General features: G+C 38.0%; 52 protein-coding genes (1 of these 52 only partly in view). 23 read left to right on the forward strand and 29 right to left on the reverse strand.

Translation table 11 applies throughout. The features are described from left to right. The 3 genes from F968_RS01755 to dxs form a co-directional block, all read right to left on the reverse strand. Positions 1–1,643: DEAD/DEAH box helicase (locus F968_RS01755; RefSeq protein ID WP_004789675.1), on the reverse strand; the 1,643-nt coding region annotated here is incomplete at its 3' end. Positions 1,644–2,051: 408 nt separating this feature from the next. Next, a complete protein-coding gene (locus F968_RS01760; RefSeq protein ID WP_004789677.1) occupies positions 2,052–2,882 on the reverse strand; it encodes an inositol monophosphatase family protein in 831 nt (276 codons plus the stop codon). Positions 2,883–2,999: 117 nt separating this feature from the next. Beyond that, positions 3,000–4,904: a 1-deoxy-D-xylulose-5-phosphate synthase gene (gene dxs, locus F968_RS01765; protein WP_004789679.1), complete on the reverse strand. Its 1,905-nt coding sequence runs from the start codon at positions 4,902–4,904 to the stop codon at positions 3,000–3,002. 303 nt (positions 4,905–5,207) lie between these two features. Between dxs and ribA the strand changes: the two genes are divergently transcribed. From ribA to aroE, 3 genes are all read left to right on the forward strand, one after another. Next, positions 5,208–5,810, forward strand: a complete 603-nt coding sequence (gene ribA / locus F968_RS01770; RefSeq protein WP_004789681.1) for a GTP cyclohydrolase II — start codon at positions 5,208–5,210, stop codon at positions 5,808–5,810. Positions 5,811–5,936: 126 nt separating this feature from the next. Continuing rightward, entirely contained in the window at positions 5,937–6,887 is a 951-nt protein-coding gene (gene hemF / locus F968_RS01775; protein WP_004789683.1) for an oxygen-dependent coproporphyrinogen oxidase, read from the forward strand. Between the two features lie 180 nt (positions 6,888–7,067). Next, complete coding sequence (aroE, locus tag F968_RS01780; protein ID WP_004789685.1) at positions 7,068–7,856, forward strand: shikimate dehydrogenase; 789 nt, start codon at positions 7,068–7,070, stop codon at positions 7,854–7,856. 47 nt (positions 7,857–7,903) lie between these two features. Here the strand turns inward: aroE and F968_RS01785 are convergent, their stop codons facing one another. Continuing rightward, complete coding sequence (locus F968_RS01785; protein ID WP_004789686.1) at positions 7,904–10,246, reverse strand: hypothetical protein; 2,343 nt, start codon at positions 10,244–10,246, stop codon at positions 7,904–7,906. Between the two features lie 257 nt (positions 10,247–10,503). On the opposite strand from F968_RS01785, the gene F968_RS01790 reads away from it, so the two are divergent. Then, positions 10,504–12,327: an acyl-CoA dehydrogenase C-terminal domain-containing protein gene (locus F968_RS01790; RefSeq protein WP_004789687.1), complete on the forward strand. Its 1,824-nt coding sequence runs from the start codon at positions 10,504–10,506 to the stop codon at positions 12,325–12,327. 66 nt (positions 12,328–12,393) lie between these two features. On the opposite strand, the gene F968_RS01795 is transcribed toward F968_RS01790, so the two are convergent. Further along, the gene (locus F968_RS01795) at positions 12,394–13,041 is read right to left on the reverse strand and encodes a hypothetical protein (protein ID WP_081399445.1); all 648 of its coding nucleotides are present in this window, start codon (positions 13,039–13,041) and stop codon (positions 12,394–12,396) included. A 248-nt stretch (positions 13,042–13,289) separates the two neighbouring features. Between F968_RS01795 and F968_RS01800 the strand changes: the two genes are divergently transcribed. Then, on the forward strand, positions 13,290–13,544 hold the full coding sequence (locus F968_RS01800; RefSeq protein ID WP_004789692.1) for a PspC domain-containing protein: 255 nt from the start codon (positions 13,290–13,292) through the stop codon (positions 13,542–13,544). Between the two features lie 63 nt (positions 13,545–13,607). Here F968_RS01800 and F968_RS01805 read toward each other — a convergent pair whose 3' ends face one another. From F968_RS01805 to F968_RS01830, 5 genes are all read right to left on the reverse strand, one after another. Beyond that, on the reverse strand, positions 13,608–14,708 hold the full coding sequence (locus tag F968_RS01805) for an HPP family protein (RefSeq protein WP_004789693.1): 1,101 nt from the start codon (positions 14,706–14,708) through the stop codon (positions 13,608–13,610). Between the two features lie 132 nt (positions 14,709–14,840). Beyond that, on the reverse strand, positions 14,841–15,638 hold the full coding sequence (locus tag F968_RS01810; protein ID WP_004789694.1) for a TIGR03915 family putative DNA repair protein: 798 nt from the start codon (positions 15,636–15,638) through the stop codon (positions 14,841–14,843). Between the two features lie 2 nt (positions 15,639–15,640). Continuing rightward, a complete protein-coding gene (locus F968_RS01815) occupies positions 15,641–16,903 on the reverse strand; it encodes a putative DNA modification/repair radical SAM protein (protein WP_004789696.1) in 1,263 nt (420 codons plus the stop codon). Positions 16,904–17,012: 109 nt separating this feature from the next. Then, the gene (locus F968_RS01820; RefSeq protein WP_004789698.1) at positions 17,013–17,429 is read right to left on the reverse strand and encodes a lysozyme inhibitor LprI family protein; all 417 of its coding nucleotides are present in this window, start codon (positions 17,427–17,429) and stop codon (positions 17,013–17,015) included. 561 nt (positions 17,430–17,990) lie between these two features. Then, positions 17,991–18,776 (reverse strand): tetratricopeptide repeat protein, encoded by a 786-nt coding sequence (locus F968_RS01830; protein ID WP_004789701.1) that lies wholly within the window; start codon positions 18,774–18,776, stop codon positions 17,991–17,993. A gap of 137 nt (positions 18,777–18,913) precedes the next feature. Between F968_RS01830 and F968_RS01835 the strand changes: the two genes are divergently transcribed. The 3 genes from F968_RS01835 to glyS all read left to right on the forward strand — a co-directional run bounded on the left by F968_RS01835 (position 18,914) and on the right by glyS (position 22,534). After that, positions 18,914–19,396 (forward strand): hypothetical protein, encoded by a 483-nt coding sequence (locus F968_RS01835; protein WP_004789704.1) that lies wholly within the window; start codon positions 18,914–18,916, stop codon positions 19,394–19,396. A 91-nt stretch (positions 19,397–19,487) separates the two neighbouring features. Continuing rightward, a complete protein-coding gene (gene glyQ / locus F968_RS01840) occupies positions 19,488–20,465 on the forward strand; it encodes a glycine--tRNA ligase subunit alpha (protein WP_002044989.1) in 978 nt (325 codons plus the stop codon). Further along, positions 20,465–22,534 (forward strand): glycine--tRNA ligase subunit beta, encoded by a 2,070-nt coding sequence (gene glyS / locus F968_RS01845; protein WP_004789706.1) that lies wholly within the window; start codon positions 20,465–20,467, stop codon positions 22,532–22,534. The genes glyQ and glyS overlap by 1 nt, the downstream gene beginning before the upstream one ends. 52 nt (positions 22,535–22,586) lie before the next feature. Here the strand turns inward: glyS and F968_RS01850 are convergent, their stop codons facing one another. Both F968_RS01850 and F968_RS01855 read right to left on the reverse strand, forming a co-directional pair. Continuing rightward, positions 22,587–22,871, reverse strand: coding sequence for a YciI family protein (locus tag F968_RS01850; protein ID WP_004789708.1), 285 nt, complete (start codon positions 22,869–22,871; stop codon positions 22,587–22,589). Positions 22,872–22,938: 67 nt separating this feature from the next. Then, entirely contained in the window at positions 22,939–23,841 is a 903-nt protein-coding gene (locus F968_RS01855; protein WP_004789710.1) for a DMT family transporter, read from the reverse strand. 108 nt (positions 23,842–23,949) lie between these two features. Between F968_RS01855 and F968_RS01860 the strand changes: the two genes are divergently transcribed. From F968_RS01860 to F968_RS01870, 3 genes are all read left to right on the forward strand, one after another. Beyond that, positions 23,950–24,816 (forward strand): LysR family transcriptional regulator, encoded by an 867-nt coding sequence (locus F968_RS01860; protein ID WP_004789712.1) that lies wholly within the window; start codon positions 23,950–23,952, stop codon positions 24,814–24,816. A gap of 148 nt (positions 24,817–24,964) precedes the next feature. Then, on the forward strand, positions 24,965–25,384 hold the full coding sequence (locus tag F968_RS01865) for a hypothetical protein (protein WP_004789715.1): 420 nt from the start codon (positions 24,965–24,967) through the stop codon (positions 25,382–25,384). 96 nt (positions 25,385–25,480) lie between these two features. Beyond that, positions 25,481–25,915 carry a hypothetical protein gene (locus F968_RS01870; RefSeq protein ID WP_004789717.1) on the forward strand — a complete coding sequence of 145 codons (435 nt, stop codon included), beginning with the start codon at positions 25,481–25,483 and terminating at the stop codon, positions 25,913–25,915. 101 nt (positions 25,916–26,016) lie between these two features. On the opposite strand, the gene F968_RS01875 is transcribed toward F968_RS01870, so the two are convergent. Beyond that, the gene (locus F968_RS01875; protein ID WP_004789719.1) at positions 26,017–27,372 is read right to left on the reverse strand and encodes a S8 family peptidase; all 1,356 of its coding nucleotides are present in this window, start codon (positions 27,370–27,372) and stop codon (positions 26,017–26,019) included. 35 nt (positions 27,373–27,407) lie between these two features. Next, a complete protein-coding gene (locus F968_RS01880; RefSeq protein WP_004789721.1) occupies positions 27,408–27,716 on the reverse strand; it encodes a hypothetical protein in 309 nt (102 codons plus the stop codon). Positions 27,717–28,307: 591 nt separating this feature from the next. On the opposite strand from F968_RS01880, the gene F968_RS01885 reads away from it, so the two are divergent. Then, a complete protein-coding gene (locus F968_RS01885) occupies positions 28,308–29,102 on the forward strand; it encodes a hypothetical protein (protein ID WP_004789722.1) in 795 nt (264 codons plus the stop codon). 62 nt (positions 29,103–29,164) lie between these two features. Here the strand turns inward: F968_RS01885 and astE are convergent, their stop codons facing one another. The 8 genes from astE to F968_RS01925 form a co-directional block, all read right to left on the reverse strand. After that, a complete protein-coding gene (gene astE / locus F968_RS01890; protein ID WP_004789724.1) occupies positions 29,165–30,139 on the reverse strand; it encodes a succinylglutamate desuccinylase in 975 nt (324 codons plus the stop codon). Positions 30,140–30,151: 12 nt separating this feature from the next. Beyond that, complete coding sequence (gene astB / locus F968_RS01895) at positions 30,152–31,495, reverse strand: N-succinylarginine dihydrolase (protein WP_004789725.1); 1,344 nt, start codon at positions 31,493–31,495, stop codon at positions 30,152–30,154. 17 nt (positions 31,496–31,512) lie between these two features. Continuing rightward, positions 31,513–32,982, reverse strand: coding sequence for a succinylglutamate-semialdehyde dehydrogenase (gene astD, locus F968_RS01900; protein ID WP_004789726.1), 1,470 nt, complete (start codon positions 32,980–32,982; stop codon positions 31,513–31,515). After that, entirely contained in the window at positions 32,982–34,013 is a 1,032-nt protein-coding gene (gene astA, locus F968_RS01905; protein ID WP_004789727.1) for an arginine N-succinyltransferase, read from the reverse strand. The genes astD and astA overlap by 1 nt, the downstream gene beginning before the upstream one ends. Positions 34,014–34,030: 17 nt before the next feature. Beyond that, positions 34,031–35,245 (reverse strand): aspartate aminotransferase family protein, encoded by a 1,215-nt coding sequence (locus F968_RS01910; RefSeq protein ID WP_004789728.1) that lies wholly within the window; start codon positions 35,243–35,245, stop codon positions 34,031–34,033. Between the two features lie 135 nt (positions 35,246–35,380). Next, a complete protein-coding gene (locus F968_RS01915; RefSeq protein ID WP_004789729.1) occupies positions 35,381–36,655 on the reverse strand; it encodes a Glu/Leu/Phe/Val family dehydrogenase in 1,275 nt (424 codons plus the stop codon). A 1,038-nt stretch (positions 36,656–37,693) separates the two neighbouring features. After that, positions 37,694–39,121 carry an amino acid permease gene (locus F968_RS01920; RefSeq protein WP_004789730.1) on the reverse strand — a complete coding sequence of 476 codons (1,428 nt, stop codon included), beginning with the start codon at positions 39,119–39,121 and terminating at the stop codon, positions 37,694–37,696. A gap of 413 nt (positions 39,122–39,534) precedes the next feature. After that, positions 39,535–40,812, reverse strand: coding sequence for a hypothetical protein (locus F968_RS01925; protein WP_004789731.1), 1,278 nt, complete (start codon positions 40,810–40,812; stop codon positions 39,535–39,537). A 127-nt stretch (positions 40,813–40,939) separates the two neighbouring features. Between F968_RS01925 and F968_RS01930 the strand changes: the two genes are divergently transcribed. Both F968_RS01930 and F968_RS01935 read left to right on the forward strand, forming a co-directional pair. Next, complete coding sequence (locus tag F968_RS01930) at positions 40,940–41,728, forward strand: class I SAM-dependent methyltransferase (RefSeq protein WP_004789732.1); 789 nt, start codon at positions 40,940–40,942, stop codon at positions 41,726–41,728. A 26-nt stretch (positions 41,729–41,754) separates the two neighbouring features. After that, positions 41,755–42,288, forward strand: a complete 534-nt coding sequence (locus tag F968_RS01935) for a hypothetical protein (RefSeq protein WP_004789733.1) — start codon at positions 41,755–41,757, stop codon at positions 42,286–42,288. Positions 42,289–42,340: 52 nt separating this feature from the next. Here the strand turns inward: F968_RS01935 and F968_RS01940 are convergent, their stop codons facing one another. Continuing rightward, positions 42,341–42,904, reverse strand: coding sequence for a hypothetical protein (locus tag F968_RS01940; protein ID WP_004789734.1), 564 nt, complete (start codon positions 42,902–42,904; stop codon positions 42,341–42,343). A gap of 139 nt (positions 42,905–43,043) precedes the next feature. Further along, on the reverse strand, positions 43,044–43,511 hold the full coding sequence (locus F968_RS01945; protein ID WP_004789735.1) for a Holliday junction resolvase-like protein: 468 nt from the start codon (positions 43,509–43,511) through the stop codon (positions 43,044–43,046). Positions 43,512–43,670: 159 nt separating this feature from the next. Here F968_RS01945 and F968_RS01950 point away from each other — a divergent pair, with 159 nt between their 5' ends. From F968_RS01950 to F968_RS01970, 5 genes are all read left to right on the forward strand, one after another. Next, positions 43,671–44,315, forward strand: a complete 645-nt coding sequence (locus tag F968_RS01950) for a ParA family protein (protein WP_013196737.1) — start codon at positions 43,671–43,673, stop codon at positions 44,313–44,315. 124 nt (positions 44,316–44,439) lie between these two features. Continuing rightward, the gene (locus F968_RS01955; protein ID WP_004789737.1) at positions 44,440–45,558 is read left to right on the forward strand and encodes an AI-2E family transporter; all 1,119 of its coding nucleotides are present in this window, start codon (positions 44,440–44,442) and stop codon (positions 45,556–45,558) included. Positions 45,559–45,683: 125 nt separating this feature from the next. Beyond that, positions 45,684–46,253, forward strand: coding sequence for a superoxide dismutase family protein (gene sodC, locus F968_RS01960; RefSeq protein WP_081399460.1), 570 nt, complete (start codon positions 45,684–45,686; stop codon positions 46,251–46,253). A gap of 203 nt (positions 46,254–46,456) precedes the next feature. Continuing rightward, positions 46,457–48,607, forward strand: coding sequence for a YccS family putative transporter (yccS, locus tag F968_RS01965; RefSeq protein WP_004789739.1), 2,151 nt, complete (start codon positions 46,457–46,459; stop codon positions 48,605–48,607). A 26-nt stretch (positions 48,608–48,633) separates the two neighbouring features. Then, positions 48,634–49,167 carry a hypothetical protein gene (locus F968_RS01970; RefSeq protein ID WP_004789740.1) on the forward strand — a complete coding sequence of 178 codons (534 nt, stop codon included), beginning with the start codon at positions 48,634–48,636 and terminating at the stop codon, positions 49,165–49,167. A gap of 40 nt (positions 49,168–49,207) precedes the next feature. Here F968_RS01970 and F968_RS01975 read toward each other — a convergent pair whose 3' ends face one another. Together F968_RS01975 and F968_RS01980 are read right to left on the reverse strand one after the other, a co-directional pair. Next, a complete protein-coding gene (locus F968_RS01975) occupies positions 49,208–50,437 on the reverse strand; it encodes a chloramphenicol efflux MFS transporter CraA (protein ID WP_004789742.1) in 1,230 nt (409 codons plus the stop codon). A gap of 371 nt (positions 50,438–50,808) precedes the next feature. After that, on the reverse strand, positions 50,809–51,174 hold the full coding sequence (locus tag F968_RS01980) for a hypothetical protein (RefSeq protein ID WP_004789744.1): 366 nt from the start codon (positions 51,172–51,174) through the stop codon (positions 50,809–50,811). 224 nt (positions 51,175–51,398) lie between these two features. Here F968_RS01980 and F968_RS01985 point away from each other — a divergent pair, with 224 nt between their 5' ends. Both F968_RS01985 and F968_RS01990 read left to right on the forward strand, forming a co-directional pair. Then, positions 51,399–51,986, forward strand: a complete 588-nt coding sequence (locus F968_RS01985) for an NAD(P)H-dependent oxidoreductase (RefSeq protein WP_004789747.1) — start codon at positions 51,399–51,401, stop codon at positions 51,984–51,986. 13 nt (positions 51,987–51,999) lie between these two features. Then, entirely contained in the window at positions 52,000–52,314 is a 315-nt protein-coding gene (locus tag F968_RS01990) for a putative quinol monooxygenase (RefSeq protein ID WP_004789748.1), read from the forward strand. Between the two features lie 46 nt (positions 52,315–52,360). Here the strand turns inward: F968_RS01990 and F968_RS01995 are convergent, their stop codons facing one another. Continuing rightward, a complete protein-coding gene (locus F968_RS01995) occupies positions 52,361–52,729 on the reverse strand; it encodes a hypothetical protein (protein WP_004789750.1) in 369 nt (122 codons plus the stop codon). A 186-nt stretch (positions 52,730–52,915) separates the two neighbouring features. On the opposite strand from F968_RS01995, the gene F968_RS02000 reads away from it, so the two are divergent. Further along, a complete protein-coding gene (locus tag F968_RS02000) occupies positions 52,916–53,704 on the forward strand; it encodes a hypothetical protein (protein ID WP_004789753.1) in 789 nt (262 codons plus the stop codon). A gap of 52 nt (positions 53,705–53,756) precedes the next feature. Here the strand turns inward: F968_RS02000 and F968_RS02005 are convergent, their stop codons facing one another. Continuing rightward, positions 53,757–55,181, reverse strand: coding sequence for an AbiH family protein (locus F968_RS02005; RefSeq protein ID WP_004789755.1), 1,425 nt, complete (start codon positions 55,179–55,181; stop codon positions 53,757–53,759). Positions 55,182–55,257: 76 nt separating this feature from the next. After that, complete coding sequence (locus F968_RS02010; protein ID WP_004789757.1) at positions 55,258–56,667, reverse strand: FAD-binding oxidoreductase; 1,410 nt, start codon at positions 56,665–56,667, stop codon at positions 55,258–55,260. Between the two features lie 378 nt (positions 56,668–57,045). Here F968_RS02010 and serA point away from each other — a divergent pair, with 378 nt between their 5' ends. Beyond that, a protein-coding gene (gene serA / locus F968_RS02015) for a phosphoglycerate dehydrogenase (protein ID WP_004789759.1) crosses the window boundary here: on the forward strand, positions 57,046–57,671 show its 5' portion. The gene runs 607 nt beyond the window's last position; only the first 626 of its 1,233 coding nucleotides appear in the window; the start codon lies at positions 57,046–57,048; the stop codon falls past the right edge of the window.

Consider the following 57,671-nt stretch of genomic DNA (forward strand, 5'->3'; position numbering starts at 1 on the left):
CCACGTGGTTTGTCATCAAAACTACGACGTGGACGATCTTCGCCACCGAAGCTACGTTTTGGACGGTCACCAAAACCACTTTCGCGGCGTGGTTTATAATCTACGCGATTACCACGGTTGTCATCATTCGAGTCAAAACGCGGTTTATCATTGAAACCACCTTCGCGACGCGGACGATCTGAACCAAACTCACGACGTGGACGATCTTCAAAACCACCTTCACGACGTGGACGGTCTGAATTGAACTCGCGACGCGGACGATCTTCACCACCAAATGCTGGACGCTCACCACGTGGTTTATCGTCGAAGCTACGACGTGGACGGTCATCACGACCACCTTCACGGCGTTTGAAGTTGCTTTCGCCTTCAAAACGACGACCGCCACCGAAACCGCCGCCACCACGACGACCATCACGGCTACCGCCATTACCGCCACGACCACGACCACCGCCATCACGACCTGAGCGAGCAGGAGGTGGAGATGGCTCTAAGCCTTCAATTTCAGAAACACTTAAACGCGCTTCTAAATATTCTTCAAGTGCACGAATCTTACCGCGTTCACGATAAGTCGCTAAAGTAATTGCTTGACCAGTACGACCAGCACGACCAGTACGACCAATACGGTGTACATAATCTTCATGCTTCATCGGAAGACCGAAGTTAATTACGTGAGAAATAGTCGGAACGTCAAGACCACGAGCAGCAACGTCAGTTGCAACTAAGATTTTTGCACGACCTTCACGAATACTACGTAAACGACGGTTACGAACTGTTTGTGGCATCGCACCATGAAGTGCAACTACAGAATGACCTGCTTCAGCAAGTTCTTCTGCCAACATATCTGTATCTTCTTGCGTACTAGCAAAAACAACAGCTTGATCTAAGTTTTCATCACTTAACCAATGTGTAAGTAATTTTTTCTTATGTTCAAAGCCATCAGTCCAATGCAATGTTTGCGTAATATCTGTATTGGTTGAATGACCTGTTTCAATTGCGATACGCATAGGATCTTTCATCATGCATGATGCAAGACGAATAATACGGTCAGCAAATGTTGCAGAGAACATTAATGTTTGTTTACGGTTAGCCGCTAATTCGCTAATTGCTTCTAAGTCTTCAGAGAAACCTAGGTCAAGCATACGGTCCGCTTCATCAACGATTAAAGCATCTACTTGATCTAATTTAATTTGACGACGATTTACCAAGTCAAGTAAACGACCAGGTGTTGCAACAACAACTTGCGCGCCTTTTAATTGTTGAATTTGTTTTGCAAATGGCATACCGCCCATAATGGCAGCAATACGAACACCTTTCATGTGACGTACAAATGCAATTGCATCTTGACTTACTTGCTGAGCCAATTCACGAGTTGGTGAAATTACCAAGATATTCGGTTGAGTGACTGCTTTCATACGGTCTTTAAACGGTACAACAGTCTCTTGACCAGCTAAAGCATTTAATGTTGGGAGTAAGAATGCAGCAGTTTTACCAGAGCCAGTTTGGCTTGATACGAGAAGGTCTTTACCTTCTAAAGCAGCAGGAATTGCTTGTTCTTGCACAGGAGTCGGGGCAGTAAAACCTAAACCTTCAAGCGCTTGTTGTAAGGTTTCATGCAAAGAAAATTCGGCAAAAGTTTTGCTCATAGAGAGTTTCACCCTTGTGGGTGCTCCATTTTTAATAAATACAAAAAAATAGACATCGGCAAAAAGCGGCAAAGCAAAATTAGCTGAAACGTTTTTTCAGCAGCAATCCGAGTAACGACGATGTGGACTAAACGCACGCTTGATTACGGCCGAACCTGAAGAATCGCTGAGCGATTGGGGCGCAAGTAATGGTCCTCTCTATGGACAGCGTGCGCTTACAATGAATAGAACAGAATGTTCAGGTAATGAACGGAAATTTAAGTGCGTTGGCGGATTATAGCAGAAATAATTTAAAAGTCACCTGTTTTAATCAACTTTGTTCATATTTCTTGAATTAACTCAATTTCACTCTTTATTTAAAACATAAAACCCTCTGATTACAGAGGGTTTTATTAATAATCAACCAAATTATTTTGCAGCTTTATCCCAAGCTGGAACAACTGTTTGCATTAAAGGTTTTAGCAATTTAAGCGAACATGCAAGTACTTGACCATTTTCAAGTGAATTATTACCACCACGTGCGTCAACAACTACACCGCCCGCTTCTTTAAGAATAAGTTCACCAGCAGCAATATCCCATGGCTTTAAGCCAAGCTCAAAGAAGCCATCGAAACGACCTGCAGCAACATACGCTAAATCTAGAGCAGCTGAACCACCACGACGAATTTGTGCACCTGCTTCAGTAACAGCTAATAATGATGCGAAATGCTGCTCTGCATAAGATACGATTTCGCCAGCACGTTTAGCACGGTAAGGATGGCCTACTGCTAAGAATGTATTTTCTAAACTATCTTTTACATTTACACGAATACGGCGTTGATTCATAACTGCACCGCGACCACGGCTAGCAGAGAATAACTCATCACGCACTGGATCGTAGATTACGCCGTGTTGAGTAACACCTTTATGCTGAACTGCAATAGAAATACAGAAATGAGGGAAACCATTAATAAAGTTTTGTGTGCCATCAAGCGGGTCAATTACCCAGCACCACTCTGCATCATGGCCTTTGCCTTCTTGTAAACCAAACTCTTCACCTAAGAAGCTATGATTTTTATAACTTTTACGTAACGTATCAATCGCTAACTGTTCTAAATAACGATCTACACGTGTTACTGGGCCATCAATGCCTTTCTCTTCAACTTGTAAATCGAGTTTATGACGATTTTGATGCGCTTTTAAAAGCTCTTGACCAACTGTTTGAGCCGCACGCGCAGCCATAACCACCATAGGTTCCATTGAACACCCACTAGACAAATTTGAAGATTTTGACAAAGAATAATGCATAAAAGCGCAGATATTTTAGCAAATATATGCGCTTTTAGGGGGAAAATGTTTCAAAAATTTTATTAAGGGTTAAACAACCTGGTTTAACTTGAGCCAAACTTTCTCAATTGAGCTCAAAATACCCTTAGCGTCTAAACCACAGTCTTGCAACATTTGCCCGTGTGAAGCCTGTTGTAAGAACAAATCTGGTAAGCCTAAATTAATGATAGGTTTCACAATTTGTTCTTGAGCCATGAACTCATTTACCGCACTTCCGGCACCGCCCATAACGGCATGCTCTTCAACAGTGACAAATAAATGTGTGTGCTCAGCCAAATCACGAATAATTTTTTCATCAAGGGGTTTCACAAAACGCATATTTACAACACGCACACCCACATCATGTTTTTGTGCAAATTGCTCAGCAGCTTCTATGGCAACCATAACGCGACTACCAAATGCCAAAATTGTAATCTGTTCATCACAAGCAGATTTAATTTCAGCAACGATTTCAGCTTTTCCTAACTCAATAGCAGTCAACTCTTGCTGAATTTCAACACCTACACCTGCACCACGTGGGTAACGTACTGCCGCTGGTCCATTATAGACATAGGCTGTATGAAGCATCTGACGGCATTCATTTTCATCTTTTGGTGCCATGATGACCATATTTGGCACTGTACGCATGTATGCATAATCATATGCACCTGCGTGTGTTGGGCCATCTTCACCTACTAAACCAGCACGGTCGATCCCGAAAGTTACATCAAGGTTCTGTAATGCAACATCGTGAATAAGCTGATCGTAACCACGCTGTAAAAACGTTGAATAGATTGCAACAACAGGTTTTAAGCCTTCACAAGCCATTCCTGCTGCAAGTGTTACTGCATGCTGTTCAGCAATCGCAACATCAAAAAATCTCTGCGGAAATTCCTTAGCAAACTGAACCATCCCTGAGCCTTCACACATGGCTGGTGTAATCGCAAGTAGACGCTCATCTTGTGCAGCTTCATCACATAACCACTGCCCAAATACATCAGAATATTTAGGTGGTGTTTTACCTGCTGAGGCTGTATTAATTTTGCTAATTGCATGGTAGGTAATCGGATCCGCTTCTGCCGGAGTGAAACCTTTACCCTTTTTAGTATAGACGTGGACTAAACGTGGTCCTTTACGCTTTTTGAGAGCATTAAATACTTGGGCCAGTTGATTTACGTCATGGCCATCGAATGGGCCAAAATAATCAAAACCAATTGCTTTAAATAAATTATCTGCCGCATCTGTTGCAGATTGATGCAAACGAGAGTTATAGGTCCATTTTGGATGTGGCTGAATGTAAGCCTCACCATGTTCATCTACATTTACTAAATGACCTTTTTCCCAAATTGCAGCTAAATGTTTAGCAAAACCGCCTGTACTACAAGAAATTGACATGTCATTGTCATTCAGCACAACAATTAAATCAGCATTATGTGCAACAGCGTCGTTCATGGCTTCAAATGCCATACCGGCTGTCATTGCACCATCACCGACAATACAAACCACTTCACATGAGTCGTTTTGATAGCGCCGTGCTAACGACATTCCTAAACCAGCTGAAATTGCTGTTGATGAATGCCCTACGCCGAATGTATCAAAAACTGATTCTTCTCTGGCTGGAAATGCTGCTAAACCATTTTTAGAACGAATCGTGGTCATTTGCTCACGACGACCTGTCAGGACTTTATGCGGATACGCCTGATGTCCCACATCCCAAACTAATCGGTCATTTGGTGTATTAAAGCAATAATGCAGCGCAACCGTCAGCTCAACCACGCCGAGATTAGCACCGAAATGGCCACCACTCTGGCCTGCTGCATATAAAATATATTGACGCAACTCATCAGCCACTTGAACCAATTGGCTATGCTCGAGCTGACGTAATTGTTGAGGATGATCAATTGCATCTAACAATGGCGTAACAGGGCGTTGAGTTGGAATTTCGGTATACAACATATGTGGCAAAGCCTTTATAAGCCTGGCAAATCCTAAGCTGGGTCAAAATGGGTCGATCATACAATCGAATGAAGTCACCTTCAATCAGCCACATTTGCGAACGAGGTCATGCAAAGCAGTCTCTCATACATCATGGGTATGGTTGGCAGATTATCCTGAATAATCTGACTATTTATCAACTATTATCGTCATCTTTATACAAAAAAGAAAACCTTAGTGTGCAAAATGATTATGACAATTCGACCAATCTCCCAGCATTACGCTATACTTTAAACCGTTTTCGGTTAAAAGATGAGTTAATCTGTGCCTATAGAGTTCATTGCAACATCAAAACTCCCGACCGCTTTTGGTGAATTCAATATTTCTGTGTTTCAAGATCCAGTATCAGGTGAAGAACATGTGGCACTTTCTAAAGGGTTAGAAAATCCCCCTACAGGCCCTGTTTTGGTTCGTGTACATTCAGAATGTTTAACAGGTGATGCGTTTGCGTCATTAAAATGCGACTGTGGTCCTCAATTGCAGGCAACTCAAAAGCTCATCAACGAGGCAGGCCAAGGCGTTATTTTATATTTACGTCAAGAAGGCCGTGGTATTGGGCTTACAAATAAAATTCGCGCCTATGCTTTACAAGATCAGGGTCATGACACCGTAGATGCTAATTTACTTTTAAATTTACCTGCCGATGCACGTCGTTACGATATGTGTAGCATCATGCTAGATCATTTAGAAGTAAAAGAAGTGAAGTTAATTACCAATAATCCTTTGAAAATTCAGGCACTCAAAGATCAAGGAATTAATGTTGTCGACCGTGTCCCATTAACGGTTGGGCGCAACCCTTTTAATGAACAATATTTAAAAACTAAACGTGAACGTATGGATCACCTTTACCAAAAAGATGATTTCTAAAAAAATTATAAATTTAAAAATAATTAGAAGGGATTTTTGAGACATTTTTTAAAAATCCCTTACTTTTTTTATGGTTTTGTGTTTTGATGTACCTATCTCCTATCTCAATCATCTTTGAGGGTCATTATGCAACATCCGACTTCCACAGATATTCAACGTGTCCGCGAATTTCTCCTCGATTTACAAGCTCGTATATGTGCTGGTTTAGAACAACAAGAAAAAGCTGGTGGCGGTACGAGTGAATTTATTATTGATGATTGGGAACGTCCTGAAGGTGGGGGTGGACGTTCACGCGTACTGCAAAATGGTACAGTGATTGAAAAAGGTGGTGTGATGTTCTCTCACATCAATATTAGTAAACTGCCCGCTTCTGCTACAGAAAGACACCCTCAAATTGCTGGTGCTAAGGCTCAAGCACTGGGCGTTTCGTTAGTGATTCACCCTAAAAACCCGAATATTCCGACTTCTCATGCCAATGTACGTTTATTCGTTGCAGAACCTGAAGGACAAGATCCAATTTGGTGGTTTGGCGGTGGTTTTGACTTAACTCCTTTTTATCCAGATGAGCAAGATGTTATCGATTGGCATCAAGCTGCACATGACCTATGTCAGCCTTTTGGTGACCATGTCTACGCTGAACATAAAAAATGGTGTGATGATTATTTCTATTTAAAACATCGTGATGAACAACGTGGTGTTGGTGGTTTATTTTTTGATGATCTTAATGACTGGGATTTCGAAACTTGCTTTAAATATATTCAAGCTGTGGGTAATGGCTATTTAAATGCCATTTTGCCAATTTTTGAAAAACATCGTGAACAGCCGTATACAGAAGCTCAACGTGAGTTCCAAATTTACCGTCGCGGTAGATATGTCGAATACAACTTAGTATATGACCGCGGAACATTGTTTGGCTTACAAACAGGTGGACGTATCGAATCTATTTTAGTCAGCCTCCCTAACCTTGCAGGTTGGTCGTATCGTCCAGAATGGGATGAAGATTCCCCTGAGAAACGTTTAACTGACTATTACCTAAAACCACGTGACTGGTTAAATTTAAAAGAAAAAGTCGCTTAATTTTTTGCTTTTTGGAGATTCTTTGGCTTCCACCCTAGAGAATCTCCTTTTTTATTTTCACTTTTCTGAACCTCATTCAAATATTTTTTCTTATTCCAATTTGGCTTATATTGAGGCCTGCTGAATATTCAGCACACGTTTTTATCTGCTTCATGCCATTTTAAAATTTTGGATATAAGAATGACCAAACAGTTTGCAGTAATTGGCAACCCAATCGAACAATCACGCTCTCCTGAATTGCATCATGCTTTCGCTCAAAAAACAGGTGTTGATCTCGACTATCAAAAACGTCTTGCCCCACTTGATGGTTTTGAACCGAGTATGCGTAGCTTCTTTGCAAATGGTGGAAGTGGTATGAACGTTACCGTACCGTTTAAAGAACAAGCTTTTGCCTTGTGTGATGTGTTAACCGAACGCGCTCAAATTGCGAAAGCGGTGAATACGTTATGGATGCAGAATGGCAAATTGCACGGCGATAATACAGATGGCCAAGGCCTAGTTGCCGCGATTCAAGCCTTGGACTGGAACCTAGAAAATACTACTATTTTAATTTTAGGTGCTGGCGGGGCAACTCGTGGTGTTATTTACCCACTTGTGCAGGCTGGCGCTAAAAAGATAGTGATTGCAAACCGGACTCTTGCTCGTGCTGAACAACTTGTAGATGACCTAAAAGCAGCAGTTCCGCAAGCTCAATTACAAGCAATTTCTCTAAATGAGCTAGAAGGGAAATTTGATATTGTAATTAATGCAACTTCTGCAAGCCTTTCAGGTGATGCATTACAACTACCAGAAAATTTAGAGTTCAAATATGCCTATGAAATGGCTTATGGCAAGCCATCTAGCTTCCTTGAGCAAGCTAAACAACGTAATGTGCCTTATGCAGAAGGTTTCGGAATGTTAGTGGGTCAGGCTATTGAAGCCTTCTATATATGGAATGGTGTGAGACCTGAATTAAAAGATTTTCTATAAAACAAAAAAGAACCTACTTTAAGTAGGTTCTTTTTTTATCTCATCTATTATTTTTTAGCTGTAACCATCTGCTTATAAACATCTCGGAAAATCTCATAATCAATAAATTCATTATGTTCAGGTTTTAAATTCTGAATTGTTTTTTCTGTAAGTTGCTGTTTACGCGCAGCAGCATAAGCCTTACCTAAAATATCAGCTGTTTGTGACAACAATGGTTTTTCTTCAGCAGAAGCACCATTTTGTTGTTCAAATTTTAATTGATATTGTTTCGAGAAAAGCTGCTCAGGCTGCTTATATTGTTTCTGTAATTTTTGCCATGCTTCACGCCCTGCCTCACCTTGTATTGTCGTAATCACAATATGGTCCACAGCACGACCTAAATCATTATCAAATTGGTCTTCTTGCTCAAGATGATGCTTTTTCTGCAATGCCTCAATACGCTCTAAAGCCTTACCTTGAGGATTATAAGTTTCTTCTTCAGAGAACCAGTAAGCATAAACTTCAGCAATTTCTTGCAACTGTTGAACTGAATAATAATGAATATATGACGGTTTTTCGGCAGTCAATTTTGCAATGAACACAGCCTTATACGTTTTGTCATAGGCACGTGTTGCATCATAAGTTTGGTTAGCCAACAGCGCCAGACTAGAATCTAAATCTTGTACATCGCTATGTAAACCAACTGGATGTTCAGAAACATCACTCTGCCCAAGTTTTTCACTAAACCCTTTTACGAAGTTTTCAAATAGCGAACCTTTGCTTGCTTCAGCAACTGATTTAGCTTGTTTAAGCTGCTGTTGGTCAATTGAAGTTGCTTTACCATAATTTAGAATTTGCATGTCCGCTTTAATATTAAAGCGATGATTAAACTCGGCTGGTGTATAGGCAACATCATAATCTGCGTTAACTAAACGGCCTTTTTCATCAAGTCCAACATCAATCGTAATTGGATTTCTTTGTTTTGGTAAAGCTTGTTCAATCTCGGCTTTATGTTTTAACCATAAAGCTTTAAATGCATCATCATCCACAAACTGGTTCTGATCATAAGCAGCAAAAGTTTGTTTTAGGGCAGCTTGACGAGCTTTCATCTGAGTTTTTTCGGTATTTACTGCGCTCTGATCAAGCACATTAATACCGTAAATTTGACAGTAATTAATATCACCTAAGGCAACTGGTTTCTTAAGAGACTGTAATTCCACACACTGCTCTTCTGTAAGTGTAGCCACTTCTTCATCTTGTGTAGTGGGTTCAGCATCTGCCACAGCAACGTCTTCGGCTTGAGCTGAATCAGAGGCTGCTTCTGCTGCTGCCACATCTTGAGCTGCGCTTGCTTGGTCTTCATCACCTTCCTCAGAAGTCAATGTATTGCCAAAATGAGCATTAATAAGCGAATAAAGTTGCTGACTGACAGCCGCTGCATCTTCAGAAGAAACCTTCTGCCCCTCAGCACCAGTCGCCTTTTTCTTAGCTTCAGAAGCAGCAAGTTCAGTTGCTATAGATTCGGCAATCTTTTGGTCATCAAACCCTAAAACATTTTTTTGCAAATATTTTTCATTGACTTGACCATAGAGTTCCGATTGCAGCAATAGCTCTTCGACCGTATTTTTTAGACGAATTTTTTCTACAATTCCGGCTTTACGGTCAGCATCGGTAATTGGTAAACGCTGTAAATTTTGAGGTTCAGCCAAACGATAAGATACCGCGCTAGAAGCTTTCGCATATTCAACGAACTTCTTCATATCGACGTTTGTAAACAGATTTTTATACTTTGAAAAATCGACATACGCCAAGTTATTTTGATTATCTTTATTGACCAGATAAGGCATTAATCCGAAATAATTAACGTAAAATTTATAGTCCTTCAGATCAAGCACCATTGGCAATTTTGCCTGTACCAGTAAGGTCGGTTTCTCATATCTTGCAGTGAGATTTAACGACCCCATTTTTTGACGGTAATGAACTGAACCATCGTAACTAAATTGGAGATCATTTAATAAATTAATTAATACGGCATTTACTTTTTCTGAACGTGATTCGTCAGCTACCCCTGAAACAGAATGTTCATTTGCAATTGCAGCATAAAGCGCTTGCTTCTGTTTTTTATTCAAATTAGTCTTTTGTTCACGTAAATATTGATCTACTTTTTTTTGCACTCCAGCATCAAGCTGAGCCGTTTTCTCTACAGTACTGATTTTCTTGGGCTGATTTGGATCAACATTAACTTTAAAATGCCCACGGTAATCATAACTTGGGTATTCATACATCGCATTCATACCCTGAATGACTTTTTGATCTAAGTTGGCAGATGCCACTGATGGACGTAGGTTATGCTGCGCACATGCGGTCAAACCCAAACTAAATAAACATAAACTGAGATATTTTAAATGCATAACCTTTTTTAAAACCTTATAGCTTTATCTTTTTAACAAAACTTGCTAAAAATATAAAAATTAGTTGTTTTTTCACATAAAAGTATAAGTCCTGAATGTAGCAGAAATTATAATTTCAGGTGTATTTATTTTCGACAAAATTCGCTTTTCTGACATTTCTTTCGGGTGCGATTAACATTGTATTTTTATCATGCGAGTGAATAATCAAATCATCGATACAGATAATCCCACAATGATTCAAAATTAGGATTAAAGCCATGCCAGCATATAAAGCTCCGCTACACGATATTCGCTTCTTAATGAATGAAGTATTAGATTACCCTGCTCACTATAAAACTTTATCAAATGGTGAAAATGCAGATCCAGATACCGTTGATATGATTCTTGAAGGTGCAGCAGATTATTGTGAAAACGTATTATCGCCACTTAACCAATCTGGTGATGAAGAAGGTTGCCATTTTGACAACGGTGAAGTAAGAACACCTAAAGGCTTTAAAGAGGCTTATGACCAATTTGTAATGGGCGGTTGGCAAGGTCTTTCTTATCCTGAAGAATTTGGTGGTCAAGGCCTACCAATGTCATTAAATCTGATTAAATCAGAAATGATGGGTACTGCAAACTGGTCATTTACGATGTACCCTGGCTTAAGTTCGGGTTGTATGAATACTATCTTGCAATTCGGTACTGATGAGCAAAAACAAACCTATATGCCTAAACTTGTTGAAGGAACTTGGAGCGGCACCATGTGCTTAACCGAGCCTCAATGTGGTACTGACTTGGGTCAAGTTAAAACTAAAGCTGAACCTCAAGCAGATGGCACTTATAAAATCTCTGGTACAAAAATCTTCATTTCTGCCGGTGAACATGACTTAACTGAAAATATTATTCACATCGTACTTGCACGTCTTCCAGATGCTCCTGCTGGTACTCGTGGTATTTCATTATTTATCGTACCTAAATTCATCCCTACTGCTGATGGCGGTGTTGGTGAGCGTAATACAGTGGCCTGTGGTTCAATCGAACACAAAATGGGGATTCGTGCCTCTGCTACTGCCGTGCTGAACTTTGATAATGCAACTGGTTATTTAATCGGTGAAGTAAACAAAGGCCTACATGCAATGTTTACCTTCATGAACACAGCACGTATTGGTACTGCTGTTCAAGGTATTGCACATGCTGAGTTATCTTATCAAGGTGCTTTACCTTATGCGAAAGACCGTATGTCTATGCGTGCGCTTTCTGGTAAGAAAGATCCAGATAAAGTTGCTGACGCAATCATTCATCATGCTGACGTACGTCGCTTGTTGTTGACTCAAAAAGCAATTGCTGAAGGTGGCCGTTCAATGATCTATCATGCTGCAAAACTTGCAGACAAAATGACAGATGCATTAACACGTGGCGACCAAGCTGCTTACGAAGACTATGATGATAAACTTGGTTTCTACACTCCAATTTTAAAAGGTTTCTTGACTGAACTTGGTTTAGAAGCTGCAAATAACGGTATGCAAGTTTACGGTGGTCATGGCTACATCAAAGAATGGGGCATGGAACAAATCGCTCGTGATGCTCGTATTTCAACGCTATACGAAGGTACCACAGGCATTCAAGCACTTGACTTGATTGGTCGTAAAGTATTGCTTAGCTCAAAAGGCAAAGTGGTTCGTGACTACACTGCTGAAATCTTAAAATTCTGTGCTGCGCACGCACGTAATAAATATTTACGTCGTTTTGCTTGGGACTTAACTAAGCTTTGCGCTCAATGGAATACATTAACTGTTCGTATCATGCTTGCTGCACGTAAAGACCGTGACATCGTATCTTCTGCTTCTGTAGACTTTTTAATGTTCTCAGGTTACGTGATGATGGCTTACTTCTGGGCGCAACAAGCAGTCATTGCTTCTGAAAAACTTGAAGCAGGTGATGGTGCAGAAACGCCTGAATTCTATAAAGCTAAAATCAAAGTTGCAGACTTCTACTTTGACCGTATGTTGCCTCGTACTCAAGGTCATGCAGAGTCGATGGTAACAAGCTCTCGCACATTAACATCATTACCAGTTGAACACTTTAGCTTCGACTACTAATGATTTTTAAATAGAGAAACGAAAAGAGCGCAATTCATATTGCGCTCTTTTTTATTCAAGTAATATTTATTCTTTAGTTAATACATAAGCCTGATTTGGAACAAAATAGTTTTGCTCTAAAAATTCACGATTTTTACCATAATCGCTATAAAACAGCTTTTCTAGATTCATGACCAATCTTTTGTTTGAATCAAAATTAAAATAAAAATTAACTTTAGATAAAGGACATTGAATAGTTAACTCATGCTCTTTTTCGTCCACCTTCCAATTTAAAGAAGGACATAATTCATTTACAGCGGCACTTTTAGCCCCATCTTTACTTCCCACGCGGCCAAAATGGACAACATTCCAATAAGCCGATCCATTGGGTAATAAATTTAAAATGTACTCTGCTTCGCCCGACTCACAATCGGCAAAAGCATCCTCACATGAAATTCGGGTGTGATATCGCCCTACATATTGCAATAAGGTTCCGCTTAATTTTTTGGTTTGATCTAAATTTTCTTCAGGTAAGAAAGTACGCCCTGCCACATAATCTAATGTTTTTGTAGATGTACTATTTTTTATTAGATTTTCTTCATGCGTAGAATTAGAGCTGGCACTAGAGTGATCTTTTGAGTTGGCATGGTTTATATCGCAAGCACTCAGTGTCAGGCACATGATAGCCCCTCCAACTAAATACTTAACAAAAAAACTAGACCACTTCAAAGACATATACATTATTCACAGATAACAGCAATCGCCATGTTTATTCATTTCAGGCATTAACCAATTGCTGCAATAAACCTTTAAGCCCTGAAAAGGTGCATTTTAGTTGATGTTGCTTTCCTTCATTCCAATCCTTTACATATTTTAACCAATTTACTTTTGAGAGGACTTTAAACCCTTTATTTCGCCTCCATATTTTTACTAAGCAAGAGCACAATAGCTGCTTGTAATTATTTATCTTTAAGGAGAATTAGATGGCCAGTTCTGGTTTATATCGCTCGAACCGACACAGCATGATCGCCGGTGTAATGGGCGGTATTGCTGAACGTTTTGGTTGGAACGTAACTTTACTACGTGTCATTTTTGTTTTGATCTCAGTTATGAGTGCGGCCTTTCCAGGAATTTTAGTTTATCTGGTTTTATGGTTAGTCATTCCGAAAAAACAGCCAGAGCATATTGAAGGCTATCGACAATCCGTTCGAACAGTAAATGAAGAACAAGTACGTTAATTAATAATTTTGGTCGCTACGGTTGCATCCCCTAATCAACCGTAGCTTTTTTTAATCTAAAAATTATAGCTTTCGATTTAACTGTTGCTGTAAAGCCGCAATCATATCTGCACGGCTAATCATTCCTATAAGCTTGCGATCTTCAACTACAGGAATGTAGTTAAACGACTTTTCAACAAAGTATGGCACCAAATCTTGAATAGGTTGAGTTGGCAGTACCGTGACCACTCGACGACTCATAATTTGTTTTACATAGTGCTGCCAAGAGTTTCTTGGATCTGCTGCGCCCTTAAACCACTCTACAACTTCATATAACGCTAAAGTTCCTACCAAATGATTTTCTGCATTTACTACAGGTAGGCTCATCAAGTTCACTTGTTTAAATTTATCGAGCGCCTGATGAATGTCGTCATCTTCATGTAGTTTGATGACATCACGACTCATAATATCCTGACAGATATATTGATTTACCATGCGCTCATTGGCATGTTCCTGAGCTTCTAAAATAATTTTTTCTAAGTCGTATTGGCTAATATCTAAAAGTTCGGTGTGATGCCCTAATGCATACTCAATATCTTTCGGCTGAATAGATACTTTTTGAGTCGGTGTAGGGTCTTTACTACGCTCATTAAGATGAGCAGTAACCGGATAATGCCGCCCAATTAATCGATTAAAGAAAACAGCAAACCCAAGTAAAAGTAATGAGTTGAGTAAAACCGGATAAAAGATGAAATAAAAGCCTAATTTATGAATTGCTGCCCCACCTAGTACAGCTGTAATTGCGACTGCCCCACTCGGTGGATGCAAAGAATCGGTGGTCATCATTAAAAATATGGCAAAACCTACTGCAACACTAAAAGCTGTGGTTAAATCAGGAATCCACTGTGCACAGGCAACACCAATAATCCCAGCTAAGGTATTACCAACAATCACATTCCATGGTTGAGCCAAGGGACTGGTCGGCACAGCAAATAATAGAACAGATGAGGCGCCCATTGGTGCAATGTACCAAGCATTAATTCCGCCCAGAACATACCAACTAATTAGGGAAGAAATTGCTAAACCACACAACGCTCCAATACCGCAAAGTAATCGTTCCTTTAAAGGTAAAACCTTAAAATTTGGCTTTAAAGTCTGTAACCATTCTCGCTGTATAACACTCACAGTACACCTTTGGGGATATGCCGTTATTTATAACGGGCAAAAGTATACGCCCAAAGCGACATAAAGTGCATTTAAATTATATCTTTCAAGAATAAGAAAACTTGCTGAACTATTCTTTTTGATTTTAAAACTTTAATATTCCATCAATTTTTCATTTAAATAACGCCAATATCGCTTCGGCAAATATTGCACATGAAGTTTTATATTTTGGCGTTCAGTAATATTAACGCTATTAAAATAATCTTTCCAAAGCTGGTCATACAAAACTTCTTGTTCATCCAGCTCAAGCTGAAAGCTTTGACTCATCCCATTTTTCAAATTACGGTCGACTTCAGAGGCTTCGAGTGAAACTTCATGTATTTCTTGCAAATCATAATACAGTCCGAATTTACGTTTCTCATCATAAATCAGCCAACGTTGATCTTGATAACGCCGTTTAAAATGCGGCTGAATAAGAGGTAAAACATTAAAATCGGGACGCACCAAACTCAAAAAAAGCTCATCTTTGGTTTTCTTAAAACGAATAAAAGCTTCCATCCGATGCTTCTCTCGCCCGACCTTTTTCGTCCACTGCGCAATCGCCAAAACACTTGAGTGCGAATAATCTTTTTCTACAGAAAAATGGCTAGTAAACACATAAATACAGTAATTAAATAAATGCTGATAGGCATCTAACGATTCAGATAAATAAGCAAAATAAAATTGTTTTAATGATGAAGATGTAAGCTTTTTTTGTAGTGCAGACCAAACACGCTCGGCATGTTGCTCGTTATTTGAAACCTCAATTTTATCGGCAAATAAGCCATGTTGAGCCGCATCATTTAAACAAAGTCTGACCTGCAATTCTTTAAATTGAAATGCATGAAAAACACAGCTCAGCAGCCCAACCATTGAACCATCAAAATAGTAAGCGACCTCATCATTAAACATGGCTAAAACCCGAGGCTTAATTGTGGCGAGAGTTGCTGTATATATTTCGAGGAACCCTGCGTTAAAATTTGCTGTCGGATATAGCCAGAAGACAGTTCTTTTTGGAATTTTGGACTGTCTTCACAGCGAATAAAGTATTTTGCGCGTTGGTAAGCCACGCCTAGTTTTTTAAGTAAATCGATATGGATTTTTCCAAAACGGCGAGCCTGTACAATTTTCTTAGCCGATTTCACTCCAATGCCCGGCACACGTAAAATCATTTGATAGTCGGCACGATTTAAATCTACGGGAAACTGTTCAGGATGCCTTAAAGCCCAGCTTAATTTAGGGTCTACATCCAAGTCTAAGTTTGGGTGTTTTTCATTGACGATTTCATTGACCTGAAAACCATAAAAACGCATCAACCAATCGCTTTGATAGAGTCGGTTTTCCCGCAGTAATGGCGGTGCAGAACCCACTGCTGGCAAATAATTATTTTCGGTATTAATTGGGATATAGCCAGAGAAATAGACGCGTTTGAGTTTAAATTCTTTGTAGTGCTTGTCTGCCATAAACAAGACATCTTGGTCTGACTCTTGATGTGCTCCCACTACCATTTGAGTGGTTTGCCCTGCTGGTACATATTTCGGTACATGCTTAATGATTTGGCGTTCATCTTTAAGCTGAATGAGCCTGTCACGGACCAAACCTAAATCTTTTTGCACTTCCTGATGTGATTTTTCTGGTGCAAAAGTTTTTAGGCCAACCTCAGTCGGCATCTCTAAATTAATACTCATCCGGTCAGCATATAAACCTGCTTCATGAATCAGTTCAGGTGATGCCCCTGGAATAGTTTTTAAATGAATATAGCCATTAAAATTTTCTTCTAGGCGCAGCTTCTTTACAACTTGAAGCATCCGCTCCATCGTATAATCGGCTGATTTAAAAATGCCCGAGCTTAAAAATAAGCCTTCGATATAATTACGACGGTAAAAATTAATAGTTAAATCTACGACCTCTTGTACCGTAAATGCTGCACGCTGGACATCATTAGAACGACGTGAAACACAATAGGCGCAGTCAAAAATACACACATTACTAAATAGAATTTTTAAGAGAGACACACAACGGCCATCTTCAGTATAGCTATGGCAAATTCCTGAATGGCTGGCATCCCCTAGACCTTTATCTTTGTTTTTACGGTCACTGCCACTTGATGAACAAGACACATCATATTTAGCAGCATCAGCAAGAATCTGTAGTTTTTCTCGAATGCGATCAGACATATCAAACGACTCATTTATGGCATCGTTTAAAAAATATCATTTTGCATTCTTAAATTTAATCCAGTGAAGTACGCTCAGCGTCATGAGGTGACGTTTAAAATAATTTGTCTTAATTAACGTATTCTTCAAGCTGCTTTACACGTGCTGCATACTCTTGCATTGGGCAATACGAATACATCGGGGAACCAATGTATGAGCCTGCATTATTACACTCCTGATCTACATAAGCTTTCCAAAGCCGTTGAGATTTTAAAATATCTTGGTAACGCTCTGGCTGTTTGTATTCTTCGCTTTGTGTACGAATTTGATCAATGAGAGCAACAATTTTTTCTTCATAAGTCTTTTTAGCTTTATCAGAACAACTATACACGACCATGTTATTAATACTCTCAAGCTTCATTTCTTTAATTGTCTGGTCTACACATTGATTGTATTCATCCTGCTCATCAGTTTCGGTTTGCGCGTAAAGCCACGGACTACAGAAAAGACTGGATAAAACAATAAGTTTGCAGCAAAATTTCAGCATAATTTATTCTCGATTCTATAATTTTTAATATGCTTCAATATAACAAAAATTCTATAACGGTTGCCTATCAGTATTTAGACATTATAAAAAGTCTGTTACTCGCGCCCATACCAGTACTCATTATTTTAATTTCAACAAATCCTATACTTTATTTTTTAATCATTATATATCTGCTCTTTTTACCATTCTTTATTGCAATATCCTCACTACTAAATAGATTTAAGCTATTAAATTTTCTAACAATACTATTAACGACATTTGGGGCACTCATTTTCTTTAAAGAGCTGATTTATATACCTTTAGAATCCTTCTTTTCTGAGTTAGTTTTTAGTTGGGTTGGAATCTCTATCTTAATTACAGCTTTTAATTTTTGGGCATTATTGACTTGGTATAACTATAAAGATAATAAAATCAAAGAGCAGAACATACACATTGAATGAACGCTCTGCTAATTGAATATAAAACCCTTATAAGTTGAACTTTCTTCAGCAATAGAAAACTATTCATTTCTTTTATTTATGAAATAGTCCCAACCATTCTATATGGTGGCAGCTTAAAGTTTTACTGATTTTTACAGGTATTCGGATAGGTTTCATCAACTTTAAGATCAATATTATAAACCGGTTGTATTGGTATTTCCTCTGTACGGTAAGAGCACATATCACGCCATTTCATTGCTTCCTCTTTATCCTGAGGTAACCCATTTAACCCAGAATAATAATTTTGAAACATATTTTCTTGACCATCCGCATAACCAAGATTGGCGGCTTTAATATACCACTCTGTTGAAACCTTACCATTTTCTGCTACGCCTAAACCCTGTTGATAAAGAACCCCTATATTATTCATTCCTGCTGGATTGCCCTGCTCAGCAGCTTTTGTATACCAATACATTGCTTTTTTATAGTCTGTATCTACACCATAACCTAGATGATAAAACGTACCTACCCTGAACTGAGCATCAGCATTGCCTGCTTGCGCAGCCTCTTCAGAGAGTTTGAACATCTTAGATACAAAAGCACTTAAGTCTTCTTTCCGATAATAAAGTGTAGTCAAATTCAATTTAGCTAAAGCACTCCCTTGTTCAGCCGCTTGTTGAAAGAGCTTTTCAATTTCTAAGGCTTTTTTTGCTTCAGTGGCCTCATCTCCCTCTTTACTTCGAATCCAATCATTTCTATTTTTATAATATAATAATGCAGCATAATTATTCAGCTCATCTGCATTTAACTTATTGAAATTATAGTTATATTTAGCTGAATAATAAATCCAATTATTCTTTAAATAGTAAAAACCAACAAAGCCTAAAAATAATATTAAAATTCCAAAATAATACTTCTTCAAATTCATTCTAAAATAATCTAATTTAAATTATGACAAATTATCCTATCAAAAGATGGATTAAATACAAAAGATAATAATCTTGTTTTAATGGCTCATAGACATTATCAGCAGATCATCTTAAAATTAAAAAAACATAACTTACTATGATTAAGATGAATCCAACAACGCCAAATATTGAATACCAACCTAAAATTGCTCTTATTATTACCCCTCTTATTCCGATCAGCCTCTTAATTTTACTGTCCGTACTTACTGGCAAATTTGCACTTGATCTCCTCTATATTATTGGAATCTTTGTTGGTACTTATTATATTATCTTATTCCCATTACTACTTAAGATATGCCAAGTACTCATTACTAAAAACCGCTTTATCTTTCCATTAATGTGGTTAGGTGCACATGTATCATTTAGCCTGATTTATTTCTTCTTAGCGGTCTATGAAAATATTTCTCATAATTTACCAATATTTGATTATGTATTCCCAACTGTTGGACGTACTTTGATCTCAACCTCTACATTCACTGTAAGTTTTATTCTTAGCCTCATTTTTTGGTTTTTCGCATCATTTCAACCTCGATTAAAAGCAAAACATGCAGGAAAATCCCAGCTAAATGACAGCCAATAATTTTTTATAGGTATAGAAACTAGTCTTTGCCACTCCCCCACAAAATCCTTATACTTAGGGGCAATTTTTCTCATAAATTCGTGGATGCTACATGAGTCGCGCCATCTCGCACATTGATACATTTCAGGGCTTAATTCTTGCCCTACAAAACTATTGGGCCGAACAAGGCTGCGTCGTACTACAACCTTACGACATGGAAATGGGCGCTGGAACATTCCACACCGCAACATTCTTACGTGCTTTAGGACCTGAGACTTGGAACGCGGCATACGTTCAACCTTCACGTCGTCCAAAAGATGGCCGCTATGGTGAAAACCCGAACCGTTTGCAACACTACTACCAATTCCAAGTGGTGCTTAAGCCAAACCCGGACAACATCCAACAGCTCTATCTTGATTCTTTAAAAGCAATCGGGATTGATACGCTTACTCACGACATCCGCTTCGTAGAAGACAACTGGGAATCTCCGACGCTAGGTGCTTGGGGCTTAGGTTGGGAAGTTTGGCTTAACGGTATGGAAGTAACTCAGTTCACTTACTTCCAACAAGTCGGTGGTGTTGAATGTTACCCAGTAACAGGCGAAATCACTTACGGTTTAGAACGTCTTGCAATGTACCTTCAAGGTGTTGACTCGGTTTATGACCTTGTTTGGACCAAAGGCCAATTTGGTACTGTGACTTACGGCGACGTATTCCATCAAAATGAAGTTGAGCAATCGACTTATAACTTTGAATACGCTCCAGTTGAAAAACTATTCGAACTGTTTGATTTTTACGAATCAGAAGCAAACCGTTTAATTGAAGCAAAACTTTCTCTTCCTGCTTATGAGCAAGTGGTTAAAGCGTCTCATACCTTTAACTTGCTTGATGCACGTGGCGCAATTTCTGTGACTGAGCGTCAGCGTTACATTTTACGTGTACGTACTTTAGCGCGTGCTATTGCACAAAGTTATGTACAAGCACGTGCAGAGCTTGGCTTCCCAATGGCAGAACCACACTTACGTGATGAAGTATTGGCACAGTTAAAAGCACAAGCTGAAAGTGAAGCAGCAAAGGCGGAGAAAAACTAATGAGCAAACATACTGTTTTATTCGAACTTGGCTGTGAAGAACTTCCACCAAAAAGCTTGAAAACTTTACGTGATGCATTACAGGCAGAAACGGTAAAAGGTTTAAAAGTTGCCGGCTTAAACTTCGCATCAATTGAAGCTTATGCTGCTCCACGTCGTTTAGCGCTTAAAATTGTAGATATCGATGCTGCTCAAGCTGATACACAAAAACGTTTTGACGGCCCTGCTGTTCAAGCGGCTTATGATGCAGAAGGCAAACCGACTAAAGCACTTGAAGGCTTTATGCGTGGCCAAGGCATTACAGTTGATCAGCTTTCTACTTTCCAAGCAGGTAAAGTTGAAAAAGTTTGCTATTTAAAAGATGTAAAAGGTCAAAGCCTTGATGCTTTACTTCCACAGATTTTACAAACTGCATTAGACAATTTACCAATTGCTAAGCGTATGCGTTCTGCTGCAAGCCGTACCGAATTTGTACGTCCAGTGAAATGGGTTCTTTTACTTAAAGATGATCAAATTGTTGACGCAACTATTCAAGATCATAAAGCTGGCAATGTGACTTATGGTCACCGTTTCCATGCACCTGAAGCAGTGACTTTAGCGCATGCAAATGACTACTTAGCTGCTTTAGAAAAAGCTTACGTTGTTGCGAACTTTGAAAAACGTCAAGCAACCATTCAAGAACAAGTGAAAAAGTTAGCTGATGAAGTTAATGCAACTGCGATTGTTCCAGCTGACTTACTTGATGAAGTAACAAGCCTCGTTGAATGGCCAGTTGCTCTTCGTGCAAACTTTGAAGAGCGCTTCCTTGCTGTTCCTCAAGAAGCACTCATTACGACAATGCAAGACAACCAGAAATATTTCTGCTTGATCAATAGCGAAGGTAAATTACAGCCTTACTTCATTACTGTTTCAAATATTGAGTCTAAAGATCCGATTCAAATTATTGAAGGTAACGAAAAAGTTGTTCGTCCTCGTTTGTCTGATGCTGAATTCTTCTTCTTACAAGATCAAAAGCAACCGCTTGCATCTCGTAAAGAAAAATTGGCAAACATGGTATTCCAAGCACAACTCGGTACGCTTTGGGACAAATCAACACGTATTGCTAAACTTGCTGTTGCGTTGTCTCCAATCACTGGTGCAAACCCAGCCGATGCTGAAAAAGCTGCATTACTTGCTAAATGCGACTTAACGTCTGAGCTTGTTGGTGAATTCCCAGAACTTCAAGGTATTGCGGGTACTTACTACGCGCGTATTGAAGGTGAAAACACTGAAGTTTCAGAAGCTTTAGGCGAACAATATTTACCAAAATTTGCTGGTGATGTTCTACCAAAAACAAAAACAGGTACAACCATTGCCCTTGCTGACCGCCTAGATACGCTCGTTGGTATTTTTGGTATTGGACAAGCACCAACAGGTTCTAAAGACCCGTTTGCACTTCGCCGTTCAGCGATTGGTATCTTACGTTTAATCATTGAAAATGAATTAGATGTAACGATTGAAGAGCTAGTTAATCTTGCACTTCAAGGTTATGGCGACATCGTTAAAGATCACGACAAAACTCGTGCTGACGCGGTTGCATTCTTGGAAGGTCGTTACCGTGCCAAGTATGAAGACCAAGGCGTTGCTGTTGACGTACTTCAAGCTGTTCAAGCGCTTGCACCGAAGTCTCCACTTGATTTTGACAAGCGCGTAAATGCAGTTAATCACTTCCGCACATTACCTGAAGCTGCTGCACTTGCTGCTGCAAACAAACGTGTTGCTAATATTCTTGCAAAAGAAGCGGCACCAGAAGGTTCTGTCGTTGAAGCAAACTTGGTTGAAGATGCTGAGAAAGCATTATTCGCTGAGCTTCAAGCAGTGACACCTGTGGTTGAACCATTACTTGCAGCAAAAGACTACACTGCTGCCCTTTCTAAGCTTGCAGCACTTCGCGCGCCGATTGATGCATTCTTTGATGGCGTAATGGTAATGGCAGATGATGCTGACCTGAAAGCAAACCGTTTACGTTTATTAGCTCAGTTACGTAACTTGTTTACTGCTGTGGCTGATGTGAGTGTGTTGCAGGGTTAATTAGCTCATTATTAAATAAAGGGATCTTTTATAGATCCCTTTATTTTTTACGTTAAACAAATTCTTTAATTTCTTCTAAACTTTTCGATGGCTCAAACCACATAAAATCATAATCAGCCACATCATGAATATAAAACGGATCATTTTTCATGATCTCTTCGGCCCCTTGAATCGAAGAGCTTAGAACTAAAATCACCCCACCCACTCTATTTTCGCGGCGTCCTGATGCCAAAAACTTCTTTTGCTCATAGTAATGATCTAAAAATGCAATATGCTCTTTGAGTACAGCATCAACTTCGACTAATGGTTTTTTATAGGTCAAGGTAACAACAATCATCTCATTCTCTTAAAGCAAGTAGTACATGACATAACATCAATCTATAGTTCGTTTAATTATCTATAGCTTATTCGATAGTACGCCTATTCCCCCAATTCATCCACACCAAACTCCCCACAATAATTACCCCACCTAGCAGCACCATCATGGATGGTTTTTCATTTAAGAAAAGAACTGCCAAACTCATAGCGACAATCGGCGAGCAATACAAAAAATTCGATGCAATCGTTAATGGCATATTTTTAAGTACATATCCCCAAAGTACATACGCCATCGCACTTGGAAAAATACCCAACAAGATAACCGACATATTGGCTTGCCAAGTGGCATGTAAAATTTCACTAGGCAAATGGACACTATAAAATAGTAAAGGAATGGTCCCGAACCAGATGATGTAGCACATCATGCTCAAAGCATCATAATTTAAAGCAAATTTTTTATATAAATTAAAATAAAGGCCCCACGCAACTGCAGCTAAAACAATCAACAAACTGTAAGGGCTCGGCACACCAAAACCATGGTCACCACTGACTACCAAAACGGCGCCACAAAGACCGAGCAAAATACATAACCATTGTTTGAAACTGATTTTTTCCTTAAAAAGCAAAGCTGAAATAATAAAAGTAAATAACGGAATAGATTGACTCAAAATACTGGAAGCTACCGCAGTTACATATTGCTGCCCTGTATTTATAAGCAAATGATGTAGCGTTACAGAGAAAAATCCTAATACAGCAAGCGCAGGAGCATCTTTCCATTTTAAAGGCTGAATGCCTTTTTTCACGACCAAAAGCAGTAAAAAAAACGATGCGATCAAAAAGCGGAGCAAGGCAATATGCTCCGGTGTATATGAATGCAAAGCACTATGTACGCCAATAGGTGAATAGCCCCAACAAAAGACGGTCACAGCAATACATAAATAGAGCTTGAATGCGGGAGGCTGGGTTTCGGCAGCAAGAGAAATTGCCATGTTAAATCTGCACTAGTGAAATGGAACACTTTCATCATATGCGCATGGATAGTTGAATAAAATTAACTTATATTGAGTCAAATATTCATTAAAAGTGAATGATAAAATATGGATATCGCTCAGTTAAAAATGTTCCAAACCGTAGTTGAATGCGGAACTATGGCTAAAGCCTCAATGCAACTGCATTGCGTACCATCTAATATCACAACGCGCATTAAACAACTCGAAGAAGAACTAGGCGCACCGCTGTTTTATCGGGAAGGGAAAAGTTTAAAACTTACTCCCTCTGGAGAAATTTTTCTTAATTATTGCCATAAAATTTTAGCGCTGTGCGAGGAAGCAAAACGAAGTATTCATCCAGATGCCCCACCTTCTGGTCCATTAAAAATTGGAGCTATTGAATCTTCTGCTACAACTCGCCTACCCAATTTACTTGCGAAATATCATCAACGTTTTCCAGAGGTTTCCATTCAAATTATTACAGGCACTTGGAAACAGCTATTAGTCGATATTTCTCAGCACAAACTTGATGGTGCAATTGTCGCGGGCAATATCGAGTTTCCTATGCTGAATAAACTTAGTATTTATCAAGAAGAAATGGTCTTGATTGCATCTCATTCTTTGGGAGAGATCCACAACCAAGAAGACCTGATTGGTAAAGAAATTTTTATGTGGACTGAAGGCTGTCCTTACCGAGCAGCTCTTGAAGAATGGCTTAAGCTCAAAAATATCTCGCTTCCAATTACCAGTATTACTAGTTATGCCACCATTATCGGTTGCGTCAGTGCAGGCTCTGGTGTGTCTTTGGTACCGAAGAGTATTTATGAACAATATAAAAATTTAACCAATATTCGAGGCTATAAATTTGAACACCTTGCCTTTATGCAGAATCAATTTTTTTGGCATAAAAATGTGAGCAACCATAAAGCTCGAGATATGTTTTTAGACTTAATTAAGTCTGAATTTTGTGTATGAGTCATTGGGATAATTACTTTATTGCGATCAAGTGATGATTTATCGTAATCAAATCGTATGGGTTTTATCTCATTGCAGTACAAGCTTTATTTTTAACAGTAAGATCACCACTTCATCTTTTGATTCTCATTGGGGAGCTTGATCCAATATGAAAAATATACGAGTTTTATGTATTGCGGCTTCTATCTTGGCTTCATCAACCTTATTTGCAGAAACAACGCAACCACAACAAGTGGGTGAAACCACATCTAAAGCACAACCTTATGGTGATAACCCAAGTTTAGGTCGTGTATTGTTATATAAAACTGGAAAAGGCATACAAAATTTAGGAGACTCTATTCAAGGAGCTTCCGAAAAAACTTCAAATAAAATTAGTGAAAAGTGGAAAAACACCAAAGAATTTACAGCTGAAAAAGCAGAAGTCGTTCAGCAAAAAGCAGATACCGCAAAAGCTTTTACCGAAACAAAAATAGATCAGGCGAAGCAAAATATTACCAGTAGTCGAAACGGTGAAAATATCCCAATTGAACAAGGTGAGCTAAGTAAATCGAGCACAACAACTAACTAATTTGCTTGGACAGCGCGATAAATTCGCGCTTTTATAAATACAGATATTCATTTAGAACTATTGATCATCAACTATAAAGAGCTAGGAATCTGCCTTATGAATAGTCAAAAACTTCTCTTTTCATCACTATGCTGCTTAGCATTAACTGCATGTGCAACCACTGCCCCCCCTTCTTTATCTTATTCTCAGGCACAAGTTTTAGAGCAAGATACCAATATCGAAGCTTATCCATCAACTACAGGTAATGTAGCCAAACTCATTAAACAAGATAAGCAAGCTTGTATGATTGAATTTACGGGATATTTAGGGGGCGGACACGTTACTGAACACTGGGTATTTAATGATAAGGGCCTGATTTCAGCGACCTCATCAACTATGCAGTATCCTGATGAATCAGGCATATTAAATCAGGCAACAAACTCTACAACCAAAAGCTCAACGACTTTTAACATTCAAGATCCAGAAATTCAAAATAATTTCAAAAAACTCCAAAACAACTTTAATCCAGCAAATTTAGCAAAGTGTCATTAATACTTTTTCATAAAAAGCCCGTTGCAGAAGCTACCTTTTGCAACGGGTTATAGCCATTTTAAAATTTTTTGACCTAATTTTAAAAATTATAAACAAGATATTTAGTTAGCGATCAAACCATTGGTTGCTGCGAGTAAATCAATCCGTGGAAAAACTAGACCTGTTCTCGAATCACTAATTGGTTTACCTGTCGTTTTTAAACGGCTGATGGTTTGATCAATACTTTCTGTTGGACTCACGCTATTCGCTCGTAATAAAGCAATCGCACCTGCCACATGTGGTGTCGCTTGAGATGTACCTCCCATAGTGTAGCCACCTGCCGTAATCATTGCTCCTGGCGCCAACAAAGTCACAAGGCTACCACCATTACTGAAGCACGCCACTTTGTCTGCCGCTGTTGTCGGGTCAGAACATTTCACAGGATTCCCCCATGACACACCCCCAATATTACTGTCATAAACAGCACCAACTCTTACTGCACCAGCAACACAAGCAGGAGATGAAATTCCATCTGAAAATGCATCATTGCCTGAAGCGACTACAGGTACCACACCAGCAGCTCGTGCATTAGCAAATGCTGTTCCATAACTGCTATCGCTACACTCCGAGGTATATTTAACACCTGGCACGCCAAGGCTTAAATTAACTGCTTTAATATTATAGGTTTGTGCATTATTTACAGCCCAATTAATCCCTGCGAGGATATCACTATCATAAGCTGTGCTTACCCATTTACCTTGGGATCTGACCTTTCTAAACACATCAATGCCTATAATTTTGGTCTTAGTGGCAACCTTAGACACAATGCCTGAAACATTACTACCATGCCCATCATCATCTAAAGCACCATCATCTGGTGCACTATCAAATGAGTAAACAACGCGACAAGTATTTGATGGAGTGTTTACTGCCGTACAACCAAAATCAGAATTAAGATAATTCACCCCTGTATCAATCACTGCCACACTAGAACCTTCACCAGTGAAACCATTGGTATTTGCTTGTGGTTGATTAATTAAAGGTAAACTTTCATTGGTCGTGGTTTGATTAATACGATTTGGGTAAACCGCTTTAACATTCGGATCATTGAGTAAAGAAACCAAAGCTTCGCGGTTACTAATCCGATAAAAAGCTAAAGGCAAATTATTGTAGTCCCGAAGTACTTGAACACCACCAGCACGGTTAAACCTTGCCTGTAAATTTTTCTTATTTGTTGCAATATAACTTCGCCGTTCTAACCCGGAAGGCACGCTCACCGAAGCAATATTGTATTCAACAATTAAATCATTCGACTCATTATTCACCAAGGCATCTAAATCGATTTTGCCCTGAAATACTTTTTGTTTTGCTGCCTGATTTAATTGCTGTTTAGCACCTTTAGAATCTAAAGGAAGAGCTGATACAGTTGTACTTAAAATCGTACATAGACCTAATAGAAATAACGTTTTACTTTGCATTATTTTTCTCCGTAGTTTTTCAACTAACAATTTACTTATTTCGCTTTTATTTCATTTGCTGGATCTTTTTCTGGATCAATCGGTTGAATTGAAGGATCACTTTTTGTGTCATAAAAAGGAACAGTATCAGCTGATACCGATTGTGGATGAGTTGAATGTTGAGATAGATTTTTAGGTTGAGTAGGCTCCTTAAGTTTAGAAAGAAAAGACGATGTGTCTGGTTGTGGCGAATTCGACTCATGTAAAGCAGAATTAAACACATCAGATGCACCACTTATGGGCTTTAAATAGAGAACAACGGCGATCAAGCCGACTATTACAAGAAGGGAAGCAATAATTTTCATCTGTCATATCTCTGTTTTTTTGTTTATAGATATCTATTTTTATTTTTGATTATTTGAAATAAAGCAGTATTTCTTAATATATTTTTCATGTGAAAAATCTATTTAATGAAATACATAACCACTAAAAAGTTAAAATAACTTTATCCCGAATAAGCAAAAATACAGTTCTGCCCTGTACGTTTATATTTCTGGCAGAAGATGGTTCAAAAAAGTGCTAAAAAGCGCCTTATTCTCATAATAAGCAATAACTATGCCGTTTACTCCAATAAATAATGAGATTTACATCACATTTGAAGATATAGAGAACAAATTCGAAAAAACGAAATGAAAAAATTAAAAGATATTTTTTTAAAAACTAAATAATAAGAACTCATTTTGCTTAATTAGATTTTCTAATAAATAAATGTTCTTTTTCACTTTATTATTAATTTTTATTAATCTCCACAATTCCTCCCTAGTCTGTTTACTCAACGTAACACTGTTGTAACGTTTTGATGAAGTCAGTTCCCAAGCCCATATTCCCTTAGATATGATTCGTTTGCGTTTATGAAATACCTCACTAAAAGGGTATATTCTTTGAAGGATATCGCAATGAAAATGATGAAAACAGCTATCGTTACTGCAAGTGTTCTTGCTTCTGCTTCTATTTTTGCACAAAGTGCGGGCGTTAATGCAGATGCTTCTGCTCAAGTAAATGTACAACCGGGCGGTCTTGTTAGTGGCGTAGCCAACACAGTCAAAAATACTGCTCATAATGTAGGTAGCTCAGCGAAGCATGCTGGTCATGTAGCGGCTGACACTACAGTTAAAGCAACAAAAAAAACAACAGGAAAAGTGACTGAACTTTCTTCTAAAGCTGCAAATGGTACAAAACATTTTGCTACCGAAGCTGCGACAGGTACTAAAAATGTAGCAACTAAAGCCGCAACTGGTACTAAACATTTTGCTACCGAAGCAGTAACAGGTACTAAAAATGTAGCGACTAAAGCTGCAAACGGTACTAAAAACTTAGCAGTTGAAGCGAAAGCTGATACAAAAGCAGGTGTTGATGCTGTAAAAGCTAAATTTGCAGAAAAACAAGCAGACCAAAAAGAATTTACTGCTGAAAAACAAGCTAATGCTCAAGCGCATGTAGATGCTGTAAAAACTCGTGTAGCTCAAAACCAAGCTGAGCAAAAAGAGTTTGTAGCTGACACTAAAGCTGATGCTCAAGCAAAATTAAATGCAGCTCAACCAGCTCATGGAGTTAACGCTCAAACAGGTGTAAACGTTGGTGTTAATGTTGCTGGTATTAATGCAAATGCAAACGTAAATGCAGGCGCTCAAGCGACTACACAAAAAGCAGAAAAGAAATCTTGGGTTAAAGGTCTTTTCGGTACGAACTAATATCTTATAAATAAAAAAAGGGCAATTAATTGCCCTTTTTTTATTTCTTAAAAATCGAATGTTCAGCTAGTTTCTGTTAAAACTAAACCTGCACGTAAACCAATTTTCACATTTGGATTTGGAAATAAAATCCAGACTTGATCTTGCTCAACAACATAATTGCCAGAAGGTTGAACCGCAATAATTTCGTCTTTGGTAAAAGTCGAAAAATTCGGAGCTTCAGCAGATAAATTCATCTGAAAATCTTCATCTTTTTTAATTAAAGAATCTGATACTTTAAACACTCGTATTTTTGATTTATGACGTGTCGGCAATGCTTGCTCAGAAACTACATTACGAATAACTTCATCAATTGCAGCAAATTGGCTCAAGTCATTTTGCCCAAATGGTAAGGCTTTGCCTAACTCTAAAGTTGCGCTCGCCGCTTTAAAATTCTCACTCGTAAAATGTGTAAACGTTTTACCGACCGCATTGTGATAAACCAAAGCATCTAAATCGGCTGCTTCAAGACTTGCTGTTAAATCAGCATCATAGCCATGCGTTTGATAGGGAAATAAAGCAAACGTTGGTAACAATGAAGCACGAATTGCTGTGTGTAAATCATAGTGATAGCGTTTAGCGTCACTTGCACTTTCTTGAAAGAAGTTTGTGACAACTTGCTCTAAAACTTCAGCACGCTTTGATTCCTCAGTCACGGCTAGAGTTTTATATCCACCACAAAACATTCGGTTTACATCGTCATGCACATAACGTTTACCTTGACGCATTGCATAAGGGTTACCCAACACAAGCAGCAATCTCACAGCAAGGTTTAAACGCCCTGCAAATAAATCCGTGCAAAGATGAGATAATAATTCAATTGGTGCTGTTTCATTACCATGCACTCCAGCTGACAGTACGACAGCTTTGTCGTACTGTGCGTTTGGGGTGCATTCAAGAAGTCCCTCACCCAACCAACGCCAAGAAAAATTATTTTGTTTTCCTTCGCGAGTTGTAGGCTGCTCACCTTGTAAGGTTAATGCTAGAAAATCTTGCATGTCACCTCCTCATTATTTTTGGAAAGGATAAACGGAACCTAAACCTAAAATTTTGGTCAGTTCGTCGAGTGCCATACGGCTTTCCATGAGTAAATGCGGATCAGCCAAATCTTCTTGTGCCAAACGATCACGATAATGTTTATCTACCCATTGATTGAGTGTGCCAAACAATTGATCGTTCATGAGAACTTTTGGATTTACAGCATTTAACTCAGTTTCGTTTAAAGCTACGCGTAAACGTAAACATGCCGGACCACCACCATTACGCATACTTTCGCGTAAGTCATATACCTGAATAGCATCAATTGGTGTGCCCATCTGAACCATATCGTTCAGATAACCCCAAACAGCCTTATTCTGGCGAGACTCTTCTGGCACAACAATGGTCATTCCACCATCTGGACGAGTCAAAATCTGGCTATTAAATAAGTAGGTCGCTACGGCATCATCAACAGTAACGCGGTTTTCAGGGACTTCAATCGAGATAAAATCTTCACCGATACTTGCCATTTTTTGACGAATTTCAGCAAAAGCCTGATCTTGATTTAAGAATGCATGTTGATGATGGAATAAAACCTGTTGGTTACTTACCGCGATAACATCGTTATGAAATACGCCCTGATCAATTACATCCGGATTTTGTTGAACAAAAACGGTATGCGCATCATCTAATCGATGCAAACGTGCAATTGCTTCACTTGCTTCACGCGTCTGACGAGCTGGATAGCGTTTTGGTCCTGGTAAACCATTATTTAAATGTTGTTGACCATAAACAAAAACCTGAACTCCACGTTTAGCATAATCACCACCTAAACGATTATGATTTGCTGCACCTTCATCACCAAACAAGGCCACTTGTGGTAAAGCTTCATGATGAACAAAATGACGTTCATTTTTAAAGATCGCTTGTAGGACCTGACTTGTAGTTTCAGCTTCAATTGAACGGTGAAACTTATTATTTAAGTTCGCTGCGGTAAAATGCACGCGTTCATCTTGGCTATCTGCCGAAGGTGAAACAGTTGCCGCATTTGCAGTCCACATTGGTGAAGCTGAACTTAGCGATGATAATAGTTCAGGTGAATGACGCATTGCTTGAGCAACAACGCTAATGTCATCTCCTGTAAAACCTAAACGGCGTAACATTGGAACATGTGGACGCTCATGCGGAACAAGCACACCTTGTTTCATTCCCATGTCAGCCAAGGCTTTCATCTTTAGCAAGCCCTGTTTAGCTGCTAATTTTGGATTCGAGGCGTTATTACGGTTTTTTGTCGATGCTTCATTACCAAACGACAAGCCCGCGTAGTGATGTGTTGGTCCCACCAAGCCATCGAAATTTACTTCATATCCTTTCATTTTTCTTTCCCTAGTGTTTAAGGCAACACAATCCCTGGAGATAATTTTTCTGGTAAGGTTAAGCTGTCACTTTCAAGTGAAGCCATTGGCCAAGCACAATAATCAGCTGCATAAAAGGCACTTGCGCGGTGGTTACCAGATGCTCCGACACCACCAAACGGTGCAGCACTTGAAGCACCTGTTAATGGCTTATTCCAGTTCACAATACCGGCACGCGCTTCAATAAGTACTTGATCAAACAGTTCACGTTTTGGTGAAACCAGACCAACAGACAAACCAAAGCGAGTTGCATTCGCAATTTTTAATGCTTCTTCAAAATTGTCATAACGTTGAATCGTCGTAAGCGGACCAAAATATTCTTCATCTGGAATATCTGTGACGCCTGTTACATCAACAATGCCTGGAGTAAGTAACGAACTATCTTCTTGTGGACGCGTCATTGGCAACAAGCTTTTTGCGCCAAGCTCAAGCAATTTTTGCTGAGCAAGCATCATATTTGATGCGGCAACTGACGAGATAACGCCACCCATAAATGGTTGTTGCTCATCGTTCCAACGACCAACTTTTAGATTTTTTGCAACTTCAACGAAACGTTGAATAAATGCATCACCTTCTGCGCCATTTTTTACCAAGATACGGCGTGCACATGTACAACGCTGACCCGCCGAAACAAATGCAGATTGAATAGTGAGATTAACTACAGCATCGACATCAATAATTTCATCAATAATCAATGCATTATTGCCGCCCATTTCAAGCGCAAGGATTTTCTCAGGAGCACCTGCCATTTGCTTATGCAAGTGATAACCCGTGTTTGCACTTCCAGTAAACAATAAACCGTCAATTTCATGTGAAGCAGCTAGCGCTTCACCAGTGGTACGACCACCTTGCACTAAGTTCATCACACCATTTGGCAAACCAGCTTGCTGCCAAAGTTTTACAGTTTCTTCAGCAGTCCAAGGTGTTAATTCACTTGGTTTAAATACCACGGTATTACCTGCTAGTAATGCAGGAACAATATGCCCATTTGGTAAATGGCCCGGGAAGTTATATGGACCGAAAACTGCAAGCACACCATGTGGACGGTGACGTAAAGATGCTACACCATCGGCCATTTCAGTTGAGCTTTCACCTGTACGCTGATGATAAGCACGAATTGAAATTGCAACTTTGCCAATCATTGATTGAACTTCAGTTAGTGTTTCCCAAAATGGCTTACTGGTTTCTTGGCTAATGACTTCTGCTAAATGCTTTTTATTTTCTTCAAGCAAAGCCGCGAATTTTTCAACAATCGCTACACGTTCGGCAAGTGGTAAACGTGCCCATGCTGGAAATGCAGTACGCGCTGCCTGACAAGCTTGCTCTACATCAGCAGCAGTTGCGTCAGCACCTGACCATACAGTTTGGTTATCAACTGGATTTGTTTTTTCAAATGTTGTGCCGCTGCCTTGTAACCAGACACCGTTTATAAATAAAGATTTTGACATCAGGAAACTTCCATTGGATTTAGTGATAACACACGAACAACGTGACCTTCTTGTACACCGAGTTTTTCAGCTTGTTCATGTGTTAAATTTATAGTGTTATCAACAAGATCAAGCTTCATCAACATTGCCTTATAGTCATGATAATTATCATTGGCAACGAGATATTGGGTCTTACCGACCGCAGCATCACTTGTAATTTTGACGTTTAAAAACTGACTTTCTTTTACTGCCCGTAATTCATCAATATTGGCTTCAATGGTTGGACCCGCATCAAAAATATCGACATATCCTTGATAGCGTAAGCCTTCTGACTCAAGCACATGATAAGCAGGCAAAGTTTGTGGATGCATTTTTCCAATCACCTCTTGCGCATCTTTCGGCAAGAGATCTACATAGACTGGGAAACGTGGCATAAGCTCTGCAATAAATACTTTTTGCCCAATTCCACTTAAATAGTCTGCTGTTGAGAAATCCATATTAAAAAAATGGTGACCAATCGCATCCCAAAATGGAGAACATCCATTTTCGTCTGAGAAACCACGCATTTCAGCAATTAATTTTTTCTCGAAATATTGCTTAAAGGCAGCAATAAACATAAAACGGATTTTCGATAAGAACTTACCGTTTTGGTTTTCACGACGCTCTGGATCTAAAAATAATGTACAGAGTTCGCTACTACCCGTTCTGTCATTACTCAAAAATAAGGTAGGTAGTGACTTATAAACATTTAATGCTTTTGAAGCGTGTACTTGAGTACCAACATGAAAGTTGTACCAAGGCTCAATAAGTCCTACAGCAACTTCAATTGCGCTTAAACCAATAACACGTTGAGCTTCTGTATCTTCAAGAACAAACAGATAGCCTTGTTCACTTTTATGGACATTGCCATTTAAAGTATTGCGAGTACGTGAAATTCGAGCCGAAAGTGTATCCATATTTTGTGGCAAGGAAGTCAGGCCTACACCCGACTTACCCGCTAATTTATAAATATCTTCAAGGTCTCGAAACTCGGCATGACGGACGATCATCATGGCTAGCTTTCCTTTTTTTATTTAGCCAATTTAGCCAACGCTCTTTTTAAACGAGCAATCCCTTCATCAATATCTTGTTCAGGAATGATAAGCGACGGAGTAAAACGAACTACATTCGGACCTGCAATTAAAGCAAGTAAACCTTCTTCACCCGCCCAGGTCGTAATATCTTTAGCTTTCCCGGCATACTCAGCTTTTAATTCACAGCCAATCAATAAACCTTGACCACGAATTTCTTCAAAAATCTGATGTTCAGCGTTTAATGCATTTAGTGCATCGAGGAAATATTGATGACGATGCTTCACACCATCGAGTACTTCAGGCGTATTAATAAACTCAAATACTGCACCTGCAACCGCACTTGCTAACGGGTTACCACCATAAGTCGTACCATGTGTACCCACTGAAAAATGTGGAGCAAACTTATCAGTTGTTAACATTGCACCGACTGGGAAACCACCGCCTAGTGCTTTTGCAGTCGTTAACACATCTGGAATAACACCAGAGTTCATGTAGGCATAAAGTGCACCTGTACGGCCTACACCAGTTTGCACTTCATCAAAAATAAGTAATGCACCAAATTCATCACACAGTGCACGTAAACCTTTTAAAAATTCGATATCAGCTGGAATAACGCCGCCTTCACCTTGGATCGGTTCAACAATGACTGCACAAGTTTGCTCATTAATCACCGCTTTTGCAGCATCTAAATCATTAAAGGCAACGTGGTTAATTCCATTTGGAAGTGGTGCAAAGTCTTGTGAATATTTAGGTTGACCACCCGCTGAAACGGTAAATAAGGTACGGCCATGGAAAGCATTATTAAATGCCACAATGCCACTTTTGCCAGCAACACCGCTGTCTAAACCAACTTTACGAGCTAGTTTGAGTGCAGCTTCGTTCGCTTCAGCACCTGAGTTACAGAAGAAAACCTTGTCTGCAAATGTATTTTCGGTGAGTTGTTTTGCAAGGCGTAGAACGGGTTCATTGGTATAACCGTTACCTACATGCCAAAGTTTTGTTGCTTGTTCTGTTAAAGCATTCACTGCCACTGGATGCGCATGACCTAATGCGTTTACTGCAATCCCGCCTGCAAAATCAATATATTCTTTATTTTCTTGATCCCAAATACGTGAACCTTCGCCACGTACCGGAATGAAATTTGCCGGTGCAAAAACTGGAACCATCCAGTCGTTAAAGTTGCTTCGAGTTACAGAAATTGGCTGTTCCATGCTTACCTCAGTATTTATTTAATATATTCGATAACACTTAATTTTGAATAATTCAGAAAAAGGGGCTGAACAAATAACCCTATAACATCCTTAATATTTGCTCAGACCACTTTTCCTAAAAGTAATTTCCGCAGATTAGCCTGGGAAAATACCACGCTCTTTACGAGCTTTTAAAATACGCTCACATGCCAAGATGTAAGCTGCTGTACGTAAAGTACAAGCGTTGCTGTTCGCTGTGTTCCAAACGTCATCCATAGCTTGAACCATCAATTTGTCTAAACGCTCATTGATTTCTTCTTCAGTCCAGAAGTAGCTCGCCATGTCTTGAACCCATTCGAAGTAACTTACAGTTACACCGCCGGCGTTACATACAACGTCAGGTACTACAACAATGCCACGCTCAACTAATACGTCTTCAGCTTTAGGATAAGTCGGGCCGTTTGCGCCTTCTAAAATCAACTTAGCTTTAAGTTTTTGAGCACGCTCAACAGTGATTTGACCTTCCAATGCAGCAGGAACAATAATGTCAACTTCTGCTGTCCAGAAATCTTCATCAGCGATTGATTGCGCGCCAGCGAAGCCGCCAATACCGCCTTGATTTGCATTTACGTGATCACGTAAAGCTTCAAGATCAATACCATCAGCATTGAAAATAGTGCCTGTATGGTCTTGAACGTGTGTAACTTTCGCTTTTGATTCAACAAATAAGAAAGCAGCTTCACTACCTACGTTACCAAAACCTTGAATAGCGATTTTCGCACCTTCAATTGGTAAGTTGATTTTTGCAGCTACTTCACGACCTGTAACAAATACACCACGACCAGTCGCTTTTACACGACCTAAAGAACCACCTAAGTGAACTGGCTTACCAGTTACAACACCAGTTACTGTGTAACCTTGGCTTGTAGAATAAGTATCCATCATCCAACCCATGATATTGGCATTTGTACCAACGTCTGGAGCAGGGATATCTTTTTGAGGCCCGATAATGTGACCGATTTCAGTCGTATAACGACGAGTTAAACGCTCTAATTCACGATTAGATAATTTACGTGGGTCAACACGGATACCACCTTTTGCACCGCCAAATGGCAAGTTCAAAACAGCAGTTTTAATTGTCATCCATGCAGACAACGCCATAACTTCGTTCAAATCAACATTCGGATGGTAACGAACACCACCTTTACCTGGACCACGAGACAAGTTATGTTGTACACGATAGCCTTCAAAGTGCTGAATAGAACCGTCATCCATTACAATTGGCACGTCTACAATAAGTGCACGTTTTGGACGTTTTAAAGTGTCGATAAACTCAGCCAAATGGTCTAAGTACGGAGCAACACGGTCAATTTGTGCCAAGTAGGTTTGCCATGCATCGCTGTGTTCGTTTACGTATGAAAGATCTGACATCTTTTTTCCTATATACCTTCATAGACTCAGATTTGATAAATCTGTAATCTTTATTATTTAGCAACTAAAACCCTGAAATAACAGAGCCTTAGTTTATTTACTAAATCTTTTGCTCGTCTAAAGCATCAGATTTTTTAAATTCCATTTGTTGGTACTAAAAGTACGATCTACTTTTATATACCGATATCTTTTACAAGTTTTCTTTTGTCTAAATTGCTGTTTATAAAGAGAGTTTTATAAAAGCAAAAAACTAGCCACAACCCACTAAAACCAGCCGGCTGAAATATAAATACAAAAGAAGTGACATAACCGTTTGGGAGTTAAAAAGAACTATGATTTACAAAAACCATGAGTCCATAAAATTTTTTTGACTAATCGATAGATCCCTCCATTAGTCTTTTTAAAATAAACTTTGTTCAATAATCCTACAGATTAATTATTTCCACACATACTGCTTAAAATTAAGCCGCAACATAGATATAAAATCTTCCAATAAATATAGCATAGAGCAAGCTCATTTAGAACATTTTAAAATAAATAAGAAGAGAAAAAATAATCAAATCGCACTAACATTTATAATAAAAAAACAACAAATATTAAAAAACCCTTAACTTTAATAAAAAAATATTATAGAAAACAAATAACCATAAACACAAAAAATGTAAATATTTTTATTAATATATAACAATAACTTAATAACTTTTAATTTTTAGAAAACTATCAAAAAATTATCTATTCTTCACATTAAATCCATATTATGTTCATTCAACCCTTATATTCCAAAAATCCAAAAACAGCTCTTTATTAAATAACAAGACTAAACATAGACTTAATCAAATATTTATAATAAATAAATATTAATAAAAATCCGATCAGTGGTAAATTTATAAAACAATATTTGTTTTTATGATCAAAAATAAAAATTCATTTTTAAAAAAAATATATAAAATCCACCCTTTTCTAATTTCCTACAGGCAATAAAAAAGCCCCAAATGGGGCCTTTAGACTATGCTTTAGAAAGCCTATCTTTGCTTAGCTCTACACCGCATCTTTCTTGTGATAAAAAATGAAATAGCTCGCATAACACACAAGAATGAAAACAATACAACAGATGAAGCCAACCTGCATCGAAGGATCAAATACCATGCTAATACAAGTAATAGCACAGAACAGACCACCCACGATTGGGGTTAAAGGAAATAAAGGAGCAGCAAAACGCAAATCTTTTGCAGTTTTACCAGATTTATACCACTGTCTACGGAAGTTGAATTGAGATACGCAAATTGCAATCCACACTACAACCATGGTGAAAGCGGCAACACCCAATAAATTCTTAAAAATAGTTTCAGGTGCAAATTGCTCTGAAAGTAAACCTGGTATAGCACCCAGCATTGTGACCACAATAGCTACAATAGGTGTTCCTGAAGGTGTAAGTTTAGAAAAGATTTTCGGTAATTGGTTTTTTGCAGAAAGCGACCACATCATACGTGAAGCAGCAAATAAACCAGAATTTGCAGCAGAGAGTAAAGCCGTAATAATCACAAAGCGAATAATATCTTCAGCATATGGGATACCAATATAATTAAACACAGTCACAAAGGGGCTATTACTCACCTCATTACCACTCAAACCGGCAAGCTGGAATGGTAACAATGAACTAATTACAACAATTGTGCCAACAAAGAAAATCAGTAGTCGCCAAATAGCAGCATTGATTGCTTTAGGAACTGTCTGTGCTGGATTCTCTGCTTCCCCTGCTGCCACACCAATTAATTCTGTACCCGAAAAAGCAAAATTAACAATCAGCATGGTTGCAAAAATTGGAAATAAACCATGTGGGAACCAGCCTTGGGCAGTTAAATTACTAAACAACGGCGCAGTTTCGTGCCCGTGATATGGAATAAATCCAAAAATCGCCAGCAAACCCAACCCAATAAAACAAATAATCGTGACAACTTTCACAAGTGCCAGCCAAAACTCTGACTCGGCAAATAATCGCGTTGAACTGATATTAATGAAAAAAACTAAGGCACCAAAACATAATGTCCAAGCCCAAACAGAAGTAGAGGGAAACCACTCACGAACCAGCAAAGCTGCTGCGGTAAACTCTGTTCCTAAAGTCGCGGTCCAAGTTAACCAATATAACCAAGTGATCATATAGCCTGTACCCGGACCAATATAGCGACGAGCATACTCACCGAATGATCCTGATTCTGGTACATGTACCGCAAGCTCACCAAGACATAACATCACGGTATAGGCAATTAAACCGCCTAAAAAATAAGAAATAATTGCGCCAATTGGGCCAGCTTGGGAAATTACATCACCCGACCCTAAAAAAAGACCTGTACCTATGGCACCGCCAAGGGAGATCATCACCAAATGTCGAGTACTCATTGCTCGTTTCAAAGGTGCAGAACTTCCATGTTGCGATGCATCATTATTCCGATAATTTAATGATTGCATATAAAAAACTGTAACGACAATTTAGTAAAAAATCATTTTAGGAGAAAAAAATAAATATGCAATTATCTTTGAATAGTGAACTTATTTTAAGCAGCCCCATCCTCTTTAAATAAAATAAATAACAAAAACATAATCTTATAGAAAGACATCATTATTTATGTATTTTAATTAACCTAACACCATTTCTATAATTTATATATTAAGAAAACCCATTTATTTCAAAATATAGTATTTATATTCACCACTGGCTATATCTACTTTTAATACAATAAATATTCGCAGAACAAATGCACTATTTATTTAAATAATGAATTTCAAATTAATATACAAATAAGTTTATGAAAAAAAATTTTTTAAGCAAAAAATAAAGCTCAAACCTAAAGGTCTGAGCTTTATTTAACCACTATAAAGTTTTAAAAGCTGATTAAGGCTAGTTGTTCAGTCGGCTGAATTGAACCTTCTATAAATTCACACATCCCGTGTTCATCACAAGATAAATTTAATTGCTTATAGCTGATTGCAAAACAATCGGAATATTTTTTGACTACAAATGGGCTCATATCAGATGATAAAGGCTCGTTGTGCTTGAACAATTTAATAACTTTGCGATCATTCATTCCCAACAAATAATTTTCATTATTTAATTCAATGTGAACTACACCAGTGTGTTCAGCCACAATTGGAATCAAATAAGATTTATTCGCCAGCAGAACATCTAGAGCATAACTTTCAAACTTTGAATTAATGAGGTTGAATACCAAAATTGTGCCAAAGCTGGTCTGCAATCCTTCTTTATAATTCGCAGCATCCTGAACTCGCGGTACTTTAATACCTAACTTTTGAAAGTCTAGCTCAGTTGCTTGCTGTGTCTTTATCAGACTACGCGTAATAGCCTGTTTAAGGGGGTTATCAAAATAACGCTCATCAAGCTGAAAATCATTTTGGCGTAATATTTTTAACAACATGTCATCATGATGGGTAAGAACATGTGCAAGTACATTACGGAAGTAAAACTTACTTTGCTTTTTGACCTTGCGAACTTGTTGATAAAAATAAATTTCGTCAAATTCATGCTCAATAAAATCATGTAATAAACTTGAACTTGCCAATACAGACAATGCTTCATGACCAGTAAATGGCAAATGAATCGTATGTAAGTTTGGTAATAGCTCTTTTATTTTTAGATAATGTTCACGGTCAGTTGAAAAATAAGGGTCATAAACAATAACGTATTCACGCGCTGCATCGACATCTTGCGGCTGGATTTGCATGTCTTTATTTGCCACAGCATCGAAAAACTCGGCATAGCGTCGATCTTCAACCTGCTCAGGATCAATTGAATATTGAGGCACAAATGCAATCACACGATTCATATTCAATAAATTAGAATATTTGATTGCTGCATAGCCGCCCATCGAACCGCCATAACCCACAATATTTTTAAAGCCTTCTAGAATAGGCGAAATCGCTTTTGCCAGCTCAATCATGCTCGCTTGCGGAAACCATGATTTTTGTTTTGGCATTACCCCAATAATATTATATTGGTATTTAATTAGGGACTTTTCAGCATTGATAGATAAGCCACTCGCTCGGGTAATCAAATCGCCAAAAGAGAGAACCAATGTATTAGAATCGCCTGGTAAAAAAATGGCTCTAATGTGTTCGTCTTCAAAAATAATTTGCTTATCCATGCTCACACCGAAAGAAAATTTACTCCCACATACAACGTCAAAAATGAAACAAAATAGGTGTTTTGCCAATTTATGATTGCGGAGTATCTTATTTTATAGATGCCAGTCAGATTAAAAAGCGCAAAATATGACACAATCCTTACATCCTGCCGCTCAAAAAGGCTTCAGCTCAGCTGCTGAACTATATCAGCAAGTTAGACCTAATTATCCCGCAGAAATAGTAAGTTGGCTGCAAAATTGCCTACAAATACAGGAAAACTCTACTGTTATCGATCTTGGATCGGGTACTGGCAAATTCTTACCCTACTTAAAACAAACACATGCAGATGTTATTGCAGTTGAGCCAATTGGCGAGATGTTACAGCAGCTTCAACAAGTTTATCCTGATATCAAAACATTACAGGCTTTTAGCCATTCAATTCCTGTAGCAGACCATGAAATTGATGCCATTATTTGTGCGCAATCTTTCCACTGGTTTGACAACCTTGATACCCTAACAGAAATGTATAGAGTATTAAAACCACAAGGACATTTAGGACTCGTTTGGAATCAACGCGACGAGCGTACGAATTGGGTGAAAGCCTTAGCTGATTTTCTACTTCCTCTTGAAGGAAACACGCCGCGTTACCATAGTGAAAAGTGGAAACGTGTGTTTGAACAACAAGATTTATTCGTATTTGATAGCCTACAAACATTTACACAGTCGCAATACGGTTCTGTCGAACAAGTCGTGAGTAAACGTTTACTCTCTACGAGTTTTATTGCTGCAATGACTGAAAAAGATCAGTTACAACTCAAAGCACAGTTTGAAAAAATTGTTTATGATTTTACGGGATTAGGTCCTCAAGATCAGATTGATTTTCCATATGTTACATATGCATATCACTTTCAGAAAAGTACGTTACCCGTTAAATAATTAGTGAATAGGTTTGGTTGAAAGTTATGAAGAAGAAAACACCTCAAGTCATATTAATGTCTTTGCTTTGCTCTAGCCTATTACTTACTGCTTGTAAAAAAGCGGATGAGCCTGCTAAGACGGAGCAACCGTCTGCCACCTCATCTACAGATCAGGTTTTAGAAAAACTAAATGAAAGACCGGTTAAGACATTCCCTGCTACTGCTGATGATGCACACGATATTGCACTTTTAGAGGACTATGACCGCCGCTTTACCGAAATGAGCGATGAGATGGAAAATGAGTTAGCAAAAATGCATGAAGCGGGAACACTCACAACAGATTTTGAACAACAACGTACACTCGATAATGTGCGCTCTGCTCTGACCATGTTAAAAGATTTAGATTTAAAAACTGAGCAAGGCCGTTACATTCAGGGACTACTTTATCAATATTGGGAAAACCAAGAAAAACACTATAGTGATAAGCACGCGACTAAAGATGAACAGATCAATGATCTTGCCGACTATTTACAAGCGCAAAATCAATTAAAGTATTGGAAAGCATCGCAACAGAAATAAGTATTACTTTACTTATAAAAAAGCCTTCATATTTATGAAGGCTTTTTTCAAATTATATATTTTGCTTTTCAACCCAATGAATTGCCTGAACACGGAATAATTCACATGCACCATCACCCGTGTCGGTTGGCGTAAGTGAAGATTTCCAGACTAAGTTTTTGTCTTTAATCTCGACAAGATCCCCTTTTAGATAAACGAGATCACCACGCTTAACTTGTTTAATCTGCTGAGCAATTTCAGGGTTCGCAGGAATGATGTGCATGTTAGACACCATTTGCATTGCTTGCTCTGCTGGAACAGGTAATTTAGGAATTTTCCAGTTTAAATAACGGTCATATTGTTTCACCGAAATATGACGTGCAATGTCAGGCTGTGCAAACAATCCCCAACTTACCGCATAGTCGATAGGAGAAAATTTAGCTTGTTCATCATTTTGATAAACTTTTGAACCCAAGATCCTGAAATTTCCTTGAAAAGGCTGTAACACAGAAATAGATTGATCTTTTTCTATCGGGCTCAAACCATTGGCAATATTATATTCACTTGAGGTCGATGCAAATGCTGAACTCATGCCAATAGCAGTCAGCAAGCCCATCATCAAACTTTGTTTTTTCATCGCGTTACACCTCAAATATTGCTAGATCAAAGTGAATAGATCTTCAATTTATAGTAGCTGTAAGCGATGAAAAAAATATCGGAATTTAGTAACAATACAGATCAATTTCGTCTATTTTTGTGCTGAATTAAACAGCTTATTAATCTTCAAAATCTATTCTTAGAGTTTCAAAACGAACCTTACCTCGTTGGACCGCTTGCGCAATAGCTTGCTGACCTTTAGTGAGCCTTGCACCGCCACTTTTTACATCAAGTAAAATAATATTAATGTCTTCTGCTGTCCCATCACCATCACGAAAATCGGTATATCCATCAAAGATAATATAGTCCACCGGATCACCCATGAATTTTGCATCGCTTGGTAGATACTGAAATTCAGGCAAAACCGGAGCAAATTGTTCTGCCATTTTTCCTTTCAACACCGCACGGCTTGTATTTACACTTCTCTTTTGTGCTTGAGTAAGAGCTTGTTGATGCTCTAATTCAAGTTCAGCAATATATTGCTCATATTCAGCCTTAATTCGTCCATTGCGAGTGTTTGATAAAATAAGAGTAGTGATAATGATGCCAATTCCAGCACCAATAAGCATGGCAAGCCATACAGACATAAATTTTCCTTAAAAAAGCGCGAATCAAGATTACAGATCTAATCATATCTAAAATAACGAAACAGCTTAAACTTTTGTCAAATGTGGTCATCTCCTTCACATAAAAAGATGCTAAGGTATAAAACATAAACAAATGTGCTGCTGAAAATAATTGGATTTATGAAAACGATACTTATTGCAAATCAAAAGGGCGGATGCGGAAAAACCATGACGGCCATTACGTTGGCAACAGCATTGGCACAAAAAGGATATAAAGTAGCATTAGCAGATTCGGACAATCAAAAATCGGCTTTACAGTGGTTAAAACAGCGCCCCGATGGTGTCGCAAAAATTCAAAGCCTCGACTGGCGTCATGAAAAATCAATTGGTGACGCGCCTAAAAATCTGGATTATTTAATTATTGATGCACCTGGTGCACTTTCAGGTGAACATGCTGAGCAACTGATTAGTGAAGCTCATGCCATTATTACTCCACTTCAGCCTTCATTTTTTGATATAGACAGTACTCGTCGCTTTTTAAAGCATTTACAAGATATTAAGCGCATTCGTAAAGGCAAAGTTCAGATTTTACTTCTTGCAAATCGCGTAAAACCAAACAGTGCCAGCTCAAAAGATATTCAACAGTTTTTTGAAAAAATTGAACAGGAACCTGTTGCATGGATTGCTGAACGCACTGCATATGGCAGCTTAGCAATGCAAGGCTTAAGCATTTTTGATAAACCTCAAAAAAACTTTATTACGATTCAAAATCAATGGCAACCTGTTCTAAACAAGTTAGTTGAAGATAAAGCTGAGTGGTTTTAAATAACTTTTAGTCTCTAAAAAGAGATGTATAAGGTTCTTTACATTGCGGCCTTAAAATTTGCCTCAGATTATTTTTCAGTTAATATGACTTTATTCTATGTAGAAAATTAGAGAAATATTGTTCGTGCATCCATACGCTCCTAATTTACAGCGCGTTTTATTGTTTGGGCTGTTTTTTATTTTGATTTTTTTAGGATTTAATATCCTGAAATATTTTATTGTTCCTGTACTTTGGGCTGCCATCATTGCTTATATGACTTGGCCTATTTATTTAAGAATTCAACGTTTTTTTGGAGAAACCCGTAATACTTTAAATGCAACTCTAATGATTAGTCTGGTCATTTTGGTTGTTGGCGTTCCTTTTACATGCGCTATTTTTATTTTGCAGCATGAAGGCCGCAATTTATATTTTGACTTACAACGTCAGGTTTTTTCAGGTCATTTAAGTGTCCCTGATTTTATTCGTGATCTTCCTTTTGTTGGAAAAGAAATTTCTCGTACGCTTAATGAGTTAAATAACGATCCTAATAGCACGATTCAAAATGTTGCAGCTTGGGTACAAAGCCATTTAAGTTATGGCCGTGTACTGCTCGGTGAAATTAGTAAAAATATTGTCAAACTTGGCTTTGCCGTATTTAGCCTATTTTTCTTCTACCGTGATGGTCAAATGATTTTGTCTCAGGTGAGTAAAGCCTTAGAAATGGTTATAGGCCCTCGTATTCATCATTATCTCGATACGATCTCTGAAACGACTCGTGCTGTAGTCTATGGCGTGGGTTTAACTGCAATTGCTCAAGCTGTTTTAGCTGGATTAAGTTATTTTGTAGCAGGTGTCCCTAACCCAATGGTGCTTACCATTGCTACTTTCTTATTGGCTTTAATTCCATTTGGTACACCCATTTCCTATTTAGGTGTCGGTCTATGGTTGTTCTCTCAGGGACAAACTATGGAAGCAATTGGTGTAGTGGTTTGGGGTGTAGTGATTGTTAGCAGCTCAGATAATGTGATTCGACCACTTGTGATTTCTGGTGCTACAAAAATTCCATTCTTATTAATCATGTTTGGTGTGTTAGGTGGTATTGCAAGCTTCGGATTGGTAGGTTTATTTATTGGACCTGTAATTCTGGCTATTTTACTGGCAATTTGGCGTGAATGGTTACATGAAACCATTGAGCCTGAACCTATGCCTAAAACGACTATGATTTATGATTCTGAAAGTGAATCTTCTAACGATAAAGATTGACGTATTTATTTAATTTAAAAATGTTCCTAGATACAAATTAACTATTTAAATTAACTTGTAGGTTAAACCTTCGTTTGTTTGAATCAAACAATCATATATATTTATAAGGACATCCGATCATGCAGATGTTTAATAAAATTGGCGCAGTCTGTGCGCTTACAGCTTTTTTTACGGTTGGCTGTAGTTCAGTCACAAAAACTGTATCAGATACAGCTCAAGCATTAACGACAATGCATACGAAAAAAGTAGTTGATGTAAATGAAGTAACCGCTAATGGTATTGGTAAAAAAATCGGTACGATTAGCTTTCAAGATAGCGATAAAGGTTTAATTATTACCCCTGCTCTTGCTGACTTACCAAGTGGTACACGCGGCTTTCATATTCATGAAAATGCTTCTTGTGAACCAGCTGTAAAAGATGGGAAACCGGGCGCTGCTTTAGCTGCTGGTAGTCACTATAACCCGAATCAAGCTCCTCATCACGGTACCCCAACAACTGGCCACTTAGGTGATTTACCTGCTTTAGTAGTCGATAATACTGGTGTTGCAACGACTGCTGTGATCGCACCTCGATTGAAACTTGCTGATCTTCAAGGTCGAGCTATCATGATTCATGCTGGTGGCGATAACTATTCAGACTCACCTCTACCTCTCGGCGGTGGCGGAGCACGAATTGCATGTGGTGTGATTAAATAATTTATGTTTTTTTCAAATTGTGGGTATCTAAAAAGATATCCACAATTTTGTTAATTTATTGATCGTTACAACTTGATTTAAGCCTAATAAAATCTCAAAAAATGACTGACTTTTGTAGATAAAAAGAATAATATTTTTGAAGTAATAAAAATTTAAAGTTACATACTGCTTTCTCACGTATTCTCTAATTTAGAACAAAAGCCGTGAACTATCTGACCCAAATATTTAATAGTTTTAAGACGAACTCGATTTTAATTTATTGCCTGCAAATTTTGATTGTACTCACAGGCACAACTTTAGGTTTACTTTGGCTAGATCATAACGAGCTCATCGTTCCCGTGACATTAGGTGCGATTGCAGCAGCGTTAACCGACTTTGATGATCGCTTAAGTATTCGATTACGTAACTTGGTTTACGTCTGCCTCCTCTTTTTTACAGTCAGTAGTATTCTTGGCTTTTTAGCCCCCTACAAAATTTTCTTTATTTTATATCTTTCTCTTTCGAGTGCTTTTTTCATTTTATTAGGCGCTTTAGGGCAACGTTATGCCACAATTTCGTTTGGCACTATTTTGCTTTCCATTTATAGCATGTTCGGTTTAGGAGAATATGCGCACTGGTACCAACAACCCACCTACTTTGTTTATGGTGCTTTGTGGTATGGCTTTACATCTATTTTGTTTTTTATTATTAAGCCGACACTTCCCTTACAAGATAAGCTCTCACAAATTTTTAAAGAAATATCTGTTCTACTACAAGCAAAAGCACGTTTGTTTGATCCCGACAATAAAGAGAACGTAGAACAACTTTTATATGAACTGTCCTTACAAAATACGCAAGTTGCCCAAAGTCTCAATCAAATACGCAGTTCCCTACTCACTCGACTCAAGGCTTCACGCGTCAGTAATAAAAGTATTTATTGGCTAAACCTGTATTTTTTTGCGCGGGACATTCACGAACAAGCAACCTCTAATTATTTACATTACGAACATATTCAACAGAACTTTAGCCGTAGTGATCTTATTTTCCGTTTCCAAAAAAACCTGCGTCTACAAGCACAAGCATGCCAAGACTTAGCTCAATGTATTTTATATAACCAGCCATATCAGCCTTCGCAAGAAAGTCAGAAAGTATTAGGACATTTAGAAAGTTCTTTAAAAGATTGGATACAACAACATCCACAAAATTTTGAAGTTAAAAATTTAAAACTTATTTTTGATAATTTAAAAGGAATGCATGAACAGTTTGAACAACTACAATATGCACAGCCTTTCCCTGAAAATAATACCCAAACAAGACAAGAACACTTAAATTTACTTGATGATGATATTCAAGGATTTTCAGATCTGATCTTAAAACTCAGACAACAGCTTACACCACAGTCGGCCTTATTTAGACATGCCATACGAATTGCAGTCGTTTTCGCCGCAGGTTATGCCATTTCATTATTACCATTTGCTCAGCATGGCTATTGGATTTTACTGACTAGTTTATTTGTCTGTCAGATCACTTATTTTGCGACTAAAAGCCGTCTTAAACTAAGAACCATTGGCACTCTACTCGGTGTTTTATTAGGAATACCTATTCTATATTTTGTACCGAGTATTGAAGGTCAGCTCATCATTACGATTATTTGCGGAGTCTGCTTTTTCTACTTACGGCAAAAGAAATATGCATTGGCGACGCTTATGGCCACCCTGATGGTGCTGTTAATTTTTAACTTAAAAGGTGCGGGCTACAGCATTATTTTACCTCGCCTGATAGATACGCTGTTAGGCTGTTTTATTGCATGGCTTGCCGTAAACTTTATTTGGCCTGATTGGAACTTCCGCAATATTCCTAACAATATTAAGAAAAGTAGCAAAGCGACCTTAGACTATTTCAATGTGATTGTTGAGCAATATCAATATGGCAAAAATCAAGATATAGAATACCGTCGAATTCGTCGCGCTGCCCATAATGCTCAAATCGAGCTATCGAACATGATCTCGAGTTTAAGTGCTGAACCGAATCCAAATCCTCAACTCATCCATTACGCTTTTCGCTATTTGGTTTATAGCCACAGCCAGTTGAGTTATGTGGCAGCGTTAGGTAGCCAACGGCAGAAAATTGAGGATCAACAGGTATTACAGCTCTTACTGGATTGTCAGCACATTCTTAATCAGAGTTTATTTGAACAAGCTTCTGTTGACTTTAATTTTCTTGAGCGAACTTTAAAACAAATTCAAAATCTAACAACTCATGAGCACTTTTCGGAAAGCTATACTCTAGTCTTAAAACAAATGAGTTTACTATTAGAAACCCTACCTGAACTCTTAACTTTAAAAGGTAAGCTTTTAGAACAAGAGATTAAATAGCTATAACACTTTATTGAGGATAAGAAATGGACTTTCCAAAGATATATAAATTTCTTTCTGCCACTTTTTTATTGCTGAGTAGCACATCATATGCATTTGAAATAAATGATTTAAAAAAGATTATAGAGTGTCAATCAGATCAAGAAACTTATACCAGTTTTGCTTCTGAATATGATGAAAATTTATCAGCGCTTGGCTTTAAAAGAATTGAAGATTCAGACCAACCTTTCATTTATTTATATAAAACTAATCAACCCATTGAACTGTTTGGTTTAAAGACAAACGAAATTGCCCTAGCTGGCCAAGGTATAACTGCCGTTTTTCGTAATGTAAATGTTCAACAACTTTCAAAGAAATTTAATATTCCTCAGCATCCAGACTTTAAAACATTACCTTTTTTTAGAGGTGTTCGCACAGTCAAGACAGAACCTGCAACAGCAGATTCTTTTACTGTTTATCATAAGCTCAACTTATCAGAAATGACTGGAAAAAGTCCGATGACATTATTAGGTTGTACTTATGAAACAGACCGCGAGGAAATGGAAAAAATGTTAAAATAATAGCTAAAAATACCGGAATATAAATTCCGGTGTTTTTTATCTAGTTATTACCTTGTTGTTGCCTCTCTTGCATTTCCTGCTTTAAAGCACTTCTTGGTTGAGTAAACCAAAGAGCAATAAAAGCAAATGCAGATAATACAAAGGCCCATAAATGAAATTGTGTATAGAGGTAACGTACCAGTTCAATCATTGCAAAGAAGCTCATCATCAATAGCATCGAAACTGCCGCTGCAACAGTTCCTTTTGAAACTTCGGATGACATGAGTGCAAAGCGATATAAGACTGAAAAGCTAACTCCCTCACCAAAACAGATGAGCGTCATGCCTGTAAGTAGACAAGGAATTAAATAGGTTTGCCACACCACACCTAATATTAAAATGAGTGTCCCAATCAGCATAATCGGTAAGCCAATTAGAATAGTTTTACCTAAAGCGAGACGATCAATAATTTTAATTAAAACAATGTTACCTACAATGAGACCAACAAATACTGGGAATTGAGCCAAGCCATATTGCACACTTGTGAGCTTTAACTCATCTACCAAAATGATTGGAGATAAAGCGATCCAAAGCATTAAAGGCATGCCGACCAACGGTAGGGCCAGACTTAAGCCTAAAAAACGGCGGTTAGTAAACACCTTTTTAAAATCATCAAAAAGATAACTAAAAGGTTGTCGAGTTACACTGGCTTGCTGACTTGGCATCTGTTTTTTCAAACCGACCCAACTGAGTAATGCCAATACAGCAATGGCGACAAATCCCCAATGCCAAGACACATAATCAATTAAAAAGGCTCCAAGTACAGGCCCCAGCAATGGTGCAAGCAACGAGATATTTGCCATGAGCGCCATAACTTTAATTGCATCACGCTCAGCAAAACTCTCTTGAATAGCGGCATAACCGACTGCGGAGATTACGGTTAAGCCAATTCCCTGCAAAAATCTTAATGCTAGAAATTGTTCTATTTGCCGCGTTAGTAAAATTAAGAAGCAGCATAGAGCAAAAAACAAAACCCCTGCTAGCAGTACTTTTTTACGTCCGAGACGATCTGACAATGGTCCAAGTAACCACGCAACTGTAGCGCCACCTAATAAATAAAATGACATTGAAGATGGAGCCCAAGTTGCACTTACACCAAAATCTTCAGTAATTGCCAACATTGCTGGCTGAATAAGGTCATTACCAATATAAACCGCAAATTCAAATAGCACTAAGGCCAAAGGAAACATCAACGTTGTACGGTTCAACGCTGTCGTTTGAATATTTTTCATGAGTTGTACACTTCAAAATAGCGGCCAGAATGTCTCAGCAACTACATATTGAAATAAATAATGTAGTCATGACAATGACAGTATGGTCTATCAATCTTTAGTTAAGTTTTTATATGCCGTGAGAGTGCATGTTTAGAATGTGAAACACCGTATTCACAAGGTGTCTAAAACGAGAAAAAATGTATGACGTGAGATTCGGTAATTTTTACCAATTGGCACAATTGCCGAGCGCAACAATAGCACTTTTTAAATTGATCAGCAATCATGCAATTTCAAGAAGCTTAAATTTTAGTTTTTTGCACTAAAAGACCCACAAATTCTGGTTGTGCACAAACCCAAAGTTATCCACATATTCGATAAAAAATTAAGCACTAAGGACAAGGATTAACTTGAAAGTCTGGGGCATCTTGTCCTTGCGTACATTGATAGCTTTGCTTTTTATTTACAATTTTCCAGACTTGTTGGTCTCGCTTTAATAAATATTCTGTACGGACTTTCGTTATTGCATCTTCGCTCGGATCTATCTGTAAAATAGTGACTTGAGCATTAGAGGGATCATCGGCAGCATTCATTTGCTGTGAAATATCCAAATTGTTTGCATCATTTAAAAGATCGGGCTGATCAAGTAATACCGCTTGTATCGGGCTATCAGCAAGTTGAGCAGAAGAATTTTTTGCTGGGGCACAAGCCGTTAGTGCTACAAGGCTAAAAGCAATCAGCAAACTCATTTTTCTCATACGTGATCTCTTAGATTTACCCAAACTTAATGCTAAAGACTACAAATAATTTTTTCCGTTCTACTTTGTAAAGTATGCATCTTTAATGTGGAAAATAAAATGATGCATCAAATCAATATTAGTGACTTTTAATCAATAATATTTTTCCTATTCATGCATTTTTCAACAAGAGTAAATTCCGTAAAGTACACATCAAATTTAGGAATTTAATTAGAGTGACTCTCATGAGTAAGATTTTAGTGATTAATGGTGCCAAACAATTTGCACATTCAAATGGTGAATTAAATGACACATTAACCACACTCGCAACGACCCATCTCACGGAACTTGGCCATGAAGTTCAAATGACCCGTGCCGATAGCGATTATGATGCCGAAAATGAAGTTGAAAAATTCTTATGGGCAGATGTCGTTATTTACCAAATGCCAGGTTGGTGGATGGGTGCGCCTTGGACAGTTAAAAAATATATTGATGATGTATTTACTGTAGGTCATGGTTCACTTTACGCAAATGATGGTCGTAGCCGTTCTGATGCATCAAAAAAATATGGTTCAGGTGGTTTAATTCATGACAAAAAATATATGCTGTCACTCACTTGGAATGCGCCAATGGAAGCATTTGACGATGCAGATCAGTTCTTCCACGGCGTAGGCGTAGATGGTGTTTATTTACCATTTCATAAAGCTAATCAGTTCTTAGGCATGAGCACCTTACCAACTTTTATTGTAAACGACGTGATTAAAATGCCTGACGTTAATCGTTATGTTGAAGAATATAAAGCACACTTAAATAGTGTATTTGCAGCAGCTTAATAAGGAGAAATCCATGCTAACCATTATTGCAGAAATTCGCACCAAATCAGCTGGGCAGCATCGTCAAAACGTGTTAGATGCTTTTCAAAAAATTATTCCAACTGTTTTAGCCGAAGATGGTTGTCATGGTTATGAACCTTTAATTGATCACAAATCAAATGCGAGCTTCCAAACCCACGAGCCTGACACAATTGTGATGTTAGAAAAATGGGAAAGTGTTGCTTATCTTGAAGCACATTTGACTACACCTCATATGCAAGCACATCATGAAGCAGTTAAAGATGATGTCATTGATGTCAAAATTAAAATTTTAGAAAGCGGCGTATAATTTAGCCCATAAAAAAAGACGATATATTTATCGTCTTTTTTTGTTTTTAAGAGCAAAGCTGTGTTTGGAAACCTCTAGAGCCTTTCCCTCTCGCACACTGATAGCTTTTTTGCTTATTCTGCAACTGCCACTTTTCATCCACTAATTTAAATGCATATTCTGTTCGAATAGCAGAAACGGAGTCATCCATTAAACCGGTTTGAATGACAACAATACGGGAAACAGTTGGAGATTCTACTCGGTTAAACACTTGCTGAACTGAGGTGTTATTGTGCTCTTTTACAATCTCAGGTTGAGCTTTAAGTACTTGTTGCATTGGGGTTTCGGAACCCACAAAAGGAATTAATTTACTGGTCGTCGCACACCCAGTGAAAAGTCCAGCACAGAGCGCTGAAATTAAAAATAAACGTTGCATTTTTATCACCAAAAACAAAAGGCATAGCTTTATGATGCTATGCCTTTGTCGGTTACTCTGTAGAAACTATGTAGTTCTAAGGATGGCTACTCTTTTACAGACCAAATAATTGTTCTTGCTCACGCAACTTTAATGACAATCGTTTGATAAAATTAATTTCTATTACACATAACAAATAGGATCATTATGCAACTGACTTATGCGGGACAAGTTTTCTTGGTGGTCGTTGCAGTTTTGATGATTTGGTCATTTGTACTCACCAAGTTTTGGGTCAAGCGTTTAGCTAAAAATCGTAAAAGTAGTAAGTTTGAATTTGCTTATTTATTTGCCGTGGTTTTTAGTATTAGTGCTTTATTTTTCCCATTTACTTATTGGGTTTCTCAAGCAGTCTACGGCTTAGTTACCAAAGCAACTTACGATGCAACTGTAGTGAGTTATACTTCTGAATGGGTAGATACTGAACGTACCGACTCAAATGGGCGTAAATATAAAACTAAAACACTCATGCATACTGCTCAGGTTCAATTTAAAGATAATCAAAACAGAACTCTAACTTTAGATAATTCAGTTCGCTCTGGTGATGTACCTATAGTTGGTGAACATATTACTGTTGTTTATGAATCTGGTGATCACACCGCGCAAGAAAAGAGCTGGCGAACAATTCTATTGTTCGCAGCCGCTTTATTTATGCTGTTTATTTTAGGTTATGTGTTGCTCATGATTATTGCCTATAGTCTAAAGCGCGACATGGAACCCTACAAAACATTTGCTAGCACATTAATTTTTAAAGTCACGCTTCCACTTGGAACAATGGCGATGTTTTCGATGTTGTCTTATTCTATTTTTGCCTATTTCTTTTTAGGTAATCCACGGGATTTACCTCTGTGGGCCATTGCGCTTTGTAGCTTTTTTGCTCTTAGTCTTTTACCGTTGATTTATCATATTCTGACGGGTTGGAAAGCGTACAAGAAATAACTCTATCTAAAGCCACTTGTAAGATAAGTGGCTTTATCAAAAGTTACCCAAACTAAGTTAAATCAACTGGTTGAATATTATTAATTTCGACAAGATTAGGATTAGGCTCGAACTTTAACCAACCATTTTTCATCCACCTTTCCACTAGATTGCTTCCAAGAATGGAAAGTAAGTTATTTAACAATTCAAATTTTGCATAATTATTGAAATAAAAAACAATAATATTACAACGCTGCTGAATAAACTCTCCATTAAAGGAGAATATTTCTTTAATATAATTTTCATCTGATTGGTCCAAAGAGTGCCCCCATATTTGAATATTGTAAGTTTCTTCAGAACTTTGCTTCAACACTCCGTAATCTCTAGTTTTAGCATCAAACATTGTTCTAAAATATACATCTACACTTAAAGAGGGGTTATCTAAGTAACTATTGATTTCATCCTCTAAACTTTTAACTTTTCTTTCCGTAGAGTAAAAATGATTAATAATTTCACTTAAAAAAATATAATCCGTATTTTTATACATTTTCTGATGATATTTAGTAAAACCATATGCTTTTATATTTTTTAATGATTCTGACTTTAAATCTGAAATCCCTAAAACAATATTTTGATTAACACCCGCCTTACCATGTAAGAAATCAACATATCGATCATTATTACAAATCTTAGTGTAAGTATTAGTATAATTAAATGAATAAACCTTATCATAATTAGAAATATAATTATCATCTATACCATTTTTAAACTTAAGATCACAAATCAAACAAAGATACCAGTTAAAAATATCAATAAAATTATTCAAAGATTCATTCAAATCCCCAATACTATTTTCAACCATATAAAAATCATATTTATCAAAGCGCTTAATATATTTATCACTTATAAAATAATTGTAATTCTTTGACTTCAAATCTGTGTAATTAAATTCTCTATATCCATCTGAATCTCTTACTGATTTATAATATTTCTTTTCTAAAATTTTCACACATGATAGAGCATCGCAAGCTCTTTCCCCCAGATAAATAAATTTATTAGAAGTAGAATCGTTACTTATAGATGTTTTTACTTCCAACTCAAGATTGTTATCTTTATTATAAAAATCAGTTATTTTTTCAAATAATTTAGTAAAATAATTTAATACTTCTTCAATCTTTTTTTCGAAATCTATCCAAGTTCTTACCTGTCTTACATGATCAGAGAAATATTGGTACCAAACATTTTCTTTCAAATGTTGCTTTAACTCTATGATTTGGTCAACCGAGATTTTGGTCTCATCTGTTTGATACATTGCTTTTGTATATCTGAAGAAATAATTCTCTTTTTCATACAAAGAGCCAAATAGATCATCAAAGCTCATCTCCCCAACAGATAAATCCCAATTTTCTATAGCTTCCATTGCAACCATAAAATGGTCATACTTTGTAGGCAAATAGTGAGATAAATCGAAGCCATTACCAACTATTAGAATATTCATTGTTATAAAATTCTCATAATAAAAAAGCGCATCTTTCGATACGCTTTTAACAGAAATTCTTTTATTCAATCAAGCATTAAAGATCAAACAATTTACCTGGGTTCATCAAACCATTCGGATCAAATACTTTCTTCAAAGCTTTCATATATTCAATTTCTTCAGGCGAACGCGAATATTCCAAATATGGTTTTTTCGTCATACCTACGCCATGTTCGGCAGAGATTGAACCATCGTATTTTTTCACGGTATCAAATACATATTTATTCACAACCTGACACTTCGCAAAGAACTCATCTTTGGTTAAGTTTTCAGGTTTCAAAATATTTAAGTGCAAGTTACCGTCACCAATATGACCGAACCAGCAAATTTCAAAATCAGGATAGTTTTCTTGAACAATTGCATCAATCTCACGAATAAATGCAGGTACGTGAGTAATTAATACTGAAATATCATTTTTGTATGGAATAAACGGCGCGATTGATTCAGAGATATCTTCGCGTAAACGCCATAAACTTTCGACTTGGTCAAGGCTCTGGCTCATTACGCCATCAAGTACCCAACCCTGCTCCATACAATGCTCGAAGATTTCCATTGCTTTATCGAGAATCGGCTCATATGGCGCTTCAAACTCAAGCAATACATAGAACGGACATTCAGTTTCAAATGGACGTTGTACATGCCCGTGATCTAAAACTTTTTGCATTGCAAGTTCACCAAAGAACTCAAATGCAGTCAAATCGATATCTTTTTGGAACGCATGTAATACAGGCATTACTGCGTCAAAATCAGGAACACCTAAAACTAAAACTTGTAAGTTTTGTGGTTGGCGCTCTAGTTTAATTTCTGCTTCAGTCACTAAACCTAATGTACCCTCACCACCAATAAACAAATGCTGCAATGCATAACCAGTTGCATTTTTAACCATGCCTTTGTTTAAACGTAAAATATCACCTTTACCAGTGACAACGGTTAAACCAAGCACCCAATTACGTGTCATGCCGTATTTAATAACTTTAATACCACCGGCATTGGTACCGATATTACCGCCAATCTGGCTAGAACCCGCTGACGCAAAGTCAACCGGATAATACATCCCTTGCTCTTCAGCATAGTTTTGTAATTGTTCAGTCACTACACCAGCTTGCACTCGTACCATACGATCTGCTGGGAAGAACTCAAGAATCTGGTTCATTTTGTCCATGCTAATGACAATTTCACCATTCGTTGCTACAGCACCCGCAGAGAGACCAGTACGACCGCCTGACGGCGTAATCGCAATATTAAACTGGTTCGCAAGCTTTACAACTGCCTGAACTTGTTCAGTGGTCGATGGAAAAACGATGACCGATGGGTTCGGATTAAAATGCTTGGTATGATCTTTACCCCAGTTTTCGAGACTATCAGCATCGGTTTTAATACGGTTTTCACCGACGATTGCTGTTAATTGGGTGAGTAACTCAGGTGTTAAAGCGACTGGAGCATTCATCGTTTGCAGACCTAGCAAGAAGTAAACTATGGTGGGACTATGACTTCATATTTTCAGGGTTTTCACCTGAGCAAAGCCATAATGTTCAAGGAACTCCTATATTCTACATGCAACAGCTCAAGCGATAAAGTTCAGAATAGAGATACTGTCACTACAAAACATGTTTAACGTAAATAAATGCTTTTCTATGGGACTTTCAGAGAAAAATCGTATTTAAATTCCATACCAAACCTATTCTAAATTACTCACAAGCCATAAATAGAAGTGATTAGACATAGATAAAATTGCCATAAGACGATGGCGCAAACGAAATATCTATAGTACCGACCATTATGTTATGATAGCGCCACCAAATTTGGCCTTTGTAGCGGAGCCGTAATGAGCCAACATCTTTCACTACCTAAAGATAAAATCCGTTTCCTTTTGTTAGAAGGCGTTCACCAAAACGCAGTCGATACTCTAAACGCTGCGGGTTACACCAATATTGACTATCGCAAAACTGCTCTTGAAGGCGAAGCGCTAAAAGAAGCTGTTAAAGATGCTCACTTTATTGGTATTCGTTCGCGTACCCAATTGACTGAAGAAGTTTTCGAAGCTGCAAATAAATTGATCGCAGTGGGCTGTTTCTGTATCGGAACAAACCAAGTTGATCTTAAAGCAGCAATGGCACGTGGTATTCCTGTATTCAACGCACCGTATTCAAATACGCGTTCAGTTGCAGAGCTTGTACTTGCTGAAACAATTCTTCTTCTTCGCCGTGTTCCTGAAAAATCGGCGGCTTGTCATCGTGGTGGTTGGGACAAGTCTGCTGTCGGTTCTTTCGAAACTCGTGGCAAAACTTTAGGTATTGTAGGTTACGGTTCCATCGGTTCTCAGCTTTCTGTTCTTGCTGAAAGCTTAGGTATGCATGTGATTTATTACGATGCAGTAACTAAATTACCAATGGGTAATGCTCGCCAAGTTGGTTCATTAGACGAACTCTTAGCGACTGCTGATGTAGTTAC

It is taken from the genome of Acinetobacter sp. NIPH 817 (assembly GCF_000368405.1).
In the GTDB taxonomy this organism is placed as follows: Bacteria; Pseudomonadota; Gammaproteobacteria; order Pseudomonadales; family Moraxellaceae; genus Acinetobacter.

What these genes read in the sequence shown, in the direction of transcription:
- F968_RS01830 (WP_004789701.1), bottom strand. Translation starts at nt 18,776, where the DNA reads ATGAATTTGAAGAAGTATTATTTTGGAATTTTAATATTATTTTTAGGC.
- F968_RS02000 (WP_004789753.1), top strand. Translation starts at nt 52,916, where the DNA reads ATGCAACTGACTTATGCGGGACAAGTTTTCTTGGTGGTCGTTGCAGTT.
- F968_RS01940 (WP_004789734.1), bottom strand. Translation starts at nt 42,904, where the DNA reads ATGAAAAAACAAAGTTTGATGATGGGCTTGCTGACTGCTATTGGCATG.
- astE (WP_004789724.1), bottom strand. Translation starts at nt 30,139, where the DNA reads ATGCAAGATTTTCTAGCATTAACCTTACAAGGTGAGCAGCCTACAACT.
- F968_RS01865 (WP_004789715.1), top strand. Translation starts at nt 24,965, where the DNA reads ATGAAAAATATACGAGTTTTATGTATTGCGGCTTCTATCTTGGCTTCA.
- glyQ (WP_002044989.1), top strand. Translation starts at nt 19,488, where the DNA reads ATGAGTCGCGCCATCTCGCACATTGATACATTTCAGGGCTTAATTCTT.
- F968_RS01790 (WP_004789687.1), top strand. Translation starts at nt 10,504, where the DNA reads ATGCCAGCATATAAAGCTCCGCTACACGATATTCGCTTCTTAATGAAT.
- astD (WP_004789726.1), bottom strand. Translation starts at nt 32,982, where the DNA reads ATGTCAAAATCTTTATTTATAAACGGTGTCTGGTTACAAGGCAGCGGC.
- F968_RS01810 (WP_004789694.1), bottom strand. Translation starts at nt 15,638, where the DNA reads ATGTTTAATGATGAGGTCGCTTACTATTTTGATGGTTCAATGGTTGGG.
- F968_RS01975 (WP_004789742.1), bottom strand. Translation starts at nt 50,437, where the DNA reads ATGAAAAATATTCAAACGACAGCGTTGAACCGTACAACGTTGATGTTT.
- hemF (WP_004789683.1), top strand. Translation starts at nt 5,937, where the DNA reads ATGCAACATCCGACTTCCACAGATATTCAACGTGTCCGCGAATTTCTC.
- F968_RS01995 (WP_004789750.1), bottom strand. Translation starts at nt 52,729, where the DNA reads ATGCAACGTTTATTTTTAATTTCAGCGCTCTGTGCTGGACTTTTCACT.
- glyS (WP_004789706.1), top strand. Translation starts at nt 20,465, where the DNA reads ATGAGCAAACATACTGTTTTATTCGAACTTGGCTGTGAAGAACTTCCA.
- F968_RS01860 (WP_004789712.1), top strand. Translation starts at nt 23,950, where the DNA reads ATGGATATCGCTCAGTTAAAAATGTTCCAAACCGTAGTTGAATGCGGA.
- aroE (WP_004789685.1), top strand. Translation starts at nt 7,068, where the DNA reads ATGACCAAACAGTTTGCAGTAATTGGCAACCCAATCGAACAATCACGC.
- F968_RS01795 (WP_081399445.1), bottom strand. Translation starts at nt 13,041, where the DNA reads ATGTCTTTGAAGTGGTCTAGTTTTTTTGTTAAGTATTTAGTTGGAGGG.
- sodC (WP_081399460.1), top strand. Translation starts at nt 45,684, where the DNA reads ATGTTTAATAAAATTGGCGCAGTCTGTGCGCTTACAGCTTTTTTTACG.
- F968_RS01880 (WP_004789721.1), bottom strand. Translation starts at nt 27,716, where the DNA reads ATGAAAATTATTGCTTCCCTTCTTGTAATAGTCGGCTTGATCGCCGTT.
- F968_RS01835 (WP_004789704.1), top strand. Translation starts at nt 18,914, where the DNA reads ATGATTAAGATGAATCCAACAACGCCAAATATTGAATACCAACCTAAA.
- F968_RS01930 (WP_004789732.1), top strand. Translation starts at nt 40,940, where the DNA reads ATGACACAATCCTTACATCCTGCCGCTCAAAAAGGCTTCAGCTCAGCT.
- F968_RS01945 (WP_004789735.1), bottom strand. Translation starts at nt 43,511, where the DNA reads ATGTCTGTATGGCTTGCCATGCTTATTGGTGCTGGAATTGGCATCATT.
- F968_RS02010 (WP_004789757.1), bottom strand. Translation starts at nt 56,667, where the DNA reads ATGAATGCTCCAGTCGCTTTAACACCTGAGTTACTCACCCAATTAACA.
- F968_RS01990 (WP_004789748.1), top strand. Translation starts at nt 52,000, where the DNA reads ATGCTAACCATTATTGCAGAAATTCGCACCAAATCAGCTGGGCAGCAT.
- F968_RS01760 (WP_004789677.1), bottom strand. Translation starts at nt 2,882, where the DNA reads ATGGAACCTATGGTGGTTATGGCTGCGCGTGCGGCTCAAACAGTTGGT.
- F968_RS02005 (WP_004789755.1), bottom strand. Translation starts at nt 55,181, where the DNA reads ATGAATATTCTAATAGTTGGTAATGGCTTCGATTTATCTCACTATTTG.
- F968_RS01935 (WP_004789733.1), top strand. Translation starts at nt 41,755, where the DNA reads ATGAAGAAGAAAACACCTCAAGTCATATTAATGTCTTTGCTTTGCTCT.
- dxs (WP_004789679.1), bottom strand. Translation starts at nt 4,904, where the DNA reads ATGTTGTATACCGAAATTCCAACTCAACGCCCTGTTACGCCATTGTTA.
- astA (WP_004789727.1), bottom strand. Translation starts at nt 34,013, where the DNA reads ATGATGATCGTCCGTCATGCCGAGTTTCGAGACCTTGAAGATATTTAT.
- F968_RS01985 (WP_004789747.1), top strand. Translation starts at nt 51,399, where the DNA reads ATGAGTAAGATTTTAGTGATTAATGGTGCCAAACAATTTGCACATTCA.
- F968_RS01785 (WP_004789686.1), bottom strand. Translation starts at nt 10,246, where the DNA reads ATGCATTTAAAATATCTCAGTTTATGTTTATTTAGTTTGGGTTTGACC.
- F968_RS01855 (WP_004789710.1), bottom strand. Translation starts at nt 23,841, where the DNA reads ATGGCAATTTCTCTTGCTGCCGAAACCCAGCCTCCCGCATTCAAGCTC.
- F968_RS01875 (WP_004789719.1), bottom strand. Translation starts at nt 27,372, where the DNA reads ATGCAAAGTAAAACGTTATTTCTATTAGGTCTATGTACGATTTTAAGT.
- F968_RS01950 (WP_013196737.1), top strand. Translation starts at nt 43,671, where the DNA reads ATGAAAACGATACTTATTGCAAATCAAAAGGGCGGATGCGGAAAAACC.
- F968_RS01920 (WP_004789730.1), bottom strand. Translation starts at nt 39,121, where the DNA reads ATGCAATCATTAAATTATCGGAATAATGATGCATCGCAACATGGAAGT.
- F968_RS01925 (WP_004789731.1), bottom strand. Translation starts at nt 40,812, where the DNA reads ATGGATAAGCAAATTATTTTTGAAGACGAACACATTAGAGCCATTTTT.
- F968_RS01970 (WP_004789740.1), top strand. Translation starts at nt 48,634, where the DNA reads ATGGACTTTCCAAAGATATATAAATTTCTTTCTGCCACTTTTTTATTG.
- F968_RS01800 (WP_004789692.1), top strand. Translation starts at nt 13,290, where the DNA reads ATGGCCAGTTCTGGTTTATATCGCTCGAACCGACACAGCATGATCGCC.
- F968_RS01870 (WP_004789717.1), top strand. Translation starts at nt 25,481, where the DNA reads ATGAATAGTCAAAAACTTCTCTTTTCATCACTATGCTGCTTAGCATTA.
- F968_RS01885 (WP_004789722.1), top strand. Translation starts at nt 28,308, where the DNA reads ATGAAAATGATGAAAACAGCTATCGTTACTGCAAGTGTTCTTGCTTCT.
- F968_RS01980 (WP_004789744.1), bottom strand. Translation starts at nt 51,174, where the DNA reads ATGAGAAAAATGAGTTTGCTGATTGCTTTTAGCCTTGTAGCACTAACG.
- F968_RS01820 (WP_004789698.1), bottom strand. Translation starts at nt 17,429, where the DNA reads ATGCTGAAATTTTGCTGCAAACTTATTGTTTTATCCAGTCTTTTCTGT.
- F968_RS01850 (WP_004789708.1), bottom strand. Translation starts at nt 22,871, where the DNA reads ATGATTGTTGTTACCTTGACCTATAAAAAACCATTAGTCGAAGTTGAT.
- astB (WP_004789725.1), bottom strand. Translation starts at nt 31,495, where the DNA reads ATGAAAGGATATGAAGTAAATTTCGATGGCTTGGTGGGACCAACACAT.
- F968_RS01915 (WP_004789729.1), bottom strand. Translation starts at nt 36,655, where the DNA reads ATGTCAGATCTTTCATACGTAAACGAACACAGCGATGCATGGCAAACC.
- F968_RS01910 (WP_004789728.1), bottom strand. Translation starts at nt 35,245, where the DNA reads ATGGAACAGCCAATTTCTGTAACTCGAAGCAACTTTAACGACTGGATG.
- F968_RS01815 (WP_004789696.1), bottom strand. Translation starts at nt 16,903, where the DNA reads ATGTCTGATCGCATTCGAGAAAAACTACAGATTCTTGCTGATGCTGCT.